Source organism: Cognatazoarcus halotolerans (assembly GCF_009800965.1).
Lineage (GTDB): Bacteria > Pseudomonadota > Gammaproteobacteria > Burkholderiales > Rhodocyclaceae > Cognatazoarcus > Cognatazoarcus halotolerans.
The window spans coordinates 1-57671 of sequence record NZ_WUAF01000021.1; the positions used below are offsets into that span (position 1 = coordinate 1).

At 69.5% G+C, this 57671-nt stretch carries 45 protein-coding genes (1 of these 45 running past the window's edge); 37 read left to right on the plus strand and 8 right to left on the minus strand.

Translation table 11 applies throughout. From position 1 onward, the window contains the following. Together GQB03_RS19335 and GQB03_RS19340 are read left to right on the plus strand one after the other, a co-directional pair. A partial coding sequence (locus GQB03_RS19335) for a cadherin-like domain-containing protein (RefSeq protein WP_200832317.1) occupies window positions 1-2407 on the plus strand: 2407 nt, incomplete at its 5' end. Further along, window positions 2404-3915, plus strand: a complete 1512-nt coding sequence (locus GQB03_RS19340; RefSeq protein WP_159692848.1) for a GGDEF domain-containing protein — start codon at window positions 2404-2406, stop codon at window positions 3913-3915. The genes GQB03_RS19335 and GQB03_RS19340, both read left to right, overlap by 4 nt. Window positions 3916-3924: 9 nt before the next feature. Here GQB03_RS19340 and GQB03_RS19345 read toward each other — a convergent pair whose 3' ends face one another. From GQB03_RS19345 to GQB03_RS19355, 3 genes are all read right to left on the minus strand, one after another. Beyond that, window positions 3925-4794: an HDOD domain-containing protein gene (locus tag GQB03_RS19345; RefSeq protein WP_159692850.1), complete on the minus strand. Its 870-nt coding sequence runs from the start codon at window positions 4792-4794 to the stop codon at window positions 3925-3927. A gap of 319 nt (window positions 4795-5113) precedes the next feature. Then, entirely contained in the window at window positions 5114-5875 is a 762-nt protein-coding gene (locus GQB03_RS19350; protein WP_159692852.1) for an ABC transporter permease, read from the minus strand. Continuing rightward, window positions 5872-6798: an ABC transporter ATP-binding protein gene (locus GQB03_RS19355; RefSeq protein WP_159692854.1), complete on the minus strand. Its 927-nt coding sequence runs from the start codon at window positions 6796-6798 to the stop codon at window positions 5872-5874. The genes GQB03_RS19350 and GQB03_RS19355 overlap by 4 nt, the downstream gene beginning before the upstream one ends. Window positions 6799-7186: 388 nt before the next feature. Between GQB03_RS19355 and GQB03_RS19360 the strand changes: the two genes are divergently transcribed. Beyond that, entirely contained in the window at window positions 7187-7915 is a 729-nt protein-coding gene (locus GQB03_RS19360) for a PEP-CTERM sorting domain-containing protein (RefSeq protein WP_159692856.1), read from the plus strand. Window positions 7916-8032: 117 nt separating this feature from the next. Here the strand turns inward: GQB03_RS19360 and GQB03_RS19365 are convergent, their stop codons facing one another. Continuing rightward, window positions 8033-8326: a GYD domain-containing protein gene (locus GQB03_RS19365; RefSeq protein WP_159692858.1), complete on the minus strand. Its 294-nt coding sequence runs from the start codon at window positions 8324-8326 to the stop codon at window positions 8033-8035. A gap of 606 nt (window positions 8327-8932) precedes the next feature. Between GQB03_RS19365 and GQB03_RS19370 the strand changes: the two genes are divergently transcribed. The 10 genes from GQB03_RS19370 (at window position 8933) to GQB03_RS19415 (ending at window position 17498) form a co-directional block, all read left to right on the plus strand. After that, window positions 8933-9187 (plus strand): hypothetical protein, encoded by a 255-nt coding sequence (locus GQB03_RS19370; protein WP_159692860.1) that lies wholly within the window; start codon window positions 8933-8935, stop codon window positions 9185-9187. Window positions 9188-9207: 20 nt separating this feature from the next. Next, window positions 9208-9795, plus strand: coding sequence for a DUF4255 domain-containing protein (locus tag GQB03_RS19375; RefSeq protein ID WP_159692862.1), 588 nt, complete (start codon window positions 9208-9210; stop codon window positions 9793-9795). Further along, window positions 9792-10595 (plus strand): hypothetical protein, encoded by an 804-nt coding sequence (locus GQB03_RS19380; RefSeq protein WP_159692864.1) that lies wholly within the window; start codon window positions 9792-9794, stop codon window positions 10593-10595. Before GQB03_RS19375 ends, GQB03_RS19380 begins: the two co-directional genes overlap by 4 nt. A 60-nt stretch (window positions 10596-10655) precedes the next feature. Beyond that, window positions 10656-12413: a phage tail sheath family protein gene (locus GQB03_RS19385; RefSeq protein ID WP_159692866.1), complete on the plus strand. Its 1758-nt coding sequence runs from the start codon at window positions 10656-10658 to the stop codon at window positions 12411-12413. A 17-nt stretch (window positions 12414-12430) separates the two neighbouring features. Beyond that, window positions 12431-12874, plus strand: a complete 444-nt coding sequence (locus GQB03_RS19390) for a phage tail protein (RefSeq protein WP_159692868.1) — start codon at window positions 12431-12433, stop codon at window positions 12872-12874. 110 nt (window positions 12875-12984) lie between these two features. Beyond that, window positions 12985-14547: a phage tail protein gene (locus GQB03_RS19395; protein ID WP_159692870.1), complete on the plus strand. Its 1563-nt coding sequence runs from the start codon at window positions 12985-12987 to the stop codon at window positions 14545-14547. Next, a complete protein-coding gene (locus tag GQB03_RS19400) occupies window positions 14547-15011 on the plus strand; it encodes a phage tail protein (RefSeq protein ID WP_159692872.1) in 465 nt (154 codons plus the stop codon). Before GQB03_RS19395 ends, GQB03_RS19400 begins: the two co-directional genes overlap by 1 nt. 9 nt (window positions 15012-15020) lie before the next feature. Next, window positions 15021-16205: a CIS tube protein gene (locus GQB03_RS19405; RefSeq protein ID WP_159692874.1), complete on the plus strand. Its 1185-nt coding sequence runs from the start codon at window positions 15021-15023 to the stop codon at window positions 16203-16205. Between the two features lie 18 nt (window positions 16206-16223). Next, on the plus strand, window positions 16224-16397 hold the full coding sequence (locus tag GQB03_RS19410) for a hypothetical protein (protein WP_159692876.1): 174 nt from the start codon (window positions 16224-16226) through the stop codon (window positions 16395-16397). Between the two features lie 12 nt (window positions 16398-16409). Beyond that, the gene (locus GQB03_RS19415) at window positions 16410-17498 is read left to right on the plus strand and encodes a phage late control D family protein (RefSeq protein ID WP_159692878.1); all 1089 of its coding nucleotides are present in this window, start codon (window positions 16410-16412) and stop codon (window positions 17496-17498) included. Window positions 17499-17514: 16 nt separating this feature from the next. Here GQB03_RS19415 and GQB03_RS23445 read toward each other — a convergent pair whose 3' ends face one another. Further along, complete coding sequence (locus tag GQB03_RS23445) at window positions 17515-17637, minus strand: hypothetical protein (RefSeq protein WP_268817571.1); 123 nt, start codon at window positions 17635-17637, stop codon at window positions 17515-17517. A 30-nt stretch (window positions 17638-17667) separates the two neighbouring features. Between GQB03_RS23445 and GQB03_RS19420 the strand changes: the two genes are divergently transcribed. From GQB03_RS19420 to GQB03_RS19500, 17 genes are all read left to right on the plus strand, one after another. Next, on the plus strand, window positions 17668-18354 hold the full coding sequence (locus GQB03_RS19420; protein WP_159692880.1) for a phage baseplate assembly protein V: 687 nt from the start codon (window positions 17668-17670) through the stop codon (window positions 18352-18354). Next, complete coding sequence (locus GQB03_RS19425; RefSeq protein WP_159692882.1) at window positions 18351-20123, plus strand: hypothetical protein; 1773 nt, start codon at window positions 18351-18353, stop codon at window positions 20121-20123. The genes GQB03_RS19420 and GQB03_RS19425 overlap by 4 nt, the downstream gene beginning before the upstream one ends. After that, on the plus strand, window positions 20120-20521 hold the full coding sequence (locus tag GQB03_RS19430) for a GPW/gp25 family protein (RefSeq protein WP_159692884.1): 402 nt from the start codon (window positions 20120-20122) through the stop codon (window positions 20519-20521). The genes GQB03_RS19425 and GQB03_RS19430 overlap by 4 nt, the downstream gene beginning before the upstream one ends. A gap of 77 nt (window positions 20522-20598) precedes the next feature. After that, window positions 20599-22905, plus strand: a complete 2307-nt coding sequence (locus GQB03_RS19435) for a baseplate J/gp47 family protein (protein WP_159692886.1) — start codon at window positions 20599-20601, stop codon at window positions 22903-22905. Next, entirely contained in the window at window positions 22905-25604 is a 2700-nt protein-coding gene (locus GQB03_RS19440; RefSeq protein ID WP_159692888.1) for a phage tail protein, read from the plus strand. Before GQB03_RS19435 ends, GQB03_RS19440 begins: the two co-directional genes overlap by 1 nt. A 45-nt stretch (window positions 25605-25649) precedes the next feature. After that, the gene (locus tag GQB03_RS19445; RefSeq protein ID WP_159692890.1) at window positions 25650-25961 is read left to right on the plus strand and encodes a hypothetical protein; all 312 of its coding nucleotides are present in this window, start codon (window positions 25650-25652) and stop codon (window positions 25959-25961) included. Between the two features lie 22 nt (window positions 25962-25983). After that, window positions 25984-26289 carry a hypothetical protein gene (locus GQB03_RS19450; protein ID WP_159692892.1) on the plus strand — a complete coding sequence of 102 codons (306 nt, stop codon included), beginning with the start codon at window positions 25984-25986 and terminating at the stop codon, window positions 26287-26289. Then, window positions 26286-27263 (plus strand): hypothetical protein, encoded by a 978-nt coding sequence (locus tag GQB03_RS19455; protein WP_159692894.1) that lies wholly within the window; start codon window positions 26286-26288, stop codon window positions 27261-27263. Before GQB03_RS19450 ends, GQB03_RS19455 begins: the two co-directional genes overlap by 4 nt. A 47-nt stretch (window positions 27264-27310) precedes the next feature. Continuing rightward, entirely contained in the window at window positions 27311-29263 is a 1953-nt protein-coding gene (locus GQB03_RS19460) for a hypothetical protein (protein WP_159692896.1), read from the plus strand. 25 nt (window positions 29264-29288) lie between these two features. After that, the gene (locus GQB03_RS19465) at window positions 29289-34295 is read left to right on the plus strand and encodes a hypothetical protein (RefSeq protein ID WP_159692898.1); all 5007 of its coding nucleotides are present in this window, start codon (window positions 29289-29291) and stop codon (window positions 34293-34295) included. A gap of 4 nt (window positions 34296-34299) precedes the next feature. Further along, a complete protein-coding gene (locus tag GQB03_RS19470) occupies window positions 34300-35817 on the plus strand; it encodes a hypothetical protein (protein ID WP_159692900.1) in 1518 nt (505 codons plus the stop codon). Next, on the plus strand, window positions 35814-37811 hold the full coding sequence (locus GQB03_RS19475; RefSeq protein ID WP_159692902.1) for an ATP-binding protein: 1998 nt from the start codon (window positions 35814-35816) through the stop codon (window positions 37809-37811). Before GQB03_RS19470 ends, GQB03_RS19475 begins: the two co-directional genes overlap by 4 nt. A 3-nt stretch (window positions 37812-37814) precedes the next feature. Next, window positions 37815-43118 (plus strand): hypothetical protein, encoded by a 5304-nt coding sequence (locus tag GQB03_RS19480; RefSeq protein WP_159692904.1) that lies wholly within the window; start codon window positions 37815-37817, stop codon window positions 43116-43118. Further along, on the plus strand, window positions 43115-44101 hold the full coding sequence (locus GQB03_RS19485) for a hypothetical protein (RefSeq protein WP_159692906.1): 987 nt from the start codon (window positions 43115-43117) through the stop codon (window positions 44099-44101). The genes GQB03_RS19480 and GQB03_RS19485 overlap by 4 nt, the downstream gene beginning before the upstream one ends. Before the next feature lie 100 nt (window positions 44102-44201). Next, window positions 44202-46142 carry an eCIS core domain-containing protein gene (locus GQB03_RS19490; RefSeq protein ID WP_159692908.1) on the plus strand — a complete coding sequence of 647 codons (1941 nt, stop codon included), beginning with the start codon at window positions 44202-44204 and terminating at the stop codon, window positions 46140-46142. Continuing rightward, a complete protein-coding gene (locus GQB03_RS19495; protein ID WP_159692910.1) occupies window positions 46139-46552 on the plus strand; it encodes a hypothetical protein in 414 nt (137 codons plus the stop codon). The genes GQB03_RS19490 and GQB03_RS19495 overlap by 4 nt, the downstream gene beginning before the upstream one ends. 23 nt (window positions 46553-46575) lie before the next feature. Then, complete coding sequence (locus tag GQB03_RS19500; protein WP_159692912.1) at window positions 46576-48012, plus strand: M6 family metalloprotease domain-containing protein; 1437 nt, start codon at window positions 46576-46578, stop codon at window positions 48010-48012. Window positions 48013-48688: 676 nt separating this feature from the next. On the opposite strand, the gene GQB03_RS19505 is transcribed toward GQB03_RS19500, so the two are convergent. The 3 genes from GQB03_RS19505 to GQB03_RS19515 all read right to left on the minus strand — a co-directional run bounded on the left by GQB03_RS19505 (window position 48689) and on the right by GQB03_RS19515 (window position 51809). Further along, on the minus strand, window positions 48689-49840 hold the full coding sequence (locus tag GQB03_RS19505; RefSeq protein WP_159692914.1) for a GGDEF domain-containing protein: 1152 nt from the start codon (window positions 49838-49840) through the stop codon (window positions 48689-48691). A gap of 189 nt (window positions 49841-50029) precedes the next feature. Beyond that, window positions 50030-50788, minus strand: coding sequence for an alpha/beta fold hydrolase (locus GQB03_RS19510; RefSeq protein ID WP_159692916.1), 759 nt, complete (start codon window positions 50786-50788; stop codon window positions 50030-50032). A 4-nt stretch (window positions 50789-50792) separates the two neighbouring features. Further along, window positions 50793-51809 (minus strand): M14 family zinc carboxypeptidase, encoded by a 1017-nt coding sequence (locus tag GQB03_RS19515; protein WP_200832318.1) that lies wholly within the window; start codon window positions 51807-51809, stop codon window positions 50793-50795. A gap of 46 nt (window positions 51810-51855) precedes the next feature. Between GQB03_RS19515 and GQB03_RS23335 the strand changes: the two genes are divergently transcribed. The 7 genes from GQB03_RS23335 to GQB03_RS19550 all read left to right on the plus strand — a co-directional run. Beyond that, window positions 51856-52119: a hypothetical protein gene (locus tag GQB03_RS23335; RefSeq protein WP_235027144.1), complete on the plus strand. Its 264-nt coding sequence runs from the start codon at window positions 51856-51858 to the stop codon at window positions 52117-52119. 145 nt (window positions 52120-52264) lie between these two features. Next, complete coding sequence (locus tag GQB03_RS19525) at window positions 52265-52759, plus strand: cyclic nucleotide-binding domain-containing protein (RefSeq protein WP_159692920.1); 495 nt, start codon at window positions 52265-52267, stop codon at window positions 52757-52759. A gap of 218 nt (window positions 52760-52977) precedes the next feature. After that, window positions 52978-54024: a sigma-54 interaction domain-containing protein gene (locus tag GQB03_RS19530; RefSeq protein ID WP_200832319.1), complete on the plus strand. Its 1047-nt coding sequence runs from the start codon at window positions 52978-52980 to the stop codon at window positions 54022-54024. A 73-nt stretch (window positions 54025-54097) separates the two neighbouring features. After that, window positions 54098-55192: an alkene reductase gene (locus GQB03_RS19535; RefSeq protein ID WP_159692922.1), complete on the plus strand. Its 1095-nt coding sequence runs from the start codon at window positions 54098-54100 to the stop codon at window positions 55190-55192. Window positions 55193-55384: 192 nt separating this feature from the next. Further along, a complete protein-coding gene (locus tag GQB03_RS19540) occupies window positions 55385-56431 on the plus strand; it encodes an SGNH/GDSL hydrolase family protein (protein ID WP_159692924.1) in 1047 nt (348 codons plus the stop codon). A gap of 135 nt (window positions 56432-56566) precedes the next feature. Continuing rightward, a complete protein-coding gene (locus tag GQB03_RS19545) occupies window positions 56567-57235 on the plus strand; it encodes a response regulator (protein ID WP_159692926.1) in 669 nt (222 codons plus the stop codon). Further along, window positions 57232-57671, plus strand: the start of a protein-coding gene (locus GQB03_RS19550) for a sensor histidine kinase (protein WP_159692928.1). It continues 937 nt past the right edge of the window; the window shows 440 of its 1377 coding nt (coding positions 1-440); it begins with the start codon at window positions 57232-57234; the stop codon falls past the right edge of the window. Before GQB03_RS19545 ends, GQB03_RS19550 begins: the two co-directional genes overlap by 4 nt.

Genomic DNA, 57671 nt, shown 5'->3' on the forward strand with positions numbered 1-57671 from the left:
TGGCAACGAAGTGGCACCGAGCTTCGATGTGACGGCCAACGACGGCAGCGCTGACTCGAACACGCTGAGTGCGACCATCAGCTACACACCGGTGAACGATGCCCCTGTGCTCGACAGCGCGAGCCTGGCGGTCTCCGAAGGCCAGACGGTGACCTTGTCTGGCGCGAACTTCGGCGTCTCCGACCCGGACAGCAGCAGTTTCACCTACACGGTGAGCAGCATCTCGGGCGGTTACTTCCAATTGAGTAGCGCCTCCGGTACCCCGGTCACGAGTTTCACGAGCGCCGACCTGACTGGTGGCCTGGTGCAGTTCGTCGATGACGGCAACGAAGTGGCACCGAGCTTCGATGTGACGGCCAACGACAGCAGCGCTGACTCGAACACGCTCACGGCGACGATCAGCTACACACCGGTGAACGACACCCCGGTGCTCACCAGCGCGAGCCTGACGCTCTCCGAAGGTCAGACGATTACGCTCGGTGCGGGCAACTTCGGTGTGACTGACCCCGACAGCGCGAGCTTCACCTACACGGTGAGCAGTGTCTCGGGTGGCTACTTCCAGCTCGCGAGCGCCGCTGGCACGTCCATCACGAGTTTCACGAGCGCGGATCTCACCGGAGGCCTGGTGCAGTTCGTCGACGACGGCAACGAAGCGGCACCGAGCTTCGATGTGACGGCCAATGACGGCAGTACCGACTCGAACACGCTGAGCGCGACGATCAGCTACACGCCGGTGAACGATGCGCCGGTGCTCGACAGCGCGAGCCTGACGGTGAGTGAAGGCCAGACGGTGACCTTGTCCGGCACGAACTTCGGCGTCTCCGACCCGGACAGCAGCAGCTTCACCTATACGGTGAGTGCGGTCAGCGGTGGCTACTTCCAGCTCTCCGGCGCGCCCGGCACCCCGATCATGAGTTTCACTAGCGCCGATCTCACTGGTGGCCTGGTGCAGTTCGTCGATGATGGCAACGAGTTTGCCCCGAGCTTCGATGTGACGGCCAACGACGGCACGGCCGACTCGAACACGCTGAGCGCGACCATCAGCTACACACCGGTGAACGATGCGCCGGTGCTCGACAGCGCGAACCTGACGGTGAGTGAAGGCCAGACCGTCACGCTCGGTGCGGGCAACTTCAGTGTGGCTGACCCGGACAGCTCGAGCTTCACCTACACGGTGAGCAGCATCTCGGGCGGTTATTTCCAGCTATCGAGCGCCGCTGGCACCCCGATCACGAGCTTCACGAGTGCCGACCTCTCTGGGGGCCTGGTGCAGTTCGTCGATGATGGTAACGAGGTGGCCCCGGGCTTCGATGTGACGGTCAACGACGGCACGGCGGGGGCGAACACACTTGCCGCAACCGTGCATTATGCGTTCGTCAATGATGCTCCGTGGATAGAGTCCGTCGCGGTCTCGGTCAGATCGGGGCAGAGTGTCGTGTTCGGTACCGAGAACCTGCTTGCCCACGATGAGGATAGCGCGCTCGATGTCTTGCGCTACGAGGTATCCCAGCCAAGCTCGGGTCATTGGTTGATCGAAGGCGTGTTGAGTTCCGCGGATACGGTGACGTTCACGCAAAGCCAGCTCGTCGCGGGCGATGTGCGTTATGTGGCGGCCCAGGGGGCCGATGCGGCACCGGTTTTCGATGTGCGGGTTGGCGATGGCGATGCCTGGAGTGCCTGGCTGAGTGCTCGTGTGCAAGTCTCCGCTCCGGTTGATGCGGGTTTGCCGCTTTTCCCCGGGGGCAGCGAAAAGCCGAACGGCACCAACACCCCCGAGCAGGGCGAAGGTGCGGGCGAGGTGCCGGGTCACGGCCCGGCGGTGGTGACGCCTTCAGGTGGTACGCTGCCGCGTGGCGAAGCGGGGGCGCGTGATGCGGTCGCTGCTGCTATCCCCGAAGCACTTCCCGGCCTGTCGGCCGGCCACGCGGGGCTGGCGTCGGCAGATTCACGAAACCGCCGGATCGACGATTTCATTGCCGAAAACGTGATCAGTTTCGACCCCCGGCTCCTGCTCGATCTCGAGGGCTTCAGACCGATGCTGGCTTCCGTGCCCGGCGGTGGTTCGACGGGGGATTTCGTTGTGCAGGGTGGGCTCCTCGATGGTCTTGCCAGCGATGCGCGGGAGACAACGGTGATGTTTACCGGTGTCACCATGGCCGGCGCGGTGCTCAGTGTCGGCGTGGTCTGGTGGGCAACCCGGATTGCGGGTCTGGTCGGCAGCCTGATGGTATCGATGCCGGTCTGGCGAAGCATCGATCCGTTGCCGGTGCTCGGACCTGATGATGATGGTCGTCGGGGCGACGGGCAGGTGCCTTCCGCTGAAGAATCGGCCTTCGAGGCGCGCCACGAAGAGGCTGCGGCGGCGGAAGTATTCACACACCACCCTGTCAGGGAGCTCGAACGATGAGTTTTCTCGGACCGGCCAGCCGGTTGGCCTTCGGCGTGCTGGGATTGATGATGTCGCTGTTCCTCCTCGTCGACCTTTTCGCCGATGTCGTACCCGATCGTGCGGATACGGCGGCGAGGCTTCGCGGTCGCCTGAGCGAGAGCCTGGCGGTCCAGGTCACGGCATTGGTGCAGGCCGACCAGCGCGAAGCACTCGATCGAACACTCAAGCAGGTGCTTGAGCGGGACAAGGAGATCGTCTCGATCGGGGTGCGTTCGCGCGATGAACACCTTGTCGCGCTTGCCGGCCCGCACCTTGCCGTCTGGACCCTGCCCGACGGTGAGCGGTCCACGCTCACTCAGGTTCGTGTCCCGATTCTCGAGGGTGGCGCTCCATGGGGGGAAACCGAGATCGTTTTTCGGCCGGTGCTTCCCACCACCTTTTTTGGCTGGCTGGCGGATCCGATGGTGCGTGCGGTGGCGTTGGGCATATTGCTGGGTTTCCCTTTGCTTTACCTCTACCTGCGTCGGGCCCTGCAGTATCTTGACCCGGGGTCCGTCATCCCCCAGCGTGTCCGGGTGGCTTTCGATACCTTGGGTGAGGGCGTGGTCATCCTCGACACGGAGGCACGCATCATGATGACCAACAAGGTCTTCAAGGCACTGCACCCGCAGGCTGCGGGGGATCTGACCGGGCGGATCATCTCCAATCTGCCTTGGCTGGTAGCGGGCTTCGGCGCCGACAAGGACGGTTATCCGTGGCATCGGGCGATGAAGACCCGTGGCGAACAGTCCGATGTGCCGTTGGAGCTGAGCTTGCCAGGGTCGTCGGAGCCGCTCAGGCTGCTGGTCGGCGCGGCAGCGATCGAGGACGGCGGGGCGCGTCTTCGGGGTTGCATGGTGTCCTTCAAGAACGTCACGGCGCTGCACCTGGCGAATACCCAGTTGCTGGCTACTGTCGCCGAGCTCGACAGGTCACAGGAGCAGATCAAGGCGCAGAACGCCGAGCTTGCGAGGCTCGCAACGAGGGATCCGCTTACCGGGTGCCTCAACCGGAGAGCATTCTTCGAGGGAGCGGACGCACTCTTTGCGGACGTGCCGGGCGGCACGCGCAGGATTTCCTGCATCATGAGCGATATCGACCATTTCAAGGAATTCAACGACCGTTACGGACACGCGGTCGGAGACCAGGTGTTGCAGGCAGTCGCGCGATCGCTGACCAGTGGTGTTCGCAGCGGGGACCTGCTGTGTCGATACGGCGGCGAGGAGTTCTGTGTGTTGCTGCCAGGTCTCGACGCAGCTCAGGCTGCGTCGATCGCCGAGCGGCTGCGTTCTGATATCGAGCGGCACGCCGGACCGTCGGTGCGTACCTCGGTGGGCCTGACGGTGACCTCGAGTTTTGGCGTGGCGGAACTGCGTCCGGGGGTTGGCGACCCGGCGGCGCTTATCGATGAGGCGGACAAGGCGCTTTACATGTCGAAGCGTTCGGGGCGCAACCGTGTGACCGTTTCGGACGGGACTGCCGCCTGATTCGCGGCTTCAATCGGCTCTGCGGGCGGGTGGCGCCTCGTTGAGGCCGAGCGCTTCCGGCAGCCAGTCGGGAATTTCAAGGGCCTCCCGCCGTAGCTTCGACAGCGTGGGTTCATCCTCCAGGCCGAGGATGTGCAAGGTGTCTCGCGACAATAGCGTGGTGGAGCCGGTGCCCGGCACGACGCTGGCAAGTGAGCGCGCAAGATTGAGCAGGGCTGCCTCGAGTTGGTGAGGCGCGGCATCGACCGGTGCGTGCTGCCCGCCCAGTGCGAGCATCAGCGCCGACGGCAGGCCCCAGGCCCTCGCGAGTTCGCGAGCGACATCGGCGTTGTCGTATCCGAAACAGGCGCGTTCGCGCATATTCACCGGTATCGCCTGACCGATGGCTTCCGCTTCCACCTGCCGCATGGCGGCGGCATCCGCATGCCACATCAGGAGAAGCCCGATGTCCGCCAGCAGCCCTTCGACGAACGGCCGCTCCGGATCCCGCAGACGCAGTACACGGGCCGCGGCTTTTGCGCCCTGGGCCATCCTCAGACTCTGCCGCCAGAAGTGTTTCAGCTTCGAGACCGACACCAGCGGATGCAGTGTTTCGGCCAGGCAACTGGCCAGCACGAGGTCGTGTATCCGCTGCATGCCGAACAGGTTGACCGCCCGCGAAATCGTGTGGATCGGCGTGGCATCGCCTTCCGACGGTGCATTGACCATCGCGAGGACGCGGTTCGCATGAAGCGGGGAGGCGGAAATGATGCTCGCCATGCCGGTTGCCGTGCCGGCCACACGGCCTTCCAGAATGTCCCGGCAGGCGTGATATACGGGCGGCAGCGCCGAAGCCTGCGGCGCCATGCCAATGAGTTCGGCAAGTGAGGGCAGGATCATGTTAGCGAGGGCTCCGCGTGTCCGTCCCCGGGCTGGCCGGCCGCTGCGGTCGCTTTGCGCGTCGAGGCGAAGACGCGGTCCCGCCGTCGCGAAGGTGTGAATGCCCGCGGGCCGATGAAGCTCGAGCGCTGGAGGACACGTCTTTTCCGCTACCCATGAGACTGGACCTGCATCGGGACTCTTCCCCCGAATCGATGAATGATCGACCTCCGAAGAGGCTTGCATATGGTAACTGCAATAACGGGTGCGGATGCTGATTCCTTTTTTTGTATCGATCGCCCCGCATGCTTGCCGTGGCCGGATCGGACGAGCGCGTGATTCATGCCTTGAGCCTGTATCCGGTCCGGAATATCCAGCCGACGATCGCCACACAGACTGCGAGGAAGAACAGAGTCATTGCGAGGCTGAGTGCCGGGCTTACGTCGGCGATGCCATAGAAACTCCAGCGAAAGCCGCTCACCAGATACACGACCGGGTTCAGAAGCGTCACTTTCTGCCAGAACGGCGGCAGCATGTTGATCGAATAGAAACTGCCGCCGAGGAAGGTCAGGGGCGTGACGATCAGCATCGGCACGAGTTGCAGTTTCTCGAAACCATCCGCCCATATGCCGATGATGAATCCGAGCAGGCTGAAAGTGATCGAGGTGAGGATCAGGAACAGCACCATCCACAGCGGGTGCTCGATCCGCAGGGGGACGAACATCCCGGCGGTGGCGAGAATGATCACGCCGAGGATGAGCGACTTCGTTGCCGCTGCGCCGACGTAGCTGATGACTACCTCGAGATAGGAGATCGGTGCCGACAGGACCTCGTAAATCGTGCCGGTGAAGCGTGGAAAGTAAATACCGAAAGAAGCGTTCGAGATGCTCTGGGTGAGCAGCGAGAGCATGATCAGGCCGGGCACGATGAAGCTGCCGTAGCTCACTCCGTCGATTTCCGGAATGCGCGCGCCGATGGCCGCCCCGAAGACCACGAAATAGAGCGAAGTCGAGATGACCGGCGAGATGATGCTCTGGGTCAGGGTTCGCCAGGCGCGGTGCATCTCGAAGCGGTATATGGCGCGGATTGCGTGGATGTTCATCGGGTGTCCTTCACCAGGCTGACGAAGATATCCTCGAGCGAGCTCTGTGTGGTGTGCACATCCTTGAACCCGATGCCGGCATTGTTGAGCTTGTTGAGCAGATCACCAATGCCGGGCTGTTCATGGGCCGCATCGTAGGTGTAGGTGAGCGTTTCGCCATCGGGTGAGCGATCGAGGCCCAACCCGGCGAGCGATGCGGGTACGGTCTCGATCGGTGCCTGCAGCTGGATCGTCAGTTGCTTCTTGCCGAGTTTCTGCATGAGCTTGGTTTTCTCTTCCACCAGGATGATCTCGCCGCGGTTGATGACGCCGATGCGGTCGGCCATCTCCTCGGCCTCCTCGATGTAATGCGTGGTCAGGATCACTGTCACGCCGTCGGCCTGCAGGCCGCGCACCAGCTGCCACATGTCGCGTCGCAGTTCGACGTCCACCCCGGCCGTGGGCTCGTCGAGAAAGAGCACCCGCGGTTCGTGCGACAAGGCCTTGGCGATGAGCAGGCGGCGTTTCATGCCGCCGGACAGGGTCATGATGCGGTTGTTGCGCTTTTCCCACAGCGACAGCGAACGCAGCACCTTCTCGATGTGCGCCGGATTCGCCGGTTTTCCGAACAGGCCCCGGCTGAAGGACACCGCCGAGTGCACCGTCTCGAACGCATCCGTGGTGAGTTCCTGCGGTACCAGGCCGATCAGCGAACGTGCCGCGCGGTAGTCGCGGACGATATCGTGACCATCCACCGTCACCTCTCCCTCGGTGGCGTTGACGATGCCGCAGACGATGCTGATCAGGGTCGTCTTGCCGGCACCGTTGGGGCCGAGCAAGGCCAGGATCTCGCCACGGCGGATCTCGAGGTCGATATGCCTGAGCGCTTCGAAGCCGCCCTGGTAGCGCTTGGAAAGCGCCTTGATTGAAATGATCGATTCCATCTGCGCGACGATAGCAGAAGCTGCCCCGAAGCTTACAGCTCCTCGCCGCCAGACGTGATCCGCCGCGGTGAGGAACAGCTGCTTGAAACGCTGCGGAATCGACGAAACGGGCGGATCGATTTCCGTTTGAAGAATCGCCGCGCTGCCGGGTTGAGGAACGATTCGTTATTTAATTCACGGTTTGAAATGAATTGGCAGAAATTATCGGAAACAGAATTCGTTAAATATTTCATGTCGGCGGTTTTTACAAAAAGAATGCGAATTGTCATTGGAGAATCAATAGGTAATTAAGGGTTTGGCTACACCCCAATGAATTCGGTCCTTTCATGAGGCTGGCCCGCTAATTGCATTTGAGATTTTCAGTATTTTTCAACTGGAAATCTGGAACATGAAATTCACGAAAATGTGTGCCGCAGTCGCTGGCCTTTTTTTGTCGACTGTGAGCATGGCGGCGAGCGTTCACGTCAAGTTCGATTCGAACATATTCAATGGCTCGGGATATGACGCGGTGCAGATTGTTTACCCGTCGGGGAGTGCCTCGGTCGCTGCGGGTCGCTTTCAGGGGACGGGGTCGAATGTGGTGGGTGCATCACCGTCGATCTTCGTCGATGGGCTCGACGACCTCTACATGTATTGCTACGACCTGTATGAAAACGTCCGCTCCGGTCAGGAGGCGGACTACACCATCAATTTCGATGGCCCGACTGCGCGTACCCTCGATTTCCTGGGGGCGGTCAATTTCACCCTGAACGGTGGGAGCAATGACTGGGCCGATCCGTATGCGTGGCTGCACCCTGTCAGCGCGGCGCAGGGTGCCGCGATCCAGCTCGGCATCTGGGAGAGCAAATACGATACCGGCTGGGACCTCGGCACCGGCAGCTTCAGGGCGAGCGGTCTCGAGAGCGCCACCAACAACTGGTGGCAGCAGTTCCGTTCGGCGGTGCTCGACCCGGGCGTGGCGGATCTCGATCCGTCTCTGGCGATGACGCTCGAGGCCCCGGGTGTGCAGGACATGATCACCGGCGACCCGCAGCCGATTCCCGAACCTGCCTCGGCACTTCTGGTGGCGCTGGGGCTGGCCGGTCTCGGCGCCGTGCGAGGGCGTCGCCAGCGCTGAGCGCGGCGTTTTGCAGGATGCCCGGCGGGGGGCGAAAGAACGATCAAGAAACCCGCCAGCTTCACCTTTCCGGACCGGCCTTTGGCCGGTTCCGTTTTTTTTGGGCGTAGCGGCTCTTCAGCCCAACTTGTCGAGGGTGGCCGCCATTTCCTCGCGCGTGAATGCCCGCATGGTCTGGATGCGGACATTGCCACCCGAGGCGACCGCCAGTGAAAAGGCGGTTGCCGACGCCTCGTCGGGCGCTTCCACCGTGACCACCAGGTCGTACTGTCCCTGCGTCCAGTGGATGTCGGTCATCTTTACTCCGAACTTCGACGCGAGCTCCCGGACGGCGTCGGACCGCCCGATTGTCTCCCTGATATTGCGAAGTCCCTGATCGGTGAAGCTGCAGAGCGAGATGTAGGTCAGCATGGCGTCTCTCCTTTGGCGTTGTCGGGCAAGGACGAGGCGGATTGCGCGAGCGGTGCCTCCCGGATGCAGCCCTTGCCACCTGAGCCTAGTCGCCAACGTCGTTTGGTGAAACGTGTCTGCCGGTGCTTCGCCGTGTTGCGCAAAGGGCCGCAAGACGGACCGGGTGCATCCGTTCTCCCGCCCGTATGGTGATTTGTCACATCCTCAGCGTGCCTGTTGCACTGCGTGGCATTGCGGCCCGGCCGGATAGTCGAAGCTCCACGAGATGCTTGCAGGGGGACGACGGTGAAAGCAGGTAGCGCGGATCGAACACGGGTTGTCGGGGGTGGGCCGGGTCTGCAACGACCCACCCCGGTCCCTCCTTCACCCACCCTGCGATTGAGTCTGCCGCCTCGGCGGGCGCCCGGCGTTGCCGCGGGTCGGCGTCGATCGGGCAGGCTCGGCGACGTGGGTGTCGGATCACCCGCATCGCGGATCGTCATGATCTGCGCAGGCGTCCCCGATTTGCGGGGATCACCTTGTCCAGCCTGCCGTTCCGGGCTGTTTCCGGAGAGCTGGCACGTCCTTCGCATAGGCATTGCGCACAAGACCTCGGAGTCGGCCGTCATGCGGGATGAACGCCTCGGTGCGGTAGCGGGGGCGATCGAGGCCTACCTGGCACGTCATCCGGATGCGGCTGACAGTGCCGAGGGCATCGCAAGGTGGTGGCTCTCGGAGGGTGGGCTCGACGCTTCGCTGGATGAAGTCCGTGCCGCGCTGGGACGGCTCGTCGAGCATGGACTCGTGGACTGGCGACAGATGCCGGACGGGCGGCGGATCTACGGGGCGGCGGCAGATCCGGCAACCGGACGGTCGCACTGAGGGAGGCAGCCGGGGGAACGATGGCGAACGTATTCGGGGTGCATTCGGTGGGAAGCTCGATCGCGACCTTCCTGCGCAACACCTACCCGGCCGAGATCGGCGGGCGGCCGCTACCGGCCTGCGATTTCGACCTGGTGAGCGCCGGCCAGCTCGCCGGCGAGCTCGAGGAGGGCAACCGCATCACCCTGTTCCTGTATCGCGTCACGGTCAATGAGCATTCCCGCCAGAGCGCCCATCTGCGTGGCTCGGGCGCGGGTGTCGGACCGCTGGGACTCGACCTGCACTACCTGATGAGCGCCTGGGGGATGACTGCGCAGGACGAGCAGGTTTCGCTGACCTGGGCGCTGCGCCAGTTGCACCAGTACCCGGTGCTCGATGCCTCGTCACTGGCGCCGGATGCCGGATGGGGCAGCGACGAGGTGATCCAGATCGTGCCTTCCGAGCTCGCCACCGAGGATGTGATGCGCATCTGGGATGCGCTGACGCCGTCCTACCGGCTCTCGGTGTCCTACGTCGCGCGCCTGGTGCGTATCGACCCGGACAGCGACGACGCGCAGTTCCGGCCGGTCGTCGCGGCGCGCTTTGCCTACGGCGAGGAGGCCTCGTGAGCGTCCGCGAATTCCGTGAGCTCGAGCGCCATGAATGGCGCGTGCTCGGCGCGCTGCGGCCGGTGGACGGGACCACAGGCCTCGCGCTGCGCAGCCCGGTCGACATCTCCGGCGAGGGCGCCCGCATCGTCCGCAACCGCAGCGGCCTCTACGTGATCCACGAGTGGTCGCGGCTGGCCGCGCATGCCGCTGCTTTCGACGCCCCGCCTGCGCTGCCGGCGCCGGGCAGCGAAGTGCTCGAACTGGTGCTGCGCGATCCGGTCGGCCGCTACCTGTCGCGGCTCGCCTCGATCGCGCTGCCCCGCGACCCCGAAGCGGCCGGCGCCGACTCGCTCTTCGTCGCGGTCGACGTTCCGCTCTACCCGAGCGCCACCGCCGACCTCGGCACCAACTGGACCGCGGTGCGTGCCAGCGTCACCGACAACGCCGACGGCGCCGCCCTGGGGGGCGCGCTGCTGCGCATCGTGGCGGCCGGCGAGGTGCTTGCACGCGGCATCAGCGACTGGCGCGGCGAGGCGCTGGTGCCGGTGGTCGGGGTGCCGGTCACGACCTGGTCGGAAGACGAGGACGCGGTGGTGGTGAGCAGCATCGCCGCCACCGTGGAAGTGTATTTCGACCCCGCGCTCGGCACCCGCACGCCGATCGTCGATGTGCGGGCGGGTCGGCAGCCTGCGGGGGTGCCGCTGGTCGACCCGCTGGACCTCGAAACCCGTCGGGCTGCGCTGCCGACGACCCAGCAGAACGTGAGCCTCGCAGCGCGGGGCGCCTTGAATCTCAACCTGGGCCTCGACCTGCCATAGGCGGCGAGGCCGTTATCCGGGCATTCATGGCCCGGCCCGCTCGATCGAAGGAGACCTGCCATGCCCGAGTACCTAGCTCCCGGCGTCTATGTCGAGGAAACCAGCTTCCGCGCCAAGTCAATCGAGGGCGTGGGCACCAGCACCACCGCGTTCGCCGGGCCGGCCCGCAAGGGCCCGTTCCGCGCCACCACCGATGATCAGGAGGTGCCCGAGCTGCTGACCAGCTTCGGCGACTTCGAGCGGATCTATGGCGGCATCTCGGACCTGGCGCTGACCGGCACCTCGCCCAACACCAACTATCTCGCCCATGCGGTGCGGGCCTTCTTCAACGAGGGTGGCTCCCGCCTTTATGTGTCGCGGGCGGTCGGTACCGGCGCGGCGACGGCCAGCGGCCAGGTCACCGCCGACGGTGCCGCCGCCGACGAGGCGGTGCATTTCGTGTCGCGCTTCCCGGGCAGCATCGGCAACGGCAATGTCGTGGTGCGCGAGCAGCTCGCGCCGGTCGCCGCCACCGCGATGGCCAACGCACCGGCCGGCACGCTGCTCGTCACCGGCGCGGGCGGCACCACCGCCTACCACCTCAAGGTCGGCAGCGACTGGCATCCGGCGACCGACCCGAGCGCCGCCGCCGAGGTCGCCGCGACGCTGGCCGCCGACACGCCGCGCATCGTCACCCTGCTGGTGATCGCCATCGACGCCGACGGCGAGGACCTCAGCTACGAGGGCCTTGGCTACGACAGCAGCCACCCGGCCTGGGTCGGTCACGTGATGTCGGCCACGCCGGCACGCCGCGCCGATCACCTGCAGAACATGTTCGCGGTGACCATCGGGGCCAACGTGAGTGCCCTCGAGCTGCGCAACGCGCTGTTCACCGGCGCCACCACCAACGCCGCCGGCGAGCTGGAGCGGGTCATCGCGCTCACCGGCGGTCTCGACGGCGCCGAACCGGTGGCCGCCAACTACTCGCTCGCCCTAGGCGAGCTCGCCGGTCTCGAGGATATTTCCATCGTCGCCGCGCCCGGCTCCTCCGCCTATGCCGAAAGCCAGGCCATCAACAACCTGCTGATCTCGCATGCCGAATCGCGGCGCGCCTACCGCATCGCGGTGCTCGACCTGCCGCGCGACCAGACGCCCGGACAGGCGCGCACCCTGCGCGGCCTCATCGATTCGCGCTACGCGGCGGTGTACTACCCGTGGGTGGTGGTGCCCAACCCGCTGGCCCGGCCCGGGCGCGAGGACATCCCGCGCGAGATCGCGCTGCCGCCGTCGGGCTTCATGTGCGGCATCTATGCCCGCAACGACACCGAGCGGGGGGTGTGGAAGGCGCCCGCCAACGAGGTGGTGCGCGGCGCGCTGCGCTTCGAGCTGGACATCAACTTCTCCCAGCAGGAGATGCTCAACCCGATCGGCGTGAACTGCCTGCGCTACCTCTCCGGCCGCGGCTTCCGCGTGTGGGGCGCGCGGCTCGCCTCGTCCGACCCCGAGTGGAAGTACGTGAACGTGCGGCGCTACTTCAACTACCTCGAGTCGTCGATCGACCGCGGCACCCAGTGGGCGGTGTTCGAGCCCAACGGCGAGCGCCTGTGGGCCAACGTGCGCCAGACCATCTCCGACTTCCTCTACAACGAGTGGCGCAACGGCGCGCTGCTCGGCACCAAGACCGAGGAAGCCTACTTCGTGCGCTGCGACCGCAGCACCATGACCCAGAACGACCTCGACAACGGTCGGCTGGTTTGCCTGATCGGCGTGGCGGTGATCAAGCCGGCCGAATTCGTGATCTTCCGCATCGGCCAGAAAACCGCCGATGCCCGTGCCTGATCGAGGGGGACTGAACCATGGCTGAACGAATCACACCCTATGGCGCCTTCAACTTCGTCGTCAATTTCGACGGCGGCGAAGAGTTCGGCGGCTTCTCCGACGTCTCGGGCATCGGCACCGAAGTCACCGTGGCCGAGTATCGCGCCGGCAACGACAAGGAAAACCATGTGCGCAAGGTGGCCGGCGTGCACAAGGTCAGCGACGTCACCCTGAAGCGCGGCATCGTCAGCTTCGACAGCCTGTGGAGCTGGATCGACCAGACCCGCACCGCCGGGCCGGCCGCGCAGAAGACCGTGGCGGTAACCCTGCTCGACGAAGCCCACAACCCGGTGCGCACCTGGCTGCTGCGCGGCTGCATCCCGATGAAGTACACCGGCCCTACGCTGGCCGGCAAGGGCGGCAGCGACGTGGCCATGGAAGAGCTTGTGCTCTCGGCCGAAGGCTTCGAGATCCAGGCCTGAGTCATGGAAAGCCTGCGCCCGGGACCCGGCTCCGCACCGCCTGTCCTGCCGCATGCAGGGCAGGGTGGTGCGCGTTCGGGGGCCGTGGCCGCCCATCCGGAGCGAAGCGCATGAACGGCCTCTCCTTCGAACTCGCGCCGCTGGCGCCGGCCCCCGACCCCAACCGGGTCGACATCGCCTGCTTCGTCGGGCATGTCGCCCGGCGTGCCACGCCGCTGCCGGCCAATGTACGCACGGCCCTCGCCGAGGCCCGCTGGACCTCGGGCCCTTGGGCGCGGCCGGATACCGAGGTCGAGGCCTTGCTGCAGCTGCCGGTGGTGGTCGAGAGCTGGAACGCCTTCGACGCGCTGTTCGCCTGGGAGAGCCGGCCGGTCGGCGCCGGCACGCGCAGCTGCGCCAGCTACCTGGGTGCGGCGGTGCGCAGCTTCTTTGCCAACGGCGGCCGGCGCGCGGTGATCGTGCGCTGTGGCGACCCCTGGCCCTACCTCGAGCCGGCCGGCACCCGTGCCGCCCAGCGCGACACCCGGCTGGCGGCGCTGCTCGCCCCCAACGCCAGCCCGATGGATCCATCGAGCTGGCGCGGCATCGGCCACCTCGCCGGGCTGCCCGAAGTGGCGCTGCTGTGCCTGCCGGATCTCGCAGACATCTGCGCAGCCGAGCCGGCGATTGTCGATGTCGCAGTCGAGCCGCCGAATTCGCCCGAGGTCTTCGTCGAGTGCTCCACCAATAGCGCGCCACCGGTGGAACAAGACGTCGGTCTGCGCGACCTTGCCCCGCCGCGTGCCGATCACGACGGCTTTATTGCCTGGCGCAATGCGCTGGGCAGCGCGCGCGAACAGATCGCCCGCCGGCACCGCGAGGTGCTGCTGGTGGCCGCGCTGCCGCTGCCGCAGCGTGAGGCGCGCAACGGCGACAGCTGGGCGCAGGCCGATTTTCACGCCTACCTAGAGAACGCCGGGGTCCTCGCCGCGCCCAACAGCAGCAACGGCGGGCGCGCCGCGGCCAGTGCCTTCGTGCAGCTCGCCTGGCCGTGGCTGAAAACGCGGCACAGCGTCGATCTGCCGGGTACGCTAGAAGCCCCGGAGGGCATGCTTGCCGGCGTACTTGCGATCAACGCGCTGGCGCGCGGCACCTTCCGCTCGGTGGCGGGCACCCGGCTCGCCTCGGTGTCGGGCAGCGAACCCCTGCTGGCCTGGAGCGGCATCGCCGAGACGCCATCCGACCGCCTCGCCGAGCGGGTCTGCGTGATCGCGCCTTCGCCAGCCGGCTGGACGCTGCACTCGGACGTGACCGCCAGCGTGGACGAGGCCTGGCGCGCCGGCGGGGTGAGCCGCCTGATGGGTGCAGTGCTGCGTGCGGCGCGGCGTACCGGCGAGGCGGCCCTGTTCGAAGCCAGCGGGCCAGCGCTGTGGCAGCGCGTGACGCGCAGCATCGAGCAACTGCTGAGCGCATTCTGGCGCGAGGGCGGCCTGGGTGGCGCTACGCCCGCCGAGGCCTTCAGCGTGCGCTGCGACCGCAGCACCATGAGCCAGAACGATCTCGACAACGGACGCCTGCGCGCCGAGGTCAGCATCCTGCCGGTGGCTGCGGTCGAGCGCATCACCGTGGTGCTCGACCTGACCGGCGGCGGCGCGGCGGCCGCGCTCGACGAACAGCTGCGCGAGGTGGCGTGATGAACGACATCCCGCTCCACGTCTTCCGCTTCCACGTGAGCTTCAGCCAGCAGTCGCTGAGCAACCCCAGCGGGGCCGACGTGCCGCTGTGCCGTGGCGCCTTCTCGGACTGCACCGGGCTGGAAGCCACCATGGAGCCCAAGGTCATCAAGGTGGGCGGCAGCAACTACGGCGCGGTGCAGCGTGCCGGCCAGGTGAGCTTCGCCACCGTGGTGCTCAAGCGCGGCATGACCGACACGCGCGACCTGTGGAACTGGTTCGCCAAGGTCGGAGCCGGTGCCTATGCCTACCGCCTGCAGGTGGAGATCGAGATGCGCAACAGCGCCGACGAGCCGGTGGTGCGCTGGGCGCTGCGGCGTGCCATGCCGGTCAAGTTCAAGGCCGCCGACCTCAATGCCAAGGGCAGCGAGATCGGTATCGAGGAGTTGCACCTGGCCCATGAGGGCCTGGTGCTCGTGAGTTAGGCGACTGCAATGCCCGAATTCCCCGACGACCTCATCGACGAGCCCGCCACCTTCGAGACCATGACCGGTCCCAAGGTGACGGTGCCGGTGCATTTCAATCCGGCCAGCCTGCAGCACACGGTCTCTAACACCCTCAAGGAAGAGGGCAAGGGTGCCAAGAAGAAGCAGTACGTGAGCCAGACCACCGCCAAGCTCACCATGGACCTCGTCTTCGACACCACCGACAGCGGCGAGGATGTGCGCATCACCACCAACAAGATGGCGCAGCTGCTGCAGCCGGTGCCGGAAGGGCAGAGCAAGAAGGTGCCGCCGGTGGTGAAGTTCAGCTGGGGCGCCTATTCGTTCACCGGCATGGTCGAGCAGTACAAGGAGACCATCGACTTCTTCGCGGCCGGCGGCCTGCCGCTGCGCTCCTCGATCAACCTCACCCTGTCCAGCCAGGACGTCACCTTCGAGGGCGGCACCAGCAGCGACCGGGCCTCGGTCGATGGCGACCTTTCGCCCGAGCCGGTGGTGCTGCCGGATGACGAGGGGCCGCAGGGCGGACCCCAGGGCGCCGCCAACAAGGCCGGCGACCCGCGCGCCGCGCGCGGAATCGCGGCGGCCAACGGTTCGGCCAGCCTGCGCTTCGGTGCCGGCGGCGGCCTCGCGGTCGGCGCCTCGGCGAGCGTCGGCTTCTCCGCCGGTGCTTCGGTCGGCGCAGGCTTCTCGGCCGGTATCGGCGCCTCGGCAGGGGCGGGTTTTTCGGCCTCCGTCGCCGCTTCCGCGGGTGGCAGCGCCAACCTGCTGCCGGCTGCGGCCTTCGCTGCGGGAGGCGGGGCGGGGATCGGCGTCGGAGTCGGTGCCGGGGCCAGCGCAGGAATCGGCATCGGTGGCGGAGCGGGAATCGGGATCGGAGGCGGAGCCGGAATCGGCGTGAGCGCCGGTGCGGCTGGCGGCATCGGGATCGGCGCGGGTGCTTCCGCATCGATCGGTGGCGGCGCCGGCGTCTCGGCGAGCGCCGGTTTCACCGGACTGAGGGTGGAGAGCACGGTCAGCGCCCGGCCGCTGTCGCCAGGCAATCTGCTCCAGGGCTCGGCCAGCATCTCGAGCGCCGGCAAGGTCGCGCCGGGCGGCCGGCTCATCGACGCGGGTGGCAGCGGACTCAAGGCCAGCGTGGCCGGCGAGGCCGATTTCGTCATCGGCGCACGTTAGGGATCAGGGGGACAGGCGATGCCGATCATGATCGAAGAAATGCAGGCCGAAGTGAGGCCCGAGCAGGAGGCCCGCGAGGCGGCAAGCGCCGCGCCGGCGCCCGATGCCGCCCGCCAGGCCGAGGCGACCGAGGCGGTGCTGCGCGAGCTGGCGCTGCGCGAGGAGCGCCGCCTGCGCTGGCTGGCCGACTAGGAGACCGTCACGATGCCCGTCGAAACCTCCGTCAGCCAGTCCGCCGTCTATCGTGCCAGGCCCACCCTGCGCCTCGCCGGGCAGGAGGATCTGCGCGTCTCGGAGCTGCTGATCGGCATGCGTATCGAGGAATCCGAGGGCGGCATGACGACCGCCGAGCTGCGCTTCTCCAACTGGGCCAGCACCACCGACAATCGCGCCGAATACGCCTTCGAGGACGGCTCGCGGATCACCCTCGGCACCGCCATCGAGGTCTATGCCGGCGACGAGACCCAGGCCCGCGAGCTGTTCCGCGGCGTGGTCAGCGGACTCGAGGCCGAGTTTGTGCAGGGCTCGCCGCCGGAGCTGGTGGTGCTCGCCGAGGATCCGCTGGGCCGTGCCCGCATGGCGCGTCGCAGCAAGGTGTACACCGACATGTCGCCGGCCGACGTGGTCAGCGCGGTCGCCAACGAGCTTGGCCTGCGCCCGAGCGTGACCGGCCTCGCCGAACCGACCGGCACCTGGGCGCAGCTGAACGAGAGCGATCTCGCCTTCCTGCGGCGCCTGGTCGGACGCTTCGACGGCGACCTGCAGATCGTCGGCGAGGAACTCCAGGTGGCGCCGCGCGGCGAGGTGCATCGCGGCGAGCTCACCCTCGAACTTCACGGCCAGCTGGCGCGCGCCCGGGTGGTCGCCGATCTGTCGCAGCAGGTCACCGCGGTGACCACCGCCGGCTGGGATCCGGTGGGCGGCAGCGCGGTCAGCGGCGAGGCCAGCAGCCTCACCCATGGCGGCCCAGGCAGCGGCACCAGCGGCGCCGACTGGCTCGGCCGGGCGCTGGCGGGACGCAGCGAGCATCTCGGCCATCTCGCGGTGGCCACCGACGCCGAGGCGCGGGCGGTTGCCGAAGCGGCCTTCGACCAGCGCGCGCGGCGCTTCGTGCGGCTCGACGGCGTGGCCGAGGGCAACGCCCAGCTGCGGGTCGGCACCACGGTGGCGGTCACCGGTCTGTCGGCGCGCTGGGACAACAGCTACTACGTGGTCGAGGCACGCCACCGCTACGACGTGCGCGCCGGCTATCGCACCGAATTCGTCGGCGAATGCAGTTACTGGGGAGGCTGACAGACATGAAACCGATCTACTGCGCCGGCACCAGGATGGTCCAGACCCGCTCGGCTCCTCGTTGCGTAGTTCCGCTACGCGCCTCGAATCCGACCGGATCTGCCCTCACCCTGGCATCCGGCTCGCTGCGATCGTTCATGCCCGCCAGCCTCCCCGGGGAGGCCTCCTGATGGATCGCGCCCGCAACTTCATGCCCGCGGCTGGGTGGATGCAGTCGGCCTGCCTCGCGAAGGTGGTCGACATCGCCGACCCCGAGCGACTCAACCGGGTGCAGGTGCGCCTGCTGGCCTTCGACGCGGTGGAGGGGCAGGACGCGCCGCTGTGGGCGCGGGTGGTGTGCCCGTTCGCCGGCGCGGATCGCGGGGCCTTCCTGATGCCCGATGTCGACGACGAGGTGCTGGTGGTGTTCCTGCAGGGCGACCCGCGCTATCCGCTGGTGATCGGCGGGCTGTGGAACGGGAGCGCCGCCGCGCCGGCCGAGCTGGGCGACGAGGGCAACCGCTTCAAGCGCATCCGCTCGAAGAACGGCGTCACCGTCACGCTCGACGACCAGCAGGGCCAGGAGCAGCTGGTGCTGGAGACCCCCGGCGGCCAGCGGCTGACCCTCTCCGACGGGCCGGGCAAGGTCACCGTGGAGGATTCCAACGGCAACCAGGTGGTCATGGAGGCGGCCCGCATCAGCATCACCGCCAGCGCCGAGCTCAAGATTGATGCGCCGCAGGTCAAGGTCAGCGCCGGCATGGTCACCGTCGATACCGCGATGGCCAAGTTCTCGGGCGTCGTCAAGTGCGAGGTGTTGCAGGCCACCTCGGTCGTTTCCACCAGCTACACACCGGGAGCGGGAAACATATGGTGAGCCATCACGACGTCATCCTGTCCGCGCCCCGCGACCTTGCCGACAGCGGCGCACCGGCCATCCTGCAACGCAGCGACGAGGATTTCATCGAGGCGGTGCTGGCCAGCCTGCGCGATGCCGAAGGGCGCATCGCCCTGCGCGACAATCTCGCCCGGCCGACCACCATTGCCACCGGCACCGACACCCGGCTGCGCGCCAGGCGCGGTGGCGGGCGCGACCTCTTCAACCGGCTGCGCGCGGCGAGCCGCCAGCTCGGCCTGGCCGGCGGTCGCGTCGCCGAGGCGCCGGCCGCCAGCGACGAAAAGGCGCTGCTCGAGGGCGTCCGTCGCGCCGCCGAGGGCACCCAGGTGCTCAAGCTGTTCCAGCCAATCCAGCGCCAGTTCAACCTGGCCGTGATGGAGGCACGTTGCGATACGCCCGGCGAGCCGCGCATCGACCCGAAGCGGGTGGAGGGCGCCGGCATGGTGATCCGCCGGCTGGTGCGCGACGCCCAGGGACGCGAGGTGAAACAGGGCTGGATGCGGATCGGCGACAATCTCAAGGGCTGGGCGCGCATCGGCACCGCGGCCGACGCCGCGGCCAGCGGCAATCGCCACGACCCCGAGGCACTCCGCCGCCTTGCCCGCCCCGGCACCGGCCAGCCGGTGCTCGACCGGCAGGTCACCGCGCTGCTCGCCGCCCAGGACGATGCCTTGCTCAACGAGTCGGTGGTGCCAATGTTCGTGGCGCCGCCCGACGTCTGCAAGGCCGCCGCGGCGACGCTGTTCTACGGCCTGATCCCGACCACCAGCAGCGAGAAGGCCGAGGGCGGCGCGCCGCAGTTCGACGACGCGGCCTTCGGCCCGACCACCGCGGACTTCAGGAACCATCTGGTCGGCCCGCTGCGCGGTCTTGCCGACAGCTTCCCGCGGCCGGGCCGCGCGCTGACGCCGGACCTCGCCACGATTGCCGGCAACGCGGCCGACACCGACCGCAACGCGATGAAGCGCCTGCTGCTCCTGCTGCGCCAGCTGGCGGTCGAGTTCGACGCCTTCGGCGACAGCGCCGAGGCCGACGCCCTGATGACCCAGCTCAACGCCATCGGCCTGCCGCTTGCCGACGCCGCCGGCAAGCCGATCGAGGGCAGCCGCCCGGCCGGCGACTTCCTGGCCGCGGCGGCGCGCATCCTGCTGAACGAGGAATCGGTCTCGCCGGCGCCGACCATGCCGGCCGGCTGGCCTGAGCTCGACACCACCACCCGCGACCTCCTCGCGCGGGCGCTGTCGGCCTGCCTGCAGCTGCGTTTCGAGGCGGTCAGCGGCATGGCCGGGCGCTTCGACGACCCCGAGGCGCGCTACGTGCTGCGCGCCTTCGTACGGCTCAAGCCGGAGGGCAGCTGCCCGGCCCGCACCGTGTGGGGCGACTACAGCCCGGCCTTCGTGATCGCGCCCTGGTACGAGGGCAGCGGCGCGCCGCCGGTGCAGATCGCGATGCCCGACCCGGCCGACAAGGACATGCTCGCCAAGCTCAAGCCCAACGTTGCGTTCACCGTGCCGGCCTCGATGCAGAACCTGCTCAGCGGCGATCCGCTCGACCTGATGGACGGCAAGAAGCCCGCCGACAGCGGCCTCAAACTGGGCTGGATCTGCAGCTTCAACATCCCGATCATCACCATCTGCGCCTTCATCGTGCTGAACATCTTCCTGTCGCTGTTCGACCTGTTCTTCAGATGGATGATGTTCATCAAGATCTGCATCCCCTTCCCGAAGAAGGGGGGAGGTGAGTCATGAGCGCCAGCCAGCTTCCGCGCCCGCTCCTCGGCTGGCCGCTGTTTGCGGTACCTGACGAGCATGGCCAGCTCGACTGGCCCGATCTCGAGGCCAGCGTGCGCCAGGGCATCCGCGTGATCCTCAGCACCCGCCCCGGCGAGCAGCTGATGCGTCCCGAGTTCGGCGCCGGACTCGACCGCCTGCTGCACGCCCCCAACACCCTCGCCACCCGGCGCCAGATCCGCGACTGGGTGATGGATTCGCTCGGCCGCTGGGAGCGCCGCATCCTGCTCGACCGGGTGGAGGTGCTCGAAGTGCCCGACAAGCCCGCCGACCTGCGGGTGGAAATCGCCTATCGGCTGGCCCGCTCCGGCACGCCCGCAGCGCTGGCCGTGACCGTTCGACTGGAGGAAGGCTGAAATGACACGACCCCCAGGCTTGACAACAATGCCCGCCAGCGGCCCGGCCGCGCGGGCCATCCGGCAGGAGGCCTGACATGCCCATCCTGCCCCCGCGCCTCGACGACCGCAGCTTCGACGACCTGCTCGAAGACCTGCTCGCCCGTATCCCGGCCCACACGCCGGAATGGACCAACCCGCGCCTCGGCGACCCCGGCCGCACCCTGCTCGAGCTGTTTGCCTGGCTCGGCGATGCGCTGCTGTACCGGGTCAACCTGATCCCCGAACGCCAGCGGCTGGTCTTTCTCAAGCTGCTCGGCCAGGGCCTGCGTCCCGCCCAGCCGGCCGCAGGCATCGTCAGCCTGGCCTTCGCCCAGCCCACCGAGCTCTCCGGGGTGACGCTGGCCGCCGGCGCGCGCATCAAGGCCCCGGTGCCCTTCGAGACCCTGGCCGAGACCACGCTGCTGCCGGTCAGCGCCGAGGCCTGGTACAAGCAGCCGCTGCCCGACAGCGACGCCGCGCGCATGGAGGCGGTGATTGCCGGCCTGCAGAAGGTTCATCGCATCGACGGTGCGGCCAGGGGCTATCTCGCCACGCCGCTGTTCGAAGGCGGCCGGGCGGCCAGCGGCGACGGTGTCGACGTGTTTGCCGCGAGCGCCGACAAGGCCCTGTGGCTGGCGCTGCTGGCGCCGGCCGCGCCGCGTCCCGACCAGCAGGCCGCCACCAACGAGGCCGCCCGTTCCGCGCTGGGCGGCGGCGACAGCGGCGCCACCGCGATGCTGTCGGTCGGCGTGGTGCCGGCCATCGCCGCGCCGGCGCTGTTCGAGGAGGTTGGCCCGCGCGCCCGCGTGCCGGTGTTGTGGGAGGTGGTGACGCAGGGCGCCGACGGCGTGAACGCCGACTACCTCACCATCGAGCCCTTCCCGGGCGACGCCAACGACACCACCGCGGGACTGACCCGCCCGGGCGTGCTGCGCCTGCCGATGCCCGACGAGTCGCTGATATGGGCGCCGGCCAACGACGTCGGCGAGAACCCGCGCGCCGGGGTGGGCGACAACCCGCCGCGCCTCGACGACCCGGACAAGGCCGCCCGCCTGGTCGGCTGGCTGCGCCTGCGGCCCAAGCCCGGCAGCGGCGTGGGCAGTCTCAAGCTGGCCTGGGTGGGCATCAACGCCGCCGCGGTGGACCAGCGCACGACGCTCTCGGGGCGGGTGCTCGGCGTATCCACCGGCGCTGCCGACCAGGTCTTCAGCCTGCCGGCCGGCTCGGTCGATGCCGCCACCCTGCAACTCCAGGTCGAGGAAGCGGGCCGCGGTTACCAGCCCTGGTCCCGCGTCGACGACCTCGCCGCGATCTCGGCCGATGCGGTGGTGGCGCGCGAGGCGGCGGTGTTCGAGCTCGACGCCGAGGCCGGCACGCTGCGCTTCGGCGACGGTGTGCGCGGTCGCGTGCCGGAGCGTCAGATGCGCATCCGGCTGGCGTATGGTCGTTTCGGTGGCGGACGTGCCGGCAACCTGCCGGCGGACAGCCTCAGCGAGGTTTCCTCGGCCCGGCTGGTCGGCGCGCCGCGGCCGATGCCCGGCATCAAGGTCGCCCAGCCGCTCGCCACCGAGGGCGGCGAGGATGCCGAAACCTTGGCGCGCGCCGAGAAGCGCATCCCCGCGCTGCTGCGCCATCGCGAGCGCGCGGTCACCGCCGACGATTACCGCCGGCTCGCCCAGGAGGTGCCCGGCACCGACGTGGCGCGGGTCGAGGTGATGCCGCGCTTCAAGCCGCGCGAACGGCGTTTCGACGTGCCCGGCGTGGTCAGCGTGATGGTGCTGCCGGCGCAGGCCTTCGGCAAGGCGCCCAACCCGCGGCCGGACCGGCCCTTCATCGAGCGCGTTCATGCCCACCTGTCGGTGCGCACGCCGCTCGCCACCGAGCTCTATGTGATCGGCTGCGAATACGTGCCGCTGGGCGTCTCGGTGGGGGTCACGATCCGCGACGGCTTCGGCCGCGAGGCGGTGCTCTTCGAGCTGCGCGAAGCGCTGCGCCGCCTGCTCTGGCCGCTGCCGCCCTATGGGCCGTCCGGTGCCGGCTGGCCGCTGGGCAGGACAGTGCGCGAGCGCGAGCTGGAGGTGGAGGTCTCGCGGGTGGCCGGCGTGGCCGAAGTGGGCGGCATCAACCTGTTCGAGCGGGCCGAGATCGATGGCAAGGCCAGCTGGCGCCTGCTGACCCGCAACACTGCCGACGGGACCCAGTCGCTGTCGCTCTCGCCCTGGCAGCTGCCCGAGCTGCTCAGCGTGGTGGCGGTGGATAACCCCGCCGGCAGCGGCGGCGCGCCGGGCGATCTTTCGGCGGTGCCCAATCCCTTCGCCGACGATACCGCGGTGGCGGTGCCGGTCGTGCCCGAGGTGTGCTGATGGACGCCAACGGACAACGCTTCTGGCTGCTTGCCGACGATGCCCACTGGCCGGGCCGGGCTCATGTGGAGTATCGCGCCGGCTGCCGGGCGCTGCGTCTCGCCAGCGAGCGGACCCTGTCGGCGCCACCGGCCGACGCGGCGGCGATTGCAGCCTCGGCGCTCGAGCGGTTGCCGCGCGCGGTGGACCGCCAGGGCGCGACGGCGCGTTGGGATGAAGCGCAAATGGCCATCGTCGTCACCAGCCACCTGCCCGAGCCGGCGATCCTGCTGCCGCTCGCCGAGCGTCCGCTGGACTTCGCCGCCGGCTTCGACGACGTGCTCTACGTGGCGCTCGCGGAACGCCTGCTGCTGCACGACCTGCGCGGCCGCTGGCCGGACACCGTGCTGCCCACCCCGGGCTTCCAGGCCTGGCGGATCGCCGCCGATCCTGCCGGCGGCGCATGGCTGCTGGAGCGCGCCAGCGGGCGCCTCGGGCGGCTCAGCGGTTGCGTGCAGCCGGCCCGCCCGGCCGCCGATTACGCGCACACCACCTTCCGCCCAGCTCCCGAGAATCCCACGCCGCCAACGCTGAGGCTGTTCGACGGCGTCTCCTGGCCGGCCGGTGAGCGGCCGCAGTCGCTGGCGCTGGCGAGCGACGGCACGCTGGCGCTGCTGTCGTGGTTCGGCGATGGCGAATCGCGGCTGCGCCTGTTCGATCGCCGGCTCGGCCGGCTCGGTGCCGTGCAGACGCTCGACGGCGCGCTGTTCGCGTATTCCATCGACTGGCTCTCCGAGGGGCGCATCGCGGCGCGGCTGCCCGGTCGTCGCGACGCGCCGGTGTGGGTGCCGCGCCTCGCACCTGCCGCTGCGCTCACCCTGCGTCCGGCCGGCGACATCTATCCGCTCGCCGCCGAAGCCGAGGAGGCGCCCTTCGCCCATCGGCTCGACGATCCGCCGTGCTATCCGCTGGCCGGCGGCAGCGTCGAACCGCTCTACCGCCTGTCGGTGTCGAACCTCGCCCGGCGCGGCGAGGCCGCGAACTTCAGCGGTGGCACGATCCACCTGATCGACAGCGGCGACCAGCAGACCATATGGCACCGGCTCTATGCCGAAGCCCGCTTGCCGGCCGGTTGCGGGATGCTGGTGTGGCTGGCGACCAGCGCCGAGCCGAGCCAGGCCGGGGTGCTCGAATGGCACGCCCACCAGTTCGGCGAGCTGCCTGCAGACGCACGGCCCTTCGGGGCGGTGCCGCGGGCGGCCTGGGAGCGCCAGCCCTCCGAGCTGCCCGGCCACCCGGGCCTGGGCGCCTGGGGCGCGCCCGAGGCAGGTCGCGCCGGGCTGTGGAGCGCCCTGATCCAGCGCGCCGCGCACCGCGTGCGGGCGCTCAGCGGGCGCTACCTGTGGGTGCGGGTGAGCTTCTTCGGCGACGGTCGCGACTCGCCCGAGCTTGCCGCGCTGCGTGCCTGGGGCTCGCGCTTTTCATATCGCGACCAGTACCTGCCGCGGCTCTATCGCGAGACCGAATACGGTGCCGCGGCCGAATCCCCGGGCGTCAAGGTAGCTGCGCTCGATGCCCTGCTGGCCGCGGAGCTCGATGCGACGAGCGTGCCCGACGCGCTGCGCAGCACGCTGTCCCTTGGCGATTCGGCGAGCGTGACGGTACTGGCGGCCGGCAGCCTGTGGCAGCTGCGCGATGGCGCAGCTGGCTGGATCCTCCGGCTCGAGGCGGGGGCGATCAGTGTCTATCGTCCGCAGGCCACGCCGGCGGATTTCCTCGAGCGCCTGCTCGGCAACGTCGAGGGCGTGCTCACCCCGCTCGAGGATCGTGCCGCCGCCGCCCATCTGGCCAGCGACCCGGTGGTGGCCCCGCAGGAATCGCTTGACTGGCTCGGCGGCTGGCTCGGCGTGGCCTTCGACGCGGCCCTGCCCGAGGCGCGCCGGCGCGAATGGCTGGCCCGCTCGAGCGAACTGGCGCGCTACCACGGCACCAGCCGCGGGCTGCGCCTCGCGCTCGACATCGCCACCGACGGCGGCGTGCGTGGCGGCGAGATCGTGCTGCTCGAGGGTTTTCGCATGCGCCGCCTGATGAGCACGCTGCTGGGCGTCAATCTCAACGTCGAGGACGACCCGCTGCTGCCCGGGCTGATCATCAGCGGCAACTCGGTGGTCGGCGACACCCTGATCCTCGGCGAGGCCGAGCGGGTCGAATTGCTGGCGCTGTTCCGCGACGAGCTGGTGTCGAGCGCCGAGCACGACGCGGTGCTGGCCTTCTACGACAAGCTCGCCTTCCGCGCGATGGTGCTGGTGCACCAGAGCGTCGAGCCGCAGGACCTCGGCCTGATCCGCCGCATCGTCGAGCTCGAATCGCCGGCCCATGTCGAGGTTCAGGTCGAGACCGCGACCTGGCCGCTGCTGGTCGGCATCGCCAGCCTGGTCGGCGTCGATACCTGGCTCGGCCCACCGCGCGAACGCACCCCGGCGCGGGCGGACGTGAGCAGTCTCGGCAATGGCGACTACGTGCTCGGGGTCGGCAGCCTCGATCCGCGGCTGTCGGGCGCCACCACGCCGCTGCTGAGCGTCCCGGCCGGCGCGCCGGTGGCCGATGCGGGGCCCGACATGACCGTCCCGCACGGCCGCAGCTTCGTGCTCGACGGCGGCGGCTCGATCGCCCCGCCGGGCGGTCGCATTACCGAATACCGATGGCGCCTGGTCGACTAGGCGCCCCCGTCAAGAGCCCGTCACCCCTCACCCAAGGAGCCCATCATGGCCGAGTTCATCATCAACAAGGAAGTCAAGACCGACACCCCCACCGTCGAGGTCACCCTGTCCGTCGACAAGCCGCTGGCGCTCGGGCGCCACACCTTCCGCCTGGTGGTGGTCGACGACTCGGGCAATATCTCGGTCCCCGACGAGGTGGTGGTGATCGTCGCCGATACCACCAACCCGACCGCGGTGATCAGCGGGCCGCGCACCGCCGCCTTCGGCAACAGCTTCAATCTCGATGGTTCCAAGTCCTTCGATGCGGGCGGCGGAAAGGTCGTGACCTACCTGTGGACCTACATGGGCCAGGGCTGAGCGCCGGGCCGGAGTCGCCGCGATGACCACCTTCGTCAAGGGCCGCGCCGTCAAGACCGCCGAGGCGGTGGTGACGGTCGATGCCGGCCTCGCCGTCGGCACCCACCGCTTCCAGCTGGAGGTGGTGACCAGCGACGGCCGCAGGAGCGCGCCGGTCGCGGTGGACGTGGTGGTCTCGCGGCTGCTGGTGGTCGATCCGCTGCCGCCGATCGTCACCCGGCCGACGGTGCTCACCGATGTGGTCACGCCGATCCGCAGCCCGGCCAGGCCACGCAAGCCCAGCACGCCCCGCGCACGCAAACCCGCAAAAACCAGGAGCGAAACATGAACAGCCCCCTTCGCCCGCCCACCGACGATCCACTCTACGCGCTGCCCGATGCCTCGCGGCCGCACTACGCCACTGGCATGCTGCTTGACGCCGGCGATTTTGCCGACGAGCAGACCTACCACCGCAACCGTCTCGCCCGCGCACTGGCCTTCGCCAGCGGTGCCGGCGCGCGGCGCCTCCCCGACGGTCTCGATCCCGACACGGCCGGTGCGGCGGGGCTGTTCGGCGGCGGTACGCTGGCTGGCCTGCGGGTGCGCCAGGTGCCCGCCGCGGGGGATGCGGTGGAGGAGATTCGCATCGCCCCGGGCCTCGCGGTCGACCGGCTCGGCCGCCTGGTGGAAGTGCCGCGCGCGGTGTGCCTACGCGTTACCCGCTGGTTCGATGGCGAACTGGCAGGCGACGGCGGTGACGGGCTGCGCCTCGCCGCGCTCGACAACCCGCAGCGTTTCGCCAGCGCGCGCCTCATCGCCGACGGCCCGGCGCTGCCGGCCCGGGCGGTCATCGCAGACGTCTTCGTGCGCTTCGTGACCTGCCGTCAGGCGCTCACTCCGGCCTTCGCCAGCGGCCCCTTCGACGCCCTCGACGCGGTGCAGACCTCGCGTCTGCGCGATGCCTACGAGGTGCATCTGGTGCTGCGCGGTGACGGTCTCGACGATGACTTCAACGGCCTGCCGCAGCAGGACCGCGATCTCTCCGCGCTGAGCCCGGCCGAGCGCCGCGACGCGCTGCTCGACGCGGTGCTCGACGGCTGGCCGGACAACGCCGGCAACAGCAGCGCGGCGGGCGAGCTGCCCGCACCGCCGGGACACCCGCCCGGCCTCGACCCGACCGCGGTGTTCCTCGCGCGGGTGTTCGTGCCGGTGGCTGCCGGCAACCCGCCCGCACGCAGCGGCGATGCGATCGTCGACAACGGCGGCAGGCGGGTGTTGCCGCACCTCGGGATGCTCGCCGGCGCACTCGGAGCGGGCGGATGAACAGCAAGCAACATTGGCGCTCGAGATTGCGCCGTGGAGGATGAGCCATGAACCTGACCACTGGTGAAAGCCGCCAAACCCTCGCCGCCGACGAGGTCGCGACGCTCAGGGGCGCCGGCGTGCTGATCGAGGATCCGCGTCGCGAACGGCCACGCTATTTCGACGGACGCTTCCTCGCCGCGCGGGATCTGATACGCGACCAGCAATACATCCTCACCCGCGAGGCCGACCTCGGCCAGGCGGCCGGCAGCGGTGTGGCGAGCGGTCTCGAAGTGGAGCGCGGCAGCGCCGGCGACCGGCTGAACGTCACCGCCGGCTACGGCGTGACGCCGGCCGGCGAGCTGGTGCTGTTGCCACGGGCGATCGAGCTGCGCCTGGCCGACATCCCGCGTGCCGAGCAGCTCTCGGCCCGCTTCGGCCTCGGCAAGCTGCCGCAACCGCCGCTGCGCAGCCGTACCGGCCTGTTCGTGCTGGCGCTGCGGCCGGTCGAATACACCGACAACCCCACCGGCGCCTATCCGACCTCGATCACCGGTCAGCGCACCGTCGAGGACGGCGACGTGGTCGAAGCCACCGCGGTGGTGCTGGTGCCGTGGCAGGACGATGGCGCCGCCGACGCGCTGGACGCCCGCCGCAGCCGCGCCGCGGCCACCATCTTCGCCGGCGACGGCGTGCGCGGCCTGTCCGCCAATGTGCTGCCGCTGGCCATGCTGGCACTGTCCAACAACGTGGTGGCATGGATCGACGAGGCGATGGTGCGGCGCGAACTGGGCGCCGACCGCGCCGACCTGCCGGGCCTTGGCCATGCCCCGCGCGCGCTGCGCCTCGCCCACCTGATCCAGCACCAGATGCAGCTCGCCGACATCCTCATCGCCAACGGCGGGCGCGGCTTCGCGGCGCACGAGCAGTTTTCGGTGCTGCCCTCGGCCGGCCCGATCCCGGCCGGCATGATCGACACCAGCGACTTCACCCAGCGTTACTTCCCGCCCGAGATGGCGGTGGATTTCTCGATCATCCCCGAGGACGAGTTGCCAGCCCTGGTGGAGGAGGCCCTGTTGCTGCCGCCGATCGACCTGGAAGCGCCTTCGGCGACCCTCGAATCGACCTCGATCCTGCTGCTGGCGCCGGTCCCGCGCAACGAGTGGCGCGCGGTGAGCAATCGCCTGACGACCCGCCCGCTGACCCTGCGACCCGCCGCGATCAACCTTGTGGCCACCCGCAAGCCGCTCGAGATCCTGCAGCAGCTACGTATTCCAAGATTGCCGCCGGTGGTCGTCCCGAGCGACCCGTCCTCCGCCGAGTGGGCGCGGCTCGCGGCCTTGCCCAACCTGTGGTTCGTGCGCCGTCGCAACCTCGCCTATCGCGACGATCTCGCCGGCGAGGCGATCCGCGTGGCCGGACGCGACACCGCTGATGCCGCAGCGCCACGGCTCGCCGCGCTGGGTCTCGACACGGCCGCCAACCGGGTGCTCGAACGCGCCACCCCGCGCGCTGCGCTGGAAGTACAGAGCTTGCTGGCGAGTCCGCGTTTTGCCGAGTCGCCGACCCTCACCGCGGCTGCACTGGGCGAACTCGGCCAGGCGACGACGCTCGACCAGGCCGCGGTGCTGCGGGTCGCCGCAAACATGTCGGCGCCAGGCGTGGGAGACGGCCTGACCCGGCTTGAACGCGCCCGGCCAGACACCGTGCCGAGCAAGACCGCGCTCAAGGCCATGGCCGAAGGCTGCGACTGGCGCAGCGCCGACACTGCGGCGGCGACCGTGCGTGGGGCCGAGTTGTCCGGCATGGCGCGAACCGTGCTGCGCCCGCAGCCGGTCAAGCCCGCGGCGCCAGCGGAGCCCGCGCCTGCGCCGCGTGCCGCAGCCCGCAAGGCCAGCGCCGCGGCGGTGACCGGCCCTGGCGAAAAGGCCGCCACCACGCCGTCGGGCAAGCGCCGCAAGGCCGCGCCCGCGGCAGCGAAACCCGCGCCCGCCACAAAAACGAAGGGCGGTCGCAAATGATCGAGCGGATTGAAGGAGGTGGATCGTGAGCATCACCCCGATCGACAGACCCCTGCCCGGCGAGCACATCGTCGGACTCGCGCCGGAAGATGCCGCCGACGCCAGCCGCTGGTGGCTGCGCCGGCCGCACCTGTTCGCCGGCCGCACCCTCACCGGCCCGACCCTCTCGGCGCGCCAGGACTGGGGCGCCCGCCACATCGCGCTGCGCGGCCAGGCCTTCACGCCGGGCGTGGTGCGCGGGCTCGAAGCCGCGATGTCCGGCAACGCCGGCGGCCTGGCGACGACCCGGCTGGCGCTCATGCAGGGCCAGGGCCTGAGCATCGATGGAGAGGACGTGCGCGTACTGCAGGCGCTCGAGGTCGCGCTGGCCGACCTGCCGGTGGTGGCTGATCCGTCGGTCTTCGCCGGCATGGGTGGTGCCGGCGGCGGTGGCGGGAGTATCGCCGCGAAGGTGGTCGGACCGACCCTCGGCGCGGTGGTGGCGGCCGACGCCGAGGCCTTGCCGCGGGCCGGCATCCTGCTATTGCAGCCGGTCACCGCCGATCGCATCGGCGAGTTCGACCCGACCGATCCGTGCTCGCTGGAGGGTTGCGGAAACGGCAACGTGATCGCCTTCGAGGACTGGCGCATCGGCGATGCGGCACGATTGCTGTGGTACGCCTGGCCGGAAGAATTCGTGAGCCTGCCGGCGATGCCGCCGGGCGCGCCGGGGCGCTGGCGTAACGATCTGGCGTGGCGCGTCTTCGACGCCGAACGCATGCTCGGACCGGACGATCTGCTGCCCTGGGAGGCGTTTGGCGTGCCGCTCGCGCTGGTCGGCTGCGATGCCGCCTGGGCGCCGCTCTTCCTCGACCGTGCGAGCGTGGTGCGCAGCGGCGGACGCGCGCGCTACGGGCGCATGGGTGGTGCCGCCGACGGGCTCGGCATCCACTGGCGCCTGCCGGCGCTGTGGCAGGCCCGCTTCGAGCAGCTTGCCGAGCAGATCGCCGCGGCTGGCGACCCGGTGCCCGACGCGGCGACACTGGCCGCCGACTACGCGCACCTGCCGCCATTCGGCTTGCTGCCCGCACACGTGGTCGATCTCGAGGCCATGTCGAGCGATTTCTTCCCCGTCGGCTTCACCCTCGATGCCGTGCCGCTGCCGACCGAGCAACTCGACGCGGCGCTGGCCGAGGCTGCCTCGCTGGCGCCGCTCGACCTCTCGCTGGGCGAGCGGGTGCGGCTGTTGGTGCCGGTGCCGCAGGCGGTGTTCGAGCCGCGCCTGCTGATCCGCGAGATCATCGATCCCGAATTCGCTGCCACCCTGGCAGCCTTCCAGCTGCAGCGCGCGCGCGCGCTCGGCGCCCGCCAGGGGCTGCGTACCCGCGCCGCGGTGCTGGCCCGCGCGATCAGCGGCAAGGTGCTGCCGGTGCCGGCGATCGCCGACGATCCCGAGGCACTGGAGACCGAATCGCTGTCGCCCTGGGGTCCGCCGCCGGCCGGTGGCGGTCACCGCTCGGCACTGCGCGCCGGGGTGCACCAGCATTTCTTCGAGGCTGCCACCGAGACCCTGGCGGTCGCGACTGGCGATCACCTCTTCGCCTGGGTCTATCTCGATCCTGCCAATCCGCCGCGCAGCCTGATGCTGCAGTGGCATGCCGGCACCTGGGACCACCGCGCCTACTGGGGCGAGAATCTCATCGACTGGGGCGCGGACGGTACGGTGTCGCGGGCCCACGCGGGCGATCTGCCCGAGCCCGGCGAGTGGGTGCAGCTTACGCTGCCTGCCTCGCTGGTCGGGCTCGAAGGCCTCGCGGCCGACGGCATGGCCTTCACGCTCTACGACGGCCAGGCGGCCTTCGCGATGACCGGTTCGATCGGCGCCAGCGGCGCGCCCAACAAGTGGTTCTGCAGCGTGCTGCCCACCGCCGCGCAGCAGAACGGCGACGAGCGCTGGGACTTCATGACCCACAACGACCTATGGGCGCCGTTCGAGGTCTCCGCTGCGGTGCTGCCGGTCGACGGCTCCGGCGCGCCCGCCGGCGGCGGCCACACCGAGCCGCCGATGGCCGGGTTGCACCAGCATTTCTTCGAGAATGCCACCAGCACCTTCACGCCGGCGGCGGGCGAGCGCCTGTTCGTGTGGGCCTACATCGATCCGGACAATCCGCCGGCCCAGCTGATGCTGCAATGGCGTACCGGTGCGAGCTGGGAACATCGCGCCTACTGGGGCTTGAGTCGCATCGGCTGGGGCGTCGAGGGTGCGGCCTCGCGCAGGCGCATCGCGGCGATTCCGCGGCCCGGCCGCTGGGTGCGGCTCGAGGTGCCGGTGGACGCCACCAGCGGGGTCGACCTCGCCGGGGTGGCGCTCAACGGCATGGCCTTCACCTTCTTCGACGGCAGCGCCGCCTTCGGCGCGGCCGGGGCGCTCAGCGCGGCCAACGTCGAGCGGGTGTGGTTCTCCGGCAGCCTGCCGGCCGGCGCCCAGCAGCGCGGCATCTGGCAGATGCTGGCGGCGCGTGACCTGCGTGCGCCGACCACCGCGGCGATCAACGGCCAGGTGGATGCCGCGCTGCGGCTCTATGACAACCCGGCGCTCGGCCATCTTTCGGAGCAGGAGCGCTACCAGATTTTCCAGCGCGGGCTGGAGGGCTTCATCGCCTATCTGAAGAGCCGCGCCGATCGCGCCGACGACCTGGTCGACTACAACTTCGTCAAGGTGCAGACCGACATCTACCGCGTGCGGCAACTGGTGCTCGGCACCACTGCGGCCACGCGGCTGGCGATCTCGCCGGCGCTGGCCAGCATCGCCCAGGCCGAGACTGCGGTAGCCTCGACCGAGCGGATCTCGGGTTTCTTCAGCGAGCTGAAGGGAAGCACCACAGACGCGAGCCAGCCGCTGGGTGCGGCGCCACGCGGCGGCGCTGCGCCGGCCGCGGCCGCGCCGAGCGCTTCCGGCACTGGCGGTACGGTAGACACCGCCGGCAGCATCTCGACCGCCGCCGCGCGCGCCGGTACCAGCGCACTGCTGCTGGGCGGGCAGACTTTCGGGACGACCGTCGGCACCCAGACGCTCGATCTCGGTACCAAGAGCAACCAGGTGCTGCTGCAAGGCGAGACGCTCAAGTTCAACGTCGCGGACACCTCGCTGATCGACACCAACACCGCGGTGCGCGATTCGACCACCGCCAAGCTGGTGCTCGGCTCGACCTCTTTCGTGCCCGCCGACATCACCAATGCGGCACCACTGATCGGCAAGGCCGAAGTGCGCACGGTGAGCATCGCCGAACGGCTCGAGGCGCCCAAGGCCAACGAGGCCAAGGACTACACTACCTCGACCCGCTACGAGGCGGTGCGTGGCCTGATCGCGCTGGCCGACACGCTCGAGGCCGAGGATGGCGGCGACGAAGCGGGGCTGTTCGAGGGCGTGGTGTTCCACGGCGTGCGCGGCGATCCAGCGCTGTTCTATGACACCGAGGTCGAGGTCGGTAATCCCGACCGGCCGCTGCCGGTGGTCGACAGCACCGACCCGAACGACCAGAACACGCTCAACAACCTGCGCCGCAGCCTGCCGCTGCGCACCGTGCTGGCCGAGCGCTGGCGCCTGCCGCTGATGCTGCAGGCACCGCGGCGCAGCAAGGTGGATGAGTCGGCCTACTTCTCGGATGGCGCCGACCTGTCCGACAACACCGTGGCGCTGATGCGCCAGCTCGAAGGCCGCATCAAGCTCTACCGCGACGCGATCAGCCTGAGCCAGTCGCTGCTCGACAGCCTGCGCAAGCAGGCGGTGGCGCTCGACCAGCGCATCCAGGCGGTGGGCGAGGATCTCGCCGAGGCCCGTCACGACGTGGCGGTGACCCGCGCGCTGATCGCCGAGGAGGAGGCGCGCCTCGCCGCGATCAATGACCGCCGCGCACAGATCCTGCGCGACCACGTCAGGTTCATCGCCTACCAGCGCCCGCGCGAGGCCGAGCTCATCAGCACGGCGCCGATGCGCCAGCTCGATCCCGGGCTGCTCGAGGCGCCGGTGCCGGCCTGCCTCAAGGCCCACCAGGACGCGCCCGACGAACTCGCCGACCTGCTCGCGGTGGTGCGCGAGGCGCCCTCGCGCTGGTTCGCCGCGGTGCCGGCGCTGCTCGACAAGCTCGACCGTGTGGACCTGCTGGTCAAGACCATGCAGTCGGCCCAGCTGCGCAGCCAGATCCTCAACCTGCGGGTGGCGGCGAAGCCTGCCACGGTGGCGGTCAAGGGGGTGGCGGGTGCGATCGCCGCGTTGCAGGGCAAGCAGCTTGCCTCGGTCCAGCAGTTGCGGGTGGCCGCCACCCGCATCGATCCGGTGCTGATCGGAAATCTCGGTTGGCAGGGCGCCCGCAGCGAGGCCGAAAAGGTGGTGTCGCTGGGCGACCTCATCGACGGCGAACATGGCAGCGGCCTGGTGGCGAGCCGTGCGGCCGCGGTATTCGAGAGCATCTCGCGCATCGCCGCCTGCCTGCACGAGGCTTTCTCCGGCGTGCTCCCGTCGATCCGCCTCGACTGGGCCGAGCGCCTGTCGCAGTTCGACGCCACGCCGCGGCTGCGCAACCTGGCCGGCCTGCCGCGCTGGGGCGAGCTCGACTACGAGACCCGACGTGAGCTGCAGGCCTTTGCCGACTGGTTGTTTGGACAGATGAAGAGCGGCGACAGCGAGGCCGAGTCGCTCATGAACGACGTGGTGCACATGTGCCTGCTGCTGGCCAGCCATGCGTCGGTCAATCGCATCGTCTCGGGCCGCCTGCCGGCGCCGGTCACCGCGGTGCCGGGCATCCGCCTGCCGATCCGCGTCACCGACGGGCTCAAGCTGCGGGTCGGCATGCAGGCGCTGGTCTACCAGGCCGACCGGGTGGTGGCGCGGGCGCGCGTCGACGACCTCGCCAGCAGCGAAGTGTCCACCACGGTGCTGCATGTCGAGGGCAATCGGCTCGAGCTCGCCGCCGAGACGCGGGTGCAGTTCGTCGCTGCCGACAGCCCGGTGGCGATGAGCAGCGCGCGGCTCGCCAGCGTCAAGATCAGGTAGGCCCATGCTCGCCGAGCGCAGCGTCCGCCGCCTGTCGATCCGCGCGCCCGACGATGCCCTCGCGCGGCGCGCAGGCTTCCTCATCGAGGATGCGCTGCGCACTGCCAGCCTGCCGGGTGACGGTGCCGGCCTGCTGCTGGTGCGCCGGCTGCGCCTGCCGCCGTTCCCGGCCGGGGCGTCGCCGCAGCAGGTGGCGCTGCGGCTCGAGGCGCAGTGCCGCGCGGCCACCATCGTGGACGGCGACACTGCCGACGATGCAGCGCTCGCGGCTGCGCCGGCGGTGCGTTTTGCGGATGCGTTGGCGGCCCACCTGGCATTGACCCGGCTGATCCTCGCCGGCTCTTCGGCCCGAGCCTGGTGCTGGCCGCTCGTGGCAAGGGGCTATCGGCCGGCACTGGACAGGGGCGCCGCGCTGCGCGCCGTGGCCTTGTCGCTGGCTGCGTTGCCCGAGGCGCCGGTTGCACTGCCGCGTTGGGTGGAACATCTGGTCGGTCATGGTCCGGCACCTTGTGCGGTCTTGCTGCTGGCACTGGGCCGCGCGGATGTGGCATGCCTCGAGCAGGCTGTGGGCGTTTTCACGGCAGGACGCGTGAGCGCGGCAGCGGGGCATTGGCCGGCCCTGCTCGAATGGTCGGCGCGGCACCTCGGAGCCGCCGACGGCCGTCACCGTTGGCTGCTCGGTGTGGCGCGGGCATGCAGCGTGCAGATCGCGCCGGAGGCTGCCGAGCTCCGTGATCCCGGGCCTGCCGGGGTGTCCGGGGCGCGGTCTGGCGATGCTTCTACCGACGGGCGTGAGCGTGTCGAGAACGCCCCCGGCGCAGCGACCGCTGCCGATGCGCTGCCATCGCAGGCAGGGCGCGCCGAGCCCATACCGGGTCCGAGGCCAGCGCCGCGCGTGGCTGTGACGAAGCAGCCGATCGACGCTGCATCGGCAAAGCCGGCAGAGCCCCCCGCAACGGTGCCGCCGGAGGAGACTGCGTCGCGGGCCACCGCGACGACACCGGCCGACGTATCTGTCGTCGGGCCGCCCGGCATACCCGATGAAGCCGCGCTCGCCCAGGAGATCGGCGCGCCGACCGCGGCGGGCGGCCTGCTCTACCTGGTGCCACTACTCTCGCGGCTCGGCCTCGGCGAGGCGATGGCCGACGAAGCCACGCCGCGCGATCTGCCGCAGCGCATCTTCGCGGCCCTGCTGGTCCGCCTGCCGGTCGCGGGCGACGATCCCGCCTGGCTGCTGTGCGAGCTGCCGCTGCCGCTGCCGCCGGACCAGGCAGCCGACCTCAAGGCGCGGCGCTGGCTTGGCCTGTGCCGCCGGCAGCTGCGGCTCAGGGTCGGTATCGGCCTCTTCAACCTGGTGTGCCGTCCGGCGGCGATCGCCATTACCCAAACGCATGTCGACCTGCGCCAGCCGCTCGACGCGGTCGACCTGCGCGTCCGCCGCGCCGGCCTGGACATCGACCCAGGTTGGGTGCCCTGGCTGCGGCGGGTGCTGCGCTTTCACTATGGGCGGGACGTCTCATGAACCGGCCCGAGCATCCGCGCGTCGACACCCAGGCACCGGCCCGGGTGGCCCTGCCGCGCCTGGCCGATCTCGCTTTCGCGCTGCTGGCCAGCGACTGCATCGCGGCGCAGGGGGCCGAAGCGGCCTGGCTGGAGGCGCGCGGTCAGCTCGCCGATGACTGCGCCAAAAGCCTCGCGTCGGAGCTTGAAGGACGCGACGCGGCGGTGCAGGCGCTGATGTCGGCCTGGCTGGCCGATCCTCCGGTGGAGGACCAGGCGCTCTACGCGCTTGCCGCACGCGAGGCCTTGAGCCTGCCCGAGACGCTCGCCGCGGCGCTTGGCTCGGCGGCCGAGCTGGTGCCGATGGCGGCACGGGCGCTGATCTGGCTGCAGCATCCGGTGGGCGGCGCGCGGCCCACTGCGGGATTGTTGGTGAGCCTTTGCGAGCGGCTCGGTGAGCGCCACGCGCTGGCCCTGCTGGCCGATGGCCCGGCCCGGCGCATTGGCCTGCTGCAGCTCGAGCCGGAAGAGCGGCCGCTGTGCGAACGGAGTATCCGCGTGCCGCTGCCGCTGGTGATGGCGCTGGCCGGTTACGAGGGGCGCTTCGACGGTGTCTCGGACGCGGATGCGACACTGCCGGTGCTGGCCGAGTCGACCATCGCCGCGGCCCAGCGCCAGGCCGCCGGATTGCGGGACGACGGTGCCCGGGTACTGCTGCTGCGCAGTGCGGTGCCCGGCGAGGGCAGGGCGGCGGCACTCGCCGTGGCGGCCGCCAGCGGACGCCGGCCGGCGTATTTCGAAGGCGAACCGCCGCGCGGGCTGGGTCCCTGGCTGTGGCTGCAGGAACGCCTGCCGGTGCTCGAGTTGAGCCTCGCGCCGGGCGAGCGGCGGCGACTGGCCGAGATCCCCGGCTACGATGGCCCGCTGCTGGTGAGCACCGGTCTCGAGGGCAGCATCGAGGGGCCGGGCGCGGTGACCCAGTGGCGCCTGCCGGTGCCACCGGCCGCCGAGCGGGCGCAGCTGTGGCAGGCGGCGCTGGGCGAGGCGGCAGCGGTCGATGCGCTGGCCACCCACCACCGTCACGGCGCGGGCCGCATCGCCGAACTGGGGCAGGCTGCCCGCTCGGCCGCGGCGCGTGCCGGCACGGCGCCCGGTGTTGCGCATGTCGCCCATGTCGCGCGCAGCGGCGTGGGTGCCGATCTCGGTGCGCTGGCCGAACTGCTGGCCGACGACATTCCCGACGAAGCGCTGGTGCTCGCGCCGACCCAGCGCCAGGCGCTGGACTCGCTGCTGGCCCGCTGCCGGTTGCGCGACGCACTGGCCGAACCGCTCGGGCTGGCCGCGCGTTCGCGCTACAAGCCCGGTGTGCGGGCGCTGCTGGTCGGCCCCTCGGGCACCGGCAAGACGCTCGCCGCGGGCTGGATCTCCACCCGGCTGGGACTGCCGCTGTATCGGGTGGATCTTGCCTCGGTGGTCAGCAAGTACATTGGCGAGACCGAGAAGAATCTCGCCGAGCTGTTCGGACGGGCTGAGCATGCCGAGGTGGTGCTGCTTTTCGACGAAGCCGACTCGCTGTTCGGCAAGCGCACCGACGTCAAGGATTCCAACGACCGCTTCGCCAACCAGCAGACCAATTACCTGCTGCAGCGCATCGAGAGCTTCGAGGGCATCACCCTGCTGACCAGCAACAGCCGCGCGCGCTTCGACTCGGCCTTTACCCGCCGGCTCGACGCGATCATCGAGTTCGTGGCACCCGGGCCGGTCGAGCGGCGGGCGCTGTGGCTGGCCCATCTCGGCGAGGCCAACACCCTCGATGCGGCCGCGCTGAACCGGCTGGCGGCCAACTGCGACCTGGCCGGCGGCCACATCCGCAACGTGGTGCTCGCCGCCGCGGCGATGGCCGGGGCAGCAGGGCGCCCGCTCGGTGAAGCGGAGCTCGTCGCGGCGCTGGCGGCCGAATACCGCAAGCTCGGCAAGCAGATGCCGGCCGCGATCGGCCGCATTGAAGAGGGCTGAGTCATGGGTGCCGGGGCCGCCGTCGCGCAGCGCGAGCGCAGCCCGCGGCGGGTAGGGCCGCAGCCGGCGCAGGCACTGTCCGCCGCGGCGCCCGGAGCGCCCGAGGCCGCGCCGGGCGTCCCCCAGTTTCTCGATACCCGCCAGGCAGGCAACGAAGTCGTGGAGGAAATCGCGCCGGGACCCGATGTGGGCGATACGCAGGCCTCCCACCAGGTGGCGGGCGAACTCGCCCGCAGCGGCGCGGCGCTCGAGGCCGGTGCGCCGCCCCAGGTCGAGGAGCCCGAAGAAGATACGACTGAGGCGACCGAGGAGACTTCGGCCGCTTCGCACCGTGCCTCGGCCGATGCCGGGCCAAGCGCTCCGGCAGCATCACCGGCAGAGGCCGTCCAGCGGCGTGGCGGGGGCGGTGGTGGCGGTGGCCGGGGTGAGGGCGGCGAGGCGGGTGATGGTGCTGCAGCGGAGGCCGGAGAGACGGCGGCAACCGAAGGCGAGGGCGGCGCTGAAGGCGCGGATGGCGGAGGAGGCGCCGCCGAGGGTGGTGGCGCAGGCGAGGCCGAGGGTGAAGGTAGCGGTGGCGCCGGGGGCGGGGGCATCGAGGAAGGCACGGGCGCCGGCGGAGGCGGGGGTCTTGCAGCCGATGCCGCGGCCGGCACGCTGGAGTCGCTGGCGACCGGCGATATCGCCCTGATCGACGAGGAACTGGCCGAGCACCAGCGCTGGGGCGCCGCCTCGGCGCGGGTCGGTGAGGCCGGCAGCGCGCGGCGCGCCGACTTCATCGTAGACCAGGCCGGCGCGGGGGCCTTGGGCGGCTTCGGCCATGGCGCGCTGATGGGCGCAGCCGTCGGCGCCGGCAGCCAGGCGCTCGAGATCGGCGCGGCGCGGCTGGTCGCACGACTCGCCGGGCCGGCGCTCGCGCGCAGTTTTCCCTTGCCGGCCATTGGCGCGGTGATCGGCGGGGTGTTCTCGGCCTACGACCTCGCCACCCGCGACTGGGGCCACACCGGCGAGACCATCGGCCGCTTCGGCGAGGGCGGCTCGATCTACGAACAGCTTGCCAACAGCATCGCCGCGGTGTCCGAGATCATCGGCATCGCCACCGCGGTGCTCAACGTGATCGCCGGCGTGATCGGAGCGATCTCGATCGCCATGTGGGTGATCACGGTGCTTACCGTCGGGGTCGCCTCGCCGCTGGCGGCAACCCTGTCGACCATCGCGATGGCGATTGGCATGGCGACCATGGTGCTCGACGGCATCAACGCACTGGTGCTGCAACGCCTGGTCACGCTGTTCCGCGCGCTGCACACCTTCACCAGCCAGGCCGACCCCAGCGATGTCGAGCAGCAAGGCGGCCGCATCGCGGCCGCCGCAGGCGCCAGCGCGGGCTTCGTCGGCGGCATGGCCGGCGGGCTGGCGGGCGGCGGTGCCACCGCGGCCGGGGCGCGTCGCCTCGGCATCGGTCATCCGCCGCCGCACGTTCCGGGGGTGGAGCCGCCCCGCCCGGCGGCCGGCGAGGGTCCGACGATCACCGCCGACCCGCCACCGGCGGTCGAGGCCGGGGTGCCCGCTGGCGACCGTCCGGCGATGCTGCCGCCGGAACCCGCCGCGCCGCGCCCGGCCAGCGACCCCGGTTTGCCGGCTCCGGGACCGGTCGACCCTCACGCTCCGACGATGCCCGCGCCTGCGCCGGTCGACCCGCATGCGCCCACCATGCCGGCGCCAGCACCCGCAAATCCGCATGCCCCGACAATGCCGGCTCCCGCGCCAGTCGATCCGCACGCACCGACGCTGCCGGCTCCCGCGCCGGTAGATCCTCACGCGCCCACGATGCCCGCACCGGCACCGGTGGACCCGCATGCACCGACCATCCCGATGCCCGAGGTCGTCGATCCGCATGCCCCGACCGCCTTGCCGTCGGACGGTGGCATGCCCGAGATCCCGGGGCCGCCGCGGGTGCCCGAGTTCGAGCCGCTGCCCGACTATGGTCCCGAGCTGCCCGACTGGAATCCCGCCGAGCCGAGTCCCTACGCCCCGACCGAACGGCCACCCGCGTCGCCCGCCGAGGTGGTCGACCCCCACGCGTCGACGATTCCGGCGCCCGAGGCGATCGATCCGCATGCCTCCACCATTCCCGCGCCCGAAGTGGTCGACCCGCATGCACCGACCGCCTTGCCGCCGGACGGCGGCATGCCCGAGATCCCCGGCCCGCCACGGGTACCGGAATTCGAGCCGCTGCCCGACTACGGTCCGGAGCTGCCGGACTGGAACCCCGACGCCCCCAGCCCCTACGCGCCGACTCAGCCGCCACCGCCGCTCGAGGCTCCGACGCCTTCGCCGTCGCGCGCGCCGACCGAACCCGCGACGCCGTCGAGGGCGCCAACCGAACCCGTGACACCGTCGCAGGCGCCGACCGAACCCGCGCCGCGCCAGATCACCGACGCCGAGGTCTTGCCGCCGCCGGCCGCTGAGCCGGCCCCGTCGGCGGATCCGGCCAGTTTTGCGGACCTCGCCGACACGGTTGCCGCGCTCAACGATTCGCCCTTCGGCGACCGGCTGGCCTCCGAGGCGATGGCCCCGATGCAGGATGTGCCGCGCGATACCGCCCGCAGCCCGCGCGCGGTGCATGACGCCGCTTATGCCCAGATCCCCGGCGACCGCCCGGCCGGCTATGGTGGTCCGGGCCTGCAGGACCAGCACTGGACCAAGGTCCGCGACGCGACGATCAATGCCGCGCCGGGCACGCGGCCGGCCACGGTTGAGGCGATCAACGCCAGCCGCAGTCCGCTGCAGAGCCGCGCCGCCCACCCGGCGACCCTGCTGCTCACCACCGAAGGCGCACCGGCGAGCGCGCTGCCCGGCGGCGAGCGGGGAACGCGTTACTACGTAGGCGATGCGCCGATGGGCCGGCCCGCGGTCCCGGAGGGGCCGGGCAATGCCGCGATTCCTGCGGAGCCGGGTGCGGCCGGCGGCCCCGCGCGGCCGGCAGACACGCGTCGCTACCGCACCGAGCATCGCTTCGCCGATGCCTACCTGATCCCCGAGATGCGCCGCCAGATCCAGGCGTCGCGCGAGCGCGCCGGCCTGCCGCCGCTTGATGACGTTCAGCTTGCGGTGGCGGCCGGTGAGCAGGCCCGCTGGGTCATGGAAGGGGTGCCGCGCACCGATCTTGCACAGCGTCCGGTCGAGCCTTGGTCGGGCTTCGTGGTCGAGCCGGCACGCTCGCCGATGCAGATGCTGCTCGCCCCCGAGGTGTTGCTGCCGGATCTGCACGCGCGGGGCAGGATGGTCGAGGCACCGCCTGCGCCGCGCGCCGAGGCGGTCACCCCGACGGCGCCGGAGGCGCCGCATCCCGGGCAGCTGTCACTCGGCTTCGAGCCGCCCGGGGCGCCGCGCCCGGTGACCGAGGTCCCCGCGGGCGGTCGGCCAGCCGGCGAAGGCGGCACCCGCAACCAGCGCCCGCTCACGCCCGAGGAATTCGCCGGTTTTGCCGCGATGGCCGAACAGATGGGCATGCCGCGCGAGCAGATCCAGCAGGTCGGCGGGCCGACCGCTTACCTGCCGGGCAGCTTCGACCAGCTGCTGATCGGCCCGGACATCCTGCCGCTGGCGCCCGAGGCACGGCCGCAGGGGCTCGCCAATCCGGCCAACGCGGCGCTCGAGCCGCGGGCGGTGCTGGGGCACGAGATCATCGGCCACCGCGAGGCCGAGCTGGCCGGTCAGGCGCGCATCGAACCCTGGCACGAGGAGTTCCAGGCAAGCACCCGCGCGGCGCTGCACACGCCCGACCTGCCGCGCGAGCAGATGTGGCTGCTCACCCAGGACGCGGCGGCGCGTCGGCGCCATCAGAGCCGAGAGGGCACGATCTTCGTGGATACCGAGCGATACGGCGCGCCTCAATCGGGTGGGCGCCGGCCGGTGCGACCGCGTGCGCCGGGCGAGCCGCCGTCGGTGATCGTCGATCCGTCGCTCGCCGGCGAACGCCGCGTCGCCGAGCCGTCGCCGGGTCGCCCGCAGGCGCACGCGGTGCCGCCAGGCGCGGTCAGGCCTCCCGCGGCCGGCGGTGTTGCCTCGCCCGGGGCCCTGATCGCCTACTCCGCGGCGGTGCGCGGCGGCGCCGACCGGGGCAGTCAGGGCGCGCCGTCGACGGCAGGCGCGCCGCGGGACACCGAAACGGCCCGCTCGGCAGGCTTCGCACGTGCCGCGCGCGCCGGCGCGATCGCCTCGCTCAACCCCGCCGTCCCGATGCTGTGGGGCGCCTATTTCGGACACGGCACGCGCGAGGAACGCATCGGCCGGGGCGGCAGCGTGGGCGCGGTGGTCGGCACCGTCACCGGTGGGCCGGTCGGCGCTTACCTGGGGCGCCGGGTGGGCGAGGGCGTGGCGCGCCGCGCCGAGGACTTCAATGCCGGGTTGGAACGTGGCGCCGAGCCGATCGTCGAGCCGGTCAACCCGGCCTACCCGCCACCGCCCGGAAGCGGCAGCCGCCAGGACATCGCCGACCTGCAGAACACCTTGCTCGGCATCCTGCAGGCGCGCGCCCAGGCGGAGGCGCTGCAGGGAATGATGGCCGGCGACGCGGCACACCACGAGGCCAACGCCGGGCCGCTCGCCGAGTTCAACCAGCGCAACGCCCAGGCGATCAGCGCCACCCAGGCCCATCAGGAAGCCACCGCGCGGCGCACCACGGCCAACCAGCAGCAACAGCAGCAGGAAGGCAGCGTCACAGGCACGCTGCAGGACTACGGCAACCGCGCTGCGGGGCTGGCGATGATCACCGGTCCGCTCGAGGCCTTTACCCGTTTCACCTATCTGGCCCATGCGCTGCCGGACAGCCCGGATGTGCTGCGCGGCGCCAAGCGCGGCATCCTCAAGATGAACAGCGACGGCCAGAACTTCCTTGATGCGCTCAGCGGGGTCGATACCGCGGTGGCCGGCCAGCAGACCGCGCAACCGGCGCGCAGTAGCGGCATCGCCGCCAACGCAGGCCGGCTCGCCGCGACCACCAGTGGTGCAGTTGCTTCGCAGGCGGGTTTGGCGCAGAGCGGCGGGCAAGGTCAGGGGCTGGCTGCGCGCAATGCCGCGCGGTCGGCGGATTCGCGCCAGCGCGAGGCGCAGGCGGCGCAGACCGGCGCACAATTGGACACCCAGGCGGAAGACACGCAGACCCGTATCGCGAGTCTTTCCGAGCAGTGGCAGTCCTGGGCGACGGCACATCGCCAGGCACGCGTCGATGCGATGGCGCGTACCCGGGCGGCGATGATCGAGCGCGGCTGGCGGCCGCGTCAGGAATCGGCGGGAGGTGGCTCATGAACGGAGCGAGCAAACAGCGACAACTTGCACTGGCCGACGCCCAGCGCGCCCTGCAGCGCGGCGACTGGCGACGTGCGGCGGGCGAACTCGAACGGGCTGCCGAACTTGCCCGCATCGAGGGCGACCCGACCCGTGCCGCGCATTGCCTGCAGATGGCCGCCGCGCTGCATCGCGCGCGCGGGGAAGGCGGAAAGGCGGTCGCTGCTGCCCGGCACGCGGGCAGGCTCGCCGGCGACGATGCGCGTGCGGCTTTCGCCACGCGCGCCGAGCTGGGCGAAGCGCTGCTCGCCGAGGGCGCGTTCGAGCGGGCGGCCGCGGCATACCGCGAAGCGCTGGCGCTGGGCGCCGAACTCGGACTGCCTGCCTGGGCGCGGGCCACCGTGCTGCGTCGCCTGGCAGAGGCGGATGCCGGCCGCGCGGCGCTCGCCGAGGCCTGGCAGGGTTACGACGCGGCAGCACAGGAAATGATCCGGGCCAGCGATGCACTGGCCACCGCGTGGATCCATGTCGAGCATGCAAACCGTGCGCGCGAGGCGGGCGCGATCGAGCATGCCCGGGCGGTGTCGCGGCGTCCCGGCCTGCTGCTGGCGAGCGGCGAGGACGCCCACCTGGCCAGCGAGCGCCTGCTCCTGCTGGCACGACTGGAGGCCGCTCTCGGGCAGTTCGCCGAAGCTGCCGAATCGGCCCGCCAGGCCCGCACCCTGGCGCTCGAAGCGGTCGCTCCGCTCAGTTACTACGGCGCCGCGGCGGCGCTTGCCGAATCGCTCGACGCAATGGGTTTGCGCACCGATGCCTACACCGCGCTGGCGACTGCCTGGGCCACGCTGGGCGACCTGCTCGGCCGCGACGTGGCCGAATCCTGGGTGGCGCCGATGCTCGAGGCGTATCGCATGAAATGGGGGGTGACGGCCTTTGCGGCAGCCAAGGCCGCCCACGACGCGCGCCGGCGGGCGGCAAGGAACGAGACCAAGGGGGCCGGATGAACACGCGGCCCGCCAGCGACTATGCTGAAACCAGGGTTGCAACTCGATGCGTCCTGCGGCCAGCGGGTGTGCCCCGCGGGCGCTCTGCGGAGGGAAGACGATGACATTCACAAGCCAGCTTCGCGGCAACATCCCGGGCTCCCTGGCGGGGCGCAGTCGCACGCGGCCGGCGGGCATGCGGGCTGCGGGCACCCCGCGATTCCTCGCTGCGCAGGGACTCCGCGTTTCGCAGCCCGGCGACGCCGGCGAGCGCCAGGCGGAGCACATCGCCGAGGCGGTGATGGCGCCCGGCGGCTGCACAGCCTGCACGCCGGCCGTGCCTTGCGCCAGCTGCGCCGGTGAGATCCAGCGTTCGGCCGAGGGGGCGGCGCCGGGCACCGCATCCATGCCAGGCCTCGGCGCCGGCAAGCCGCTGGACGGCGCATCCCGCGCCTTCTTCGAACCGCGTTTCGGGCGCGATCTCGGCGCGGTACGGGTACATGACGGTGCGCGCGACGGCATGATCGCGCGATCGCTCGCGGCGCGCGCCTTCACGCTCGGCAACGACATCGTCTTCGCGCCGGGCCGCCACGAGCCCGGTACCGATTCCGGGCGTCACCTCATGGCGCATGAACTCGCGCATGTGGTGAGTGGCAGCAGTGCGGGGAACACCGTGGCGCGTGCCCCCGATGCGGGTGTCCTCCCCGACGCCGGGGCCGCTCCGGACGCCGGCGTTGTGCCGGACGCTGCCGCTGCGGCCGCTGCCGGCCCGAGCGATGCCGGCGTGCCCTTGCCGGCGGGTGTTCCGGCGGTGCCGACACCGATGTTCGACCCCTTGTTCGGCGCCTGCCTGACACTCGAGGAGGGGGTGCGCCGCGATGCCTTCGCGCTGCGTCACATGCACCTCGAGCGCTACATCCCGTCGACCACCTTCGGCCTGTTCGACGCCGACTACTATCCCTTGATCGGTTTGATGCCGGTGACGGTGAAGATGAAGTTCAACTTCGTCTCCGCCGACAACGCCCCCGGCATGCTCGCCTGGCTGACCCGCACCATGGCCGGCGAAGACCTCAGCCGCTTCTTCTGGAGCGACACCGAGAAGGCCGATTTCAAGAGTGACTACATCAGCCGCGTCACGGCCCGCTGGAGCGCCCAGCACACCATGACCTCGACCAAGCCGTGCTGGAATTTCCGCGCCATTCCGCTGGTCATGCCGATCGAGGTCGATGACGAGGCCTCTGCCCACTACGTGGCTACGGTACACAAGAGCCCCGGCCCGAACATCGACTACAAGTCCGCCACCAACGACCCCGACACTGCCCATCCCGAAAAGGCCGCCAGCGCGGATCTCTATCAGTCCGACGTGCAGGAGAATCCGGACTTCAACAGCGGCGATGTCGCCACCAGCGAACGCCGGCGGCTCGAGAACGCGCTGGCCGCGGCGGTGGCATCGCCGGTGATGTTCGGGAACGACAAGGACGTGATCCAGCCGGCGGCCCGCCCGTCGCTGACCGCGTTTGCCAACGCGGCCAAGCAGAAGAACCCGTCCGATCCGCTGATCCCGCTCAAGGTCGACGGCTTTGCCAGCCTCGACGGTGATGCTACCCACAACGTCGATCTCTCCGAGCGGCGCGCAGTGGCGGTGCGCACTTTCCTCTCCGGCCTCGGGGTGCCCCAGCCGATCGGTGTGCTCGGCCACGGGCCGGTCGGCACGGCCGGCGACGTCGCCAATCGCCGGGCGGACATCTCGGTGGATCATGCCTTCGAGGCCAGCTACACATCCAACCGCTACTCGGTCGGCGAACACGAGTTCGGCCACATGCTCGGCCTGCCGGACGAGTACCAGAACAACACCACCGGCCTGCTGGGTACCCAGCAGACGCTCTATTCCGGCCTGGTGACCGCCGCGGGCGTGCCGGGACCGGCGGTGTGGGGTGTGCGCACCTCGAGCCAGATGTCCAACGGCATCGATGTGTTGCCGCGCCACTATGTGACGCTGTGGGAAGCCCTCGGTCGCATGACCACTCCCGACATCAAGCAGAACGAATGGGCCATCACATGAGCGAGGCCGCCGCCCGCCCGCTGCGCATCGAGTTTCGCCGCATCCAGGCGATCTCCAGCCGCGGCAACCTGCGCATCCGGCTGGCAGCGGACGGCGATCTGTTCGCCTACCAGGAGACCCGCGATTGCCCGCAAGGCGAGCACTGGAGCGCGCCATGGCCAGCGCAGCCCTTGCGCAGCCTGGCCGGCCCGCAACTGCAGGAACTCGCCACGCTGCTTGCCGGCGGCGGCTTTTTCGAACTGCCCGGCCGGATCGTCACCCCGGGCCGTGACGGATTCAGGGACGAGATCGATGCAGCGCTGGGCGCGCGCGCGCATTCGGTGTGCGTCGAGCGCAGCGCCGCACCGCCCGCTTTCGCCCGGCTGCGCGACGCCCTGATCGCACTCGCCGGCCCGCCCTTCAGTGCCTGAACGCCAGCCTCAAGGAGAACGCCATGCTCTTCCATGTCCCTGCCTCCCGACTCCACGCCTGTGATTGCCACGTCTGCCCGGTGCCGCCCTCGCCCAAGCTGATGGCCCAGCTGCTGGCGCGCTTCAACGAACTCAAGGCCGATGGCCGCCTGCGGGCCGGGATGAGCTTCGACGAGTTCTACCGGGTGTGGCGCTCGTCGCGGCGCAGCGAGAACTTCGTCGGCCTCGACGACGGCGCGCTCGACTTCGCCCCCGCCGGCGCGATGCAGCGCATCTTCCGCCCGGCGCGACACCTCAAGGGTGTGGTGCGCACGCTGGTGCTGCTGGTCGACTTTCCCGATCGGCCCAACAGCGGCGTGCGTTCGCCGGATTTCTACCGTCAGATGCTGTTCGGCGAGCCCGGCGAGTTTGCCGCCGGCAGCATGCGCGAGTACTACCGGACGGTCAGCGGTTACGACGGCGCCGCGCACGGCATCGACGTGCAGGGCGAGGTGTCGGGCTGGATCCGGCTTCCCCATCCGCTGTCCTTCTATGCCGACGGCAACAGCGGCATGGGCGGCTTCCCGCGCAACGCCCAGGGCATGGCCCGCGACGCGGTCAATGCCGCGCGGGCGCAGGGCATCGACTTCTCGCCCTACGACAGCCTCGGCGAGCGCATCGTCACCGCGCTATTCATCATCCATGCCGGCAGCGGCGCCGAGGAGAGCGGCTCGCGCGACGACATGTGGAGCCTCAAGTGGCTGGTGCCGGGCGGCGTGGATGTCGGCGGCGGGCTGCAGGTAACGACCTTCCTGACCGTGCCCGAGGACTGCAACATGGGCGTCTGCGCCCATGAATGGGGCCATCTGGCGGCGCGCTGGGCGGACTTCTACGACACCGGCCGGCAGCAGTGGTCGCAGTCCAACGGACTCGGCGATTACTGCCTGATGGCCAGCGGCTCGTGGGGCAACGGCGGGCTCACCCCAGTGCTGCCCAACGGCATGCTGCGCATGTTCCACAACTGGATCGAGCCGGTGGTGATCACCAAGAGCAAGCGCGGCATCGAGTTGCTGCCGGCTGCCGAGGGCGGTTCGATGGTGCTGATCCGCAACCCGGCGCGGATGACGCAGGAGCAGTATGTCTTCGTCGAGTACCGGCGGCGGCGTGGCCAGGACAGCTTCCTGCCCGACGAAGGGATCGCGGTTTACGTGGTGGACGAGCGCATCGACAACGTCAATGACGAGGCGCGTCTGGCGATCGAGCTGATCCAGGCGGATGGCCGGCGCGACATGGCGCAGATCTTCGGCAAGGGCAATCGCGGTGATGCCGAGGACCTGCTGCCGCATCCAGGGCGGCGCACCTTCGGGGCGCGCACCAAACCGCCGCTCGATCTGCCGGAGGGGGGCTGGAGCGGGATCACGGTGAGTGTGAGGGGGACGGCGGGGACGCCGACGATGAAGATCGATGTGAGGATTGCGTGAGCGGCCGGAGGGACGCTGATTCGTCGCCGCGGCAAACGCCTGGGTTCAGCGTATTGCTCTTCGTAGTTCGGTTTGGTGTGTGTCGTCGATTGATGGTGATTGGCCGGGTCTCGCCCCGGCGGGCGAGTGACTTTCTTGTGGCGACAAGAAAGTCACCAAAGAAGCGCCCCCTGCCGCACCGCCGGCTGCGCCGGTTCCCTCGCTTCGGTCGCGTCCGGCGGGTCGCGTCGAAACTCGCCCTGCGGGCTCAAACAGCGACGCGACAATTCCCGCCGGGCGCGGCCTGCACTCGGCGGTGCGGAAGGGGAGGGATGTGCCGGCTCGGCTTCGCCATTACCGGTGTTCATCTGCGGCATTGCTGTGACGAGATTGCTGCGTGACAGGGCGTGTGTTCTCTGATTCGTCGCCCCGGCGAAGGCCGGGGTCCAGAGTCTCGCTCTTCGTTGTTCGGCTTGGTGTGCACCGTCGATTGATGGAGATCGGCCGGGGCGAGTCCCGGCCAATGAAAGCCAAACAAAGCGGAACACGCCGGATCGCTTGATGGGGTGAGGTGGGCAACGTGTTTCGCGCTGATTCGTCGCCTCGGCGCACGCTGGGGGCCGCGATTCTGTCTTTTGGTGTTTCGCCGGGGGCGTGCTGCCATTCTCCATCGGGCTGCTGCACGGCCCCGCATCGCTTATTGGTCGATCGCCACCGACTGGTTACGCCCCCGCCGCTTTGCTTCGTAAAGTGCCACGTCGGAGGCATGCAGCAGTTCGGCTGGCGATGTGACCGACTGGCTGCCCGATGAGGCGATCCCCATGCTTACCGTTACCATCGGCGCGACGGGTGAGCCTTCGTGTGGCAGGTTCAGACCGGAGATGCCGCGGCGCACCTGCTCGGCAACCGATTGTGCGCCGCTCGGTGTCGTTCCGGGCAGCAGGAAGGCGAACTCTTCTCCGCCCATTCGCGCCACGATGTCGCCGGGGCGCGAGAGGGCGTGCTGCATGGCCTGGGCGACCTTGATGAGGCACTTGTCGCCTGCCTGGTGGCCATAGCGGTCGTTGTATTTCTTGAAGTGGTCGATGTCGGCGGAGATGATTGCGAGCGGAAGGCCATCGCGTTCCGCTCTTCGCCACTCCTTTTGCAGTTGTTCCTCGAACAGCCGTCGGTTGGGGATGCCGGTCAGTGCGTCGCGCCTTATCAGTTCCTCGAGCACCTGGCTTTCCTCGATCGAAGAAGAGAGCCGTCGGCGCAGGCTTTCAGATTCGCGGAAGATCCGCCGGACCTGGGCGGACGAGGCGAGCATCGCCAGGCTGAAGACGCCCATGATCAGACCCATGGTGAGGTGGATGGTGTCGCCGACCATGACCATTCTCGTGATGCTTGCCAAAGCCACCGGAATCGCGAACAGCGGATAGGCGTGCCTGACCGCGGAGAGCAGCGGGATGGCACCGGCCACCATGCCGCCCAGCAGAAAGGCAAGCAAAACCTGGTGGGGAAAGGATTCGGGATGGAACAGCACGATGCCGGCGAGCCCCCATACCAGTCCGGCCCCGAATGCGCCGACCCTGAATGGCCCCTTCCAGCGGTTGGGTTCGAAGGCGCCGTCGCGGGGGGCGGCCCTGAATGTCCGCAGGGTGTGCAGGCGGGCGAGCGATACTGCCACGAGCAGGGCAAACCAGCCCAGCAGGACTACCGTCTCGATGGTGGCCCACAATACCGCGGTGAGGATCGCGCCGTTGAGGACGTTGGCCGCGAGGGCGATCGGAAGCTGACCGTAGCATTGCTCGATCTGGGCTCGGAGCAGGTTGCGCTCTTCGGTTCCGGGCGCGTCATCGCCTTTCATGTCTGCATCCCGCCTGCGCGTGGTGAATCCTCTCTATGCGCTTCCATCGCGGATGGTCCGGTGGACATTCGGGCACTTTATGCGATTTGCTGGCCCGGATGTTGGTTCCCCTCACCACTGACAACGGCAGCCGGGGCGAATGCTGTAGCCGAATTGTCGTGGGCGGGGCGGTCGCGTGGCTGCGGTGCGCTACCGGGAGGGGCCGGCCAGCCACTGCGTGACCTGCCCGGCGAGCCATGCGCCGTCGTCCAGGGGAATGTCGTGGCCGGCCCGCGGGTGAAACCGGATCTCGCAGCGCCACTTGTCGGCGAGCGCCTGCGAGCAGTCCGGATGTACCAGGGCGTCGTTTCGGCTTGCGAGGATCAGCAACTGCGCGGCGAGCGGTTCGGACGGGGCGCGATAGCGCATCGCTGCACAGAGTTGCCGCACGGCGTTCATGCGCGTAACCGGGTGCGCCGAGCGCAGTGCGGTCCAGGCTTGCAGCACACTCTCGTCGGCCGGGCGCATGCGGCTGGTCATACGCAGAATTGCGGCTTCCTTGTCGCGATCGTTCATGCCGGGCATCAGGAGCCCGAGCAGGTGTGGATAGTTGGCGGGTTGCAGGCGTCGGAAAAAAGGGCTGAAGGGGCGCAGGCTGGTGTTGATCAGCACGCAGCGGGCGATCTCCCGCGGGGCTGTCGATGCCCACGACACCGCAACCATCGCGCCGAGCGACATCGCGAGCAGATTGTAGGGCGGCGTGATGCCGCGCCGGGCAAGTGCTGCGCGGCAATGATCGGCCATTGCCGGCACCGCACAGGGGCTGGCAAGCCGGTTCAGGGTGCCGTTGCCCGGCAAGTCGAGCGCTTCGACCCGTGCCCCGGGGACGTTGCGACGGAAAATGTCGATGAAGTCGCCCCAGTGGCCGGTTTCGCGGGTGAGACCACGCAGCAGGATCCAGGTGCTCATCGGCCTACGGATACCATTTGGCCATTGCCCTGGCATGATGGTCCGCCCGCGCTTCGGCATCCGGAATCCAGAGGTGCTGGCTGCACGCGGCGCGGGACAGGAAGTCGAGGAGGGGCAGGTGCCTTCGCAGTACGCGTTGCTGGCGGTGGGCGATCTGGGGGTTGAAGATGCCGTGCCGCGAGAAGAGCTGCCGTGGGTTCTTCTTCACCCACAGCCATGAGCCCATCTCCAGCGTGAGCGGGAGAAAGATGCGCCCTTCCGCCTGGCAGGCGCGCAGGTGAAGGTAGTCCCAGATGTCACCGTGGGCGAGATATTGCAGGCTCTGCGGCTCGATGATGTAGGGGTGGCTGCCATGGGTCTGGCGCAGTACCTCGTCGAGAGCGTGGATCTCGGCGAGGTGGGGAAGCGGCGTGCGCGTGTGGGCATAGGGAAACCAGATGCGGTCCTTGAGCCCAAAGCCGGAGTGGCAATCGAGCGCGATGCTGAAGTTGCGCGACAGCAGTTCGGTTTTGACGGTCTCGCACAGCGCACGATTCTCGAGCTCCATGGCCTCGTCGCGCCGGCCACGGTACCACGGCAGGCGGGCGCTGATGCGCTGTCCGCCGAGCAGCGGCGGGACCGATGTCTGCGCTTCCAGCGGCGCGTTGCGCATGAGGTCGACCCCGTTCGGGTTGGCACGGGTGCCGAGCCACATGCCGCCGGGGTTGACCAGCGGCATGAACACCAGGCGAACCGATTCGAGCTGTCGATGGAGGATGCCGTCCCAGCGCAGGCGCATGATCAGGTGGCGCAGGTAGGCGATCACGACGTCGGCGCCAATCCGCTCCAGGCCGTGGACCCCACCGAAGAATCCGATCGCCGGCACGGCGGGGTCCGGATTGCCGAATGCGATCGAATAGAGCGGGAAGCGGCCGCCCGCACCGGCATCGATCTCGGCAAGCCGTCGTGTCTCGAGCCGGCTTCCGCCTGCTTCGATGAGCTCTTCGATCTGGGTGAGTTCGGGGATCGCGCTGTGCGTCACGATGCAATGCCGGGGAACGCGGTCTCGCAAGCATACCTTGGCCCGCATGTCGCGCGAGCAGTTGTCATGGCGTGGCAAGACGGGTCATGAAACTGCAACGAAACGGTCGCATTGGCTTGCTACGCTGCCACTGTTTGATGTTTTTGCCCGGCGCGACGAGACGTTCATGAGCAGCATCGCCAGAAGGATTATCCGCATTCCGTTGCTGACGCTGGCCGGCGTGATTGCGTCGGGTTGCCTGGAACTGCTGGCGCTGCAGCGTGCCCGTCGTGCTTCAGGCGCCCTGCGCGGCCGCCCGCGTCCCCGTTAGGCACTCATTCGCCCCTCCCGCGTTTCCGCTCTCGCTGACGGTTGCCTTCCGCCGCAAGCGGGTTCAAGCTTGCTCCGCGTGAACGCACGCGACGGATGCAAGGGCGGGATTTGTCCGCTCCGTTGCGGCAGAGGAGGGGGCAGCCATGGAAAGTCTGGATGGGCAGCAGATGTTGGCCGAACGCGGGCTTGATCATTTCAGGACCGCTTCGGTGTTCGGGGCTTTTTCCGACGAGGCGATCGGTTTTCTCCTCACCCATGGTCAGCTCTATGCGATGGCCGATGGCGAAGAGCTGTTTCGTCCGGGCGAGCCGGGCGATGGATTTTTCGTGGTCATCGAGGGGCAGCTCGACTACGTGCGCGAGCGCGAAGGCGCGCAGGTTGCGATCCGCACCATTGCCATGGGCGAGCAGCTCGGTTACGTGTCGATGATCGGCCTGTTCGAGCGTTTCGGCATCGGCAGGGCGCACGGCCGCACCATCGTGCTGGGCATCAAGTCCGATGTGTTCCACCAGTTCCACATCGAATTCCCTTTCGATTTCGGCATCCTGCTGCTCAATCTGTCCCGCGACATGGCTCGGACCATCCGCGAGATGGCGGTGCGTCTCACCGAGGCCCGGCTTCGTCAGCAGTCGGTCTGAGGTTGCGCTGCGGATGCGGCCCAGGCGCTTCGCGCAGTTTGCGTCAACGTCGGATATGTAACGCTCTTTGACGATTGCGGGGGGCTATCCCATAGTCAATGTGCGGTGCGGCGGGATGCGCAATCAGCCAGCAGGAGCGGAGAGGAGGCGTGTTTCGTCGCCATACCCGGGCCACGCCGCGAGCGGCCCGACAGGCAAATCGACTGAACGGAGCACGGATGTCTTTCCAGGCAGACAGCAGGGGCTGCGCCCCGCCCATGCAGGACGACACATCGACCGGGGATGGCCGGGCTACCGATCTGGTGAGCTTCGGGCTGCTTGGCAGTGCCCCGTCGTTTACGGCCGCCATGCATCAGGTGCGGCGGTTCGCGGCGACCTCGGCCCATGTGCTCATCAATGGCGAGACAGGTACCGGCAAGGAACTCGCGGCACGTGCAATCCATTACCTCGGTCCGCGCCGCTACAAGCCTTTCGTTCCGGTGAATTGCGGTGCGCTGCCCGACAATCTCATGGAGAACGAGCTGTTCGGTCACGCCAGGGGCGCGTTTACCGATGCACGCGACAGCCAGCCCGGGGTTGTCGGCGGGGCGCACGGCGGTACCCTGTTCCTCGACGAAATAGAGTGCCTCTCCCACAAGGGGCAGGTGGCCTTGCTCCGTTTCCTGCAGGATGGCAATTACCGCCCCCTAGGCTCGCGCTGTGATGTCCAGGCCGACGTGCGGGTGATCGCGGCCAGCAATCGCGATTTCGACGAGATGGTGCGCGACGGAAGCTTTCGTCAGGATCTGCTCTATCGACTGGCGATCATGTCCTTGAGCCTGCCGCCGTTGAGGGCGCGCAGCAGTGACATCCCCGCGCTGATCGCGCATTTCATCAAGCGTTTCGCCCGAGAATACGAGCGTCCGGCCCCGCGGACTGACGAGGCCTCGTTGACCGCTGCCATGAGATACGGCTGGCCCGGCAATATCCGCGAACTCGAGAACGCCGTGCATCGGCAGTTCCTGCTGGCCGAAAACGGCGTGTTGTATCTCGAGCTGCCGGGCACGGAGCGTCGTGGCACGATCGACGGCGAAAGCGGATTGGGCTCGCTTGACATGAAATCGGCCAAGGCGAAGGTCATCGCCGATTTCGAGCGTGATTATCTCGAGACCGTGATCGCGGCGGCCGGCGGCAACGTCTCGGCGGCGGCCCGTCAGGCCGGCAAGGAGCGTCGGGCGTTCGGCAAACTCCTCAAGAAATACGGCATCGATCGCGCGCGATTCTGAGTGGCACGCTGCAGTACGCATGACGTGGTGGCACAATCGACGGCCTCGATCACGCGATGTGAAGGTCCTACCCATGAGCCACAGACTCCTGACGCCGGCGCGCCTCGGCGCTTTCGAACTGCCGAACCGACTCGTCATGGCGCCACTCACCCGCTGCCGGGCCGACAATCCCGAGTTTGCGCCGACCCCGCTGATGGCACGCTATTACGCCCAGCGCGCCAGTGCAGGATTGATCGTGTCGGAGGCCACCATCGTCTCGCCACAGGGGCGCGGCTACCCCTATACGCCAGGCATCTGGTCCACGGCGCAGGTCGAAGGCTGGCGCCTCGTCACCGATGCGGTGCATGTCGCCGGCGGGCGCATCGTCTGCCAGTTGTGGCATTGCGGGCGGCTGTCGCTTCCCGACTTTCATGACGGCCAGCCGCCCGTCGCGCCTTCGGCGATCAATCCGGAATGGAATATGTTCTCGCCGACGGGCATGAAGCCGACCGTCACCCCGCGCGCCTTGAGCGTCGAAGAGATCGCCGGCGTCGTGGAGGATTTCCGTTCCGCGGCACGCAATGCCGTGGCGGCGGGTTTCGACGGCGTTGAGATCCACTCTTCCAACGGTTACCTGATACACCAGTTCATGGCGGCCTGCTCGAACCGGCGTGACGACCAGTATGGCGGCAGTGTCGAGAACCGCTCGCGTCTGCTCTTCGAGATCCTTGACGCGGTCGGCTGCGAGCTGACATTCGACCGGGTGGGGTTCAGGCTCAATCCGATGATGAACCGCTTCCATGGGCTGGTGGTCGAGCCCGACACGGTGCCGACCTTCGACTACGTCGTGCGTCGGGCCAATGACTACGGGCTTGCTTACCTGCATCTCACCGAGCCCTACCTGCCGAACCAGCTCGAAGGCGGCGTGGGGGTCATCGAAGAAGTCGCTCGGCATTTCCGGCCGCTCGCGACGATGCCGATCGTCTCCAATGGCGGTTTCGATCCGGCGCGGGCCGAGGCCTTCCTCTCCGAAGGTCTTTGCGATGCGGTGGCTTTCGGGCGCCTCTTCATCTCCAACCCCGACCTGCCGGAACGGGTGGCCCGCGGCGCTGCACTGGCGCCGTGGGACATGGAGCGCTTCTATCAGGGCGGTGAAGCCGGTTACATCGACTATCCTGCGCTGCCCTGAAGGTGTGCCCGAGGCGATTTCCGTCGGCTTCCGATGTCGGCGGGCCATACACTGGCGCGGCACCTGATCAACACGCCGGGCGCCGCTGCCGCCGTGGTCCGAGGCGGCAGGGTATGGGCATGTCGATTGCTTACCCGGCCAAGCCACGCCGACCGGCATGACCGAACAACAACGTGAGCTGATGGAGACACCATGAACCGATTTCTTGGCAGATGCGTTTGCGCGTTTTCAATGCTGGGCCTGGCAGCAGTCGCGGCACCTGCTGCGGCGGGTCCGTTCAGCAGCCTGTTCATCTTTGGCGACAGCCTGTCGGACACCGGCAATAACGCCGCAGTGTTCGACAGCATGGGCGCCGGTTCGGGGCTGCCGCCGGGCGCCCTGCGGACCGCGGTGCCGCTTGCCCTGCCGGACATCATTCCGACCTATCCGTACGCAACCGACCGTTATTCCAATGGGCCGGTGTGGGCAGACTATTTCGCGAGCCAGCTGGGCGTGAGTCTCGCGCCGTCGATGCTGGGCGGTAGCAACTTCGCGTTCGGTGGCGCGAAGACGGTGATGGGCGCGACCGCGACCTTCCCGCCCAGTCTGCAGGAGCAGGTCGGACTGTTTCTTGGCAGTGGCGCAGGAATCCCCAGCGATGCCCTGTACGTGATCGCCGGTGGCGGCAACGATGCGCGGGCGGTGCTGACCGGTGCCGATGCTGCGACCACGGTTGCCAATTATGTGACCGCCACGCTCGGCATGATCGGAGATCTCGTCGGCGCCGGCGCACGTGACATCCTGTTGTGGACCGTGCCCGACATCGGCCTCACGCCGGCGGTTCAGCTCGCTGGAGCAGGCGCAGCGGCGAGCGCACTGGTGGACTTGATGAACGGTTCGCTGCTCGCTGCCTTGAGCACCCTGAGCCTGCCCGACTATGTCGATATCGATGTGCTCGACGTGGCCGGATTCCTGCGCACGGTAGCGGCGAACCCAGCGGATTTCGGTCTCGTCGATACGTCTTCTGCCTGCGCACTCGATGCCGCCTGTATCGCGGACGCGGATACGACGCTGTTCTGGGACGGCATCCATCCGACCACGGCAGGCCATGCATTGCTGGCGCGGGCGGCGCTTGCCGCTGTCGGCGTGCCTGAACCGGCCACGTTGCTGCTCGTCGTCATCGCCCTCGGGGCGTTGCTCCGTGCAAGGGGAAGAGGACGCCAGGCGCTGTGCCTCGTGCCGTTTCGTTCCCGCACCTAGCCCAGAGGTATTTTCCATAGACGATGTGCGGCCCGTCCGCCGCCCTTGCATCCCGCATTGGACAGCGCGCTTCGACACGGGCCGCGGTCGTCGGGCGTAAGATCGACCGGTCCGTGAATATGCTTGCCGAGACCCATGCGCATCCTGCTCGTCGAAGATGATCCCACCCTTGCCGCGGGGATTCGGGAAGCACTCGAGCGCGAGGGCTGGTCGGCAGATCACGTCGGTGCTGCGGAGCCGGCGGTCGGCGCCGCCGCGCTTACCGCCTACGATCTCGCCATTGTCGACATCGGCCTGCCGGGCATGGATGGACTGAGCCTGGTGAGGCGCCTGCGCCGCGAAGGGCGGAGCCTGCCGATTCTGATCCTGACGGCGCGCGATGGTCTCGAGGACCGGGTGGACGGTCTCGACAGCGGGGGTGACGACTACCTCACCAAGCCCTTTCTGCTGCCGGAACTGCTCGCGCGTCTGCGTGCGCTCATCCGCCGCAGCCGTGCCAGCGCCAGCCCGATTCTCGTGGTCGGGCCGCTGGCGCTCGACCAGGTCGGCCATACCGCGAGCCTCGGCGGCGAGCCGCTCGAGCTGACCGGGCGGGAGTGGAGCGTGCTGGAGCAGCTCATGCTTGCCGCCCCGAGGGTTGCCAACAAATCGCGCCTCGCCGAGAGCCTCGGCCAGTGGGACCGCGAAATCACCGCCAACGCGGTCGAAATCTACATCTCGCGGCTGCGTGGCAAGCTGGGTGCGCGCATGGCGATCCGCACCGTGCGTGGCATCGGTTACAGGCTCGAAGAGACACCGCGATGATGGCGCGCGTGCTCGGGACCCTGCGCGGGCGCCTGACCCTGGTGCTGGCGCTGCCCCTGCTCGCGGTGCTGGCGGTGAGCGTGGTTGCCGACTACCGCACCGCACTCGCGCTGGCCAACGAATCGTATGACCATGCCCTGCTGGGTACTGCGCGGGCCCTGTCCTCGCGGCTCGAGGGCGACGAGGACGATGCCCCGCTGGAGCTCGACCTGCCGCCCGCCGCGGAGGCGATCCTGCGGGCCGATCCCCAGGACACGGTGCGCTACGCCGTGGTCCAGGCGGGCGGTCGCCTCATCGCGGGTGATCGCGTGCTGCTCGGCGTGGCGCTGAACCCGCCGCCCGGCATGCCGCAGTTCGCCGACCTCTCGATCGACGGGCGCGCGATGCGGGTCGTGGCGAGCACCTATGCGAACGCGCACATCCGGGCAACCGTACT

What these genes read in the sequence shown, in the direction of transcription:
- GQB03_RS19495 (WP_159692910.1), top strand. Translation starts at nt 46,139, where the DNA reads ATGAGCGAGGCCGCCGCCCGCCCGCTGCGCATCGAGTTTCGCCGCATC.
- GQB03_RS19505 (WP_159692914.1), bottom strand. Translation starts at nt 49,840, where the DNA reads ATGAAAGGCGATGACGCGCCCGGAACCGAAGAGCGCAACCTGCTCCGA.
- GQB03_RS19500 (WP_159692912.1), top strand. Translation starts at nt 46,576, where the DNA reads ATGCTCTTCCATGTCCCTGCCTCCCGACTCCACGCCTGTGATTGCCAC.
- GQB03_RS19390 (WP_159692868.1), top strand. Translation starts at nt 12,431, where the DNA reads ATGGCTGAACGAATCACACCCTATGGCGCCTTCAACTTCGTCGTCAAT.
- GQB03_RS19480 (WP_159692904.1), top strand. Translation starts at nt 37,815, where the DNA reads ATGGGTGCCGGGGCCGCCGTCGCGCAGCGCGAGCGCAGCCCGCGGCGG.
- GQB03_RS19395 (WP_159692870.1), top strand. Translation starts at nt 12,985, where the DNA reads ATGAACGGCCTCTCCTTCGAACTCGCGCCGCTGGCGCCGGCCCCCGAC.
- GQB03_RS19385 (WP_159692866.1), top strand. Translation starts at nt 10,656, where the DNA reads ATGCCCGAGTACCTAGCTCCCGGCGTCTATGTCGAGGAAACCAGCTTC.
- GQB03_RS19430 (WP_159692884.1), top strand. Translation starts at nt 20,120, where the DNA reads ATGAGCGCCAGCCAGCTTCCGCGCCCGCTCCTCGGCTGGCCGCTGTTT.
- GQB03_RS19370 (WP_159692860.1), top strand. Translation starts at nt 8,933, where the DNA reads ATGCGGGATGAACGCCTCGGTGCGGTAGCGGGGGCGATCGAGGCCTAC.
- GQB03_RS23335 (WP_235027144.1), top strand. Translation starts at nt 51,856, where the DNA reads ATGTCGCGCGAGCAGTTGTCATGGCGTGGCAAGACGGGTCATGAAACT.
- GQB03_RS19525 (WP_159692920.1), top strand. Translation starts at nt 52,265, where the DNA reads ATGGAAAGTCTGGATGGGCAGCAGATGTTGGCCGAACGCGGGCTTGAT.
- GQB03_RS19410 (WP_159692876.1), top strand. Translation starts at nt 16,224, where the DNA reads ATGCCGATCATGATCGAAGAAATGCAGGCCGAAGTGAGGCCCGAGCAG.
- GQB03_RS19450 (WP_159692892.1), top strand. Translation starts at nt 25,984, where the DNA reads ATGACCACCTTCGTCAAGGGCCGCGCCGTCAAGACCGCCGAGGCGGTG.
- GQB03_RS19455 (WP_159692894.1), top strand. Translation starts at nt 26,286, where the DNA reads ATGAACAGCCCCCTTCGCCCGCCCACCGACGATCCACTCTACGCGCTG.
- GQB03_RS19540 (WP_159692924.1), top strand. Translation starts at nt 55,385, where the DNA reads ATGAACCGATTTCTTGGCAGATGCGTTTGCGCGTTTTCAATGCTGGGC.
- GQB03_RS19475 (WP_159692902.1), top strand. Translation starts at nt 35,814, where the DNA reads ATGAACCGGCCCGAGCATCCGCGCGTCGACACCCAGGCACCGGCCCGG.
- GQB03_RS19545 (WP_159692926.1), top strand. Translation starts at nt 56,567, where the DNA reads ATGCGCATCCTGCTCGTCGAAGATGATCCCACCCTTGCCGCGGGGATT.
- GQB03_RS19435 (WP_159692886.1), top strand. Translation starts at nt 20,599, where the DNA reads ATGCCCATCCTGCCCCCGCGCCTCGACGACCGCAGCTTCGACGACCTG.
- GQB03_RS19415 (WP_159692878.1), top strand. Translation starts at nt 16,410, where the DNA reads ATGCCCGTCGAAACCTCCGTCAGCCAGTCCGCCGTCTATCGTGCCAGG.
- GQB03_RS19530 (WP_200832319.1), top strand. Translation starts at nt 52,978, where the DNA reads ATGTCTTTCCAGGCAGACAGCAGGGGCTGCGCCCCGCCCATGCAGGAC.
- GQB03_RS19490 (WP_159692908.1), top strand. Translation starts at nt 44,202, where the DNA reads ATGACATTCACAAGCCAGCTTCGCGGCAACATCCCGGGCTCCCTGGCG.
- GQB03_RS19350 (WP_159692852.1), bottom strand. Translation starts at nt 5,875, where the DNA reads ATGAACATCCACGCAATCCGCGCCATATACCGCTTCGAGATGCACCGC.
- GQB03_RS19485 (WP_159692906.1), top strand. Translation starts at nt 43,115, where the DNA reads ATGAACGGAGCGAGCAAACAGCGACAACTTGCACTGGCCGACGCCCAG.
- GQB03_RS19445 (WP_159692890.1), top strand. Translation starts at nt 25,650, where the DNA reads ATGGCCGAGTTCATCATCAACAAGGAAGTCAAGACCGACACCCCCACC.
- GQB03_RS19355 (WP_159692854.1), bottom strand. Translation starts at nt 6,798, where the DNA reads ATGGAATCGATCATTTCAATCAAGGCGCTTTCCAAGCGCTACCAGGGC.
- GQB03_RS19375 (WP_159692862.1), top strand. Translation starts at nt 9,208, where the DNA reads ATGGCGAACGTATTCGGGGTGCATTCGGTGGGAAGCTCGATCGCGACC.
- GQB03_RS19420 (WP_159692880.1), top strand. Translation starts at nt 17,668, where the DNA reads ATGGATCGCGCCCGCAACTTCATGCCCGCGGCTGGGTGGATGCAGTCG.
- GQB03_RS19470 (WP_159692900.1), top strand. Translation starts at nt 34,300, where the DNA reads ATGCTCGCCGAGCGCAGCGTCCGCCGCCTGTCGATCCGCGCGCCCGAC.
- GQB03_RS19510 (WP_159692916.1), bottom strand. Translation starts at nt 50,788, where the DNA reads ATGAGCACCTGGATCCTGCTGCGTGGTCTCACCCGCGAAACCGGCCAC.
- GQB03_RS19405 (WP_159692874.1), top strand. Translation starts at nt 15,021, where the DNA reads ATGCCCGAATTCCCCGACGACCTCATCGACGAGCCCGCCACCTTCGAG.
- GQB03_RS19345 (WP_159692850.1), bottom strand. Translation starts at nt 4,794, where the DNA reads ATGATCCTGCCCTCACTTGCCGAACTCATTGGCATGGCGCCGCAGGCT.
- GQB03_RS19360 (WP_159692856.1), top strand. Translation starts at nt 7,187, where the DNA reads ATGAAATTCACGAAAATGTGTGCCGCAGTCGCTGGCCTTTTTTTGTCG.
- GQB03_RS19440 (WP_159692888.1), top strand. Translation starts at nt 22,905, where the DNA reads ATGGACGCCAACGGACAACGCTTCTGGCTGCTTGCCGACGATGCCCAC.
- GQB03_RS19340 (WP_159692848.1), top strand. Translation starts at nt 2,404, where the DNA reads ATGAGTTTTCTCGGACCGGCCAGCCGGTTGGCCTTCGGCGTGCTGGGA.
- GQB03_RS19535 (WP_159692922.1), top strand. Translation starts at nt 54,098, where the DNA reads ATGAGCCACAGACTCCTGACGCCGGCGCGCCTCGGCGCTTTCGAACTG.
- GQB03_RS19365 (WP_159692858.1), bottom strand. Translation starts at nt 8,326, where the DNA reads ATGCTGACCTACATCTCGCTCTGCAGCTTCACCGATCAGGGACTTCGC.
- GQB03_RS19460 (WP_159692896.1), top strand. Translation starts at nt 27,311, where the DNA reads ATGAACCTGACCACTGGTGAAAGCCGCCAAACCCTCGCCGCCGACGAG.
- GQB03_RS23445 (WP_268817571.1), bottom strand. Translation starts at nt 17,637, where the DNA reads ATGAACGATCGCAGCGAGCCGGATGCCAGGGTGAGGGCAGATCCGGTC.
- GQB03_RS19400 (WP_159692872.1), top strand. Translation starts at nt 14,547, where the DNA reads ATGAACGACATCCCGCTCCACGTCTTCCGCTTCCACGTGAGCTTCAGC.